The sequence below is a fragment of the Salmonella sp. 741265116_PST genome (assembly GCF_046567715.1).
In the GTDB taxonomy this organism is placed as follows: Bacteria; Pseudomonadota; Gammaproteobacteria; order Enterobacterales; family Enterobacteriaceae; genus Salmonella; species Salmonella enterica.
In genome coordinates this window covers 1-56,554 of the sequence record NZ_JBKFPH010000016.1, presented here as the reverse complement: position 1 = coordinate 56,554, position 56,554 = coordinate 1, and the positions used below count along the sequence as shown (strand labels likewise).

Below are 56,554 nucleotides of genomic sequence, written 5' to 3'. Positions count from 1 at the left end.
CCAGGATAACAATGCATCCAAGAACCATAAATCCCTGCATATAGCTGCCAGTTGTCCGGTAAAAATAGCCGACCATTAGGCCTGCCAACGTACCGCCGCCGCCAGCGCCGATGCCATTAATAATACCGGAGGCTGGGCCAATCGCATGGGGTTTAACGTTCGACTGGATAATCGACCAGATATTGGGGGTAAAGCTGGCGGCATAATAACCCATCGCCAGGGTAATGAGCGTGATTTTAAAGCCAGGCGCATCGACAAATGGCAGGAGAAATAACATCACACCGGGGATTAGTAGGCCCAGTGAAGCAATAAGTACACGCTTTTGTGTCTTATCACTGATCCATGAGATAGGGATTGCCAGTATAACCGCAGTCAGATAAGGCAGAGAACTGACCAATGCTTTACTGAATCCGGTATAGCCGAGAGAATTGACAACCATGGGGATCCATAACGTAATTCCCCAGAACAACATCCCTTGAGTGATGTAGGTAAAAATAAGGAGTAGGAAGGGGGTTCCGCCCAGCGATTCCAGGGTAAGTTTAGTTTTCTCTGTTGGCGCCGGCGCACGATAATAAGGCGCTTCTTCCTGTTTTTTCAGCATTGTTATATAAAGTGGAACCACAACAACAATGCCGATCACACCAGTGATAATAAAAACATTTCGCCAACCGAAGGCAGCATCCAGCGGGGACAAAATCATAAATCCCAGGCCTAATGCCAGGAACTGTCCATAATACTGGATAATACTGTTCGCCTGCGTCCGTTCTTTGTCTGAAAACCAGTCGCTGGCGAAGCGGGACTGCTGCGGCCAATAAATGCCTTCGGTAATGCCAAGCACCAGCCGACAAATCAAAATAACGTACACTGACGAGGTAAATCCGACAAAAACGGTCGCAATCGACCAGATTAGCACCATCAGAATGACTATTTTTTTCGGATCGTATCGCTGGGTAAATACGCCGCCAAAAATATTTGAAAAGGCATAGCCAATAAGAAATATGGTTAATACAATGCTGGCCGTTGCGCCATCAATATTCAGGTCGTGTGTAATCGTAGGTAACGTAACGGAAAGATTAGAACGGTCAAGATAAGCAACAAAAAGGCCGAACATTAATGTCGCGCCGATCCGTAGCCATTTTTGCATTGAGGTCATTTTTCAACTCCGTTTGGCCGCGCGCCAAAATCAATTTGACGAAATAATATCTCACCGGATTTTATGGTCATTTGTGGTACCAGCACATGCGTCCCCGTGAGCGTTTCACCATGAATATCGGCAAATTCAACATGCCTGTTTTTTAATTTAAAGATGGCGATATCGGCAAATGCCCCAGGGGCCAGCGTACCAATTTCTGCTGCCATGCCCAATAAAACTGCTGGGGTATGGGTACAGGCGTTAATGACATCGGTAAGCGCGACGCCGAGTGCTAAGTATTTCGATAAAATCCATGGTAAAGCGTAAACAGGCCAGGCGAGTTTAGTGATGGTTGAGAGATCGCTACTGATGATATCCGGAAGAAAGCCATTAGCGATGGCCCGGCGTGCCGTGTTCATTGAAAAATGGCTGCGACCATTGGCGGCATCAAATATAACGCCTCGTTCTCTTGCCTGACGGACTTCGGCTAAGACGGCGCCTTCATCAGTAAGAATGGTGCTACCTTTGCCGTGAAACGCATGAGCGATAATATCGCCGCGGCGTAGCAAGGAGACAAGTTCTTTCATGGGAACAACGGGATGAGTCGAGTGTATTGCCACGGGACACCTTAAATCGTTGGCAATACGAAGGGATTCAGTCAGCGGTTTTAAGCCATATTCAGCAATGTCCTCAGTCTGAACCTTGAGTTTTAATCCCTGAAGAACGTTGCGATACTGGCGAAACAGCGCGTGGATCTTATTTTCATCAATATTGTCCGGATCATAATTTTCTTGTGACCAGGTTTGGCCCGGCGGCGACACGGTCAGAAACGCTTTGATTCGAACTTTGCTGGCGCAAATCACCGTTCGGTAGAAGGCATCAAAGTTTGCCGTACCGGCAGAACCTGCATCCACGACGGTAGTGACGCCATTCGGCGGCATGTACATATCAGGCCTGACGCCGCCTTCCGTCGCGTCATAAAAAACATGCGCGTGATAATCGATAAGACCAGGAGTGACGATCATGCCGTCGGCATGGATAATCCGGGTCTCCGAAGTTACAGGATATTTATCGGCATCAACGATAATATCGTTAATGATGCGTAACGTGTTAATCTCATTAATATTACGAGCGGGATCGATGATATGTCCACCGGTAATTAATATATCATTTTTCATCATAATCTCTTAAAATAGTAAATAATTATGGCAGCCCTTGAAAATATATTAAAAAGTGTGTTTTGAGCGGATGTTATGTTGGATTAAAAATACGGTTATTGGTAGGGAGAGCTTAGGATACCTTATTAAAAAGGTAATCGGGCTTATGCACTAAATAAGAATTTAGCGCTTGCTAATATTTAGGGCGTAAGTCCATGGGAGTCTGGGTGCATTCACAAAACAATTATTATCTTAAGCTTTTTAGAGAAAACGTGAGCGTATTCAACCCGTTTTAATAAAAAATAAGGTAAAATCTTATTCATTCCGTGAATGTTAAACTAATAATGATAAAAATTGTGTTCTATTCATTAGCCAATAAAAAGGCCCTCATTACTATGAGAGCCTTTATCTTGACGCTTATGTAAAAGCGAACTTATTTCTTCGCTGCGCGCTCGAAGGAGGCAACGATTTCCGCTTTAGCCGCTTCGGCGTTGTCCCAACCGTCAACTTTCACCCATTTGCCTTTTTCGAGATCTTTATAATGCTCGAAGAAATGAGTGATCTGCGCTTTCAGCAGTTCTGGCAGATCGTTCACATCTTTAATGTGATCGTACTCTTTGCTCAGTTTGGTGTGCGGTACGGCAACCAGTTTCGCATCTTCACCGGATTCGTCGGTCATTTTCAGTACGCCAACCGGACGGCAACGGATGACGGCGCCTGGCTGCAGCGGGTACGGCGTCGGGACCAGAACGTCTACCGGGTCGCCGTCCAGAGACAGGGTGTGGTTGATGTAACCGTAGTTGCACGGATAGAACATCGCGGTGGACATGAAGCGGTCAACGAACAGCGCGCCGCTCTCTTTGTCAACTTCGTATTTGATCGGATCTGCGTTAGCCGGGATCTCGATAACGACGTAGATATCTTCCGGCAGTTCTTTACCCGCCGGGACGTTGAGTAAGCTCATGTCTGTTTCCTTTGAATTTATGACAAACAAGTGGCGAGTATTATAGCCAACTCACGCCGAAAGTCTTCGCTTGTTTTCGTTTCCGCCTCATCTGGCGCGTCGTTGCGGAGCATAAACGACAAAGGTTAAGAACCGGAAAAATCACGGGCCTGATAAGGCAACGCCGCCATCGGACATGTTATTGCCTAATGGCGGCTTCATGCGTTATTCCGCATGGTGGTAAAGATTACGCGTCCGGGTATTCGCGGATAAAACGTTCCACATCGTCAACCATATGGCGGTTGCCGACGAAGAACGAGCGGCGCTGGTGCAGGCTTTCCGGAATGATATCCAGAATACGTTCTTTACCATCGCTTGCTTTGCCGCCGGCCTGTTCCGCGAGGAACGCCATCGGGTTGCATTCATACAGCAGACGCAGTTTTCCCTGCGGATGGCTGGCGGTGCTGGGGTAGAGATAGATGCCGCCTTTCAGCAGGTTGCGGTGGAAATCGGCCACCAGAGAGCCAATGTAACGTGAGGTATAAGGGCGACTTGTTGAACTATCCTCTTCCTGGCAGAATTTGATGTACTTCTTCACGCCATTCGGGAACTTAATATAGTTGCCTTCGTTAATGGAGTAGGTTTTACCCTTTTCCGGGAAACGCATACGTTCCTGGCACAGACAGAACACGCCCAACGACGGATCGTAGGTGAAAGCGTGTACGCCGCAGCCGGTGGTGTAAACCAGCATGGTGGACGAGCCATACACGACATATCCCGCAGCGACCTGTTTGTTGCCGGGTTGCAGGAAATCTTCTTCGGTGACCGGCGTGCCGACGGGCGTCACGCGGCGATAAATCGAGAAAATCGTACCGACAGAGACGTTAACGTCGATGTTAGAAGAGCCATCCAGAGGGTCCATCAGCACCACATATTTCGCGTGTTCGCAGCCTTCAAAGACGACGATTTCGTCCTCTTCTTCCGATGCGATGCCCGCTACAATATCGCGCGCTTTTAGTGCAGCTTTCAGTTTCTCGTTCGCGAACAGATCGAGTTTCTGCTGAACCTCGCCCTGTACGTTCTCAGCACCGCTGGCACCCAGGATATCGACCAGACCGGCCTTGTTGATATCGCGGTGGATGATCTTGGCGCCCAATTTTATTGCCGACAGCAAAGCAGTGAGCTCACCGGTAGCCTGAGAGAACTCGTGCTGCTTTTCGACAATAAATTCACCTAACGTTTTCATAACACTTTCCCTGCAATTGATTGGAGTAAAGCGACCGTAACAATCTTAACAAACATTTCAGATGATGCGCTCAGGTGAATCGCGCCAGCAAAGTACAGATTTACCTGAAATGCGTTTCTCACTTGCCAGACATGTGCGTAAAATGGCTCGCAGATAAAAAAAGGATAGTGACGTATGCGCATTCATATTTTGGGAATTTGTGGCACTTTCATGGGGGGGCTGGCGATGCTGGCTCGCTCGCTTGGTCATGAAGTAACGGGTTCGGACGCCAATGTGTATCCGCCGATGAGTACCTTACTTGAGAAGCAAGGCATTGATCTGATCCAGGGTTATGACGCCAGCCAGCTCGATCCGCAGCCGGATCTGGTGATTATCGGCAATGCGATGACGCGCGGGAATCCGTGCGTGGAAGCGGTGCTGGAAAAAAACATTCCCTTTATGTCTGGTCCACAGTGGCTGCACGACTTTGTGTTGCGCGATCGCTGGGTACTGGCGGTCGCCGGTACCCACGGTAAAACCACGACCGCAGGCATGGCGACCTGGATACTGGAAGCTTGCGGGTACAAACCGGGCTTCGTGATCGGCGGCGTACCGGGCAACTTTGAGGTTTCCGCGCGCCTGGGCGAGAGCCCGTTCTTTGTTATCGAAGCGGATGAGTACGACTGCGCGTTCTTTGATAAACGTTCTAAATTTGTGCATTACTGCCCGCGGACGCTGATCCTCAACAACCTTGAGTTTGATCATGCCGACATCTTCGACGATCTGAAAGCGATCCAGAAGCAGTTCCACCATCTGGTGCGCATCGTGCCGGGGCAGGGGCGCATCATCTGGCCGGAAAACGACATCAACCTGAAACAGACCATGGCGCTGGGCTGCTGGAGCGAGCAGGAGCTGGTGGGCGAGCAGGGACACTGGCAGGCGAAGAAGCTGACTACGGATGCTTCCGAGTGGGAAGTGTGGCTGGACGGCGAAAAAGTCGGCGATGTGAAATGGGGCCTGGTCGGCGAACATAACATGCACAACGGTCTGATGGCGATTGCCGCCGCGCGCCACGTGGGCGTCGCGCCCGCTGAAGCGGCCAGCGCGCTGGGGTCATTTATTAACGCCCGCCGCCGTCTGGAATTGCGCGGCGAAGCGAACGGCGTGACGGTGTATGACGATTTTGCTCACCATCCGACGGCAATTCTGGCCACGCTGGCGGCGCTGCGCGGTAAAGTGGGCGGCACCGCGCGCATTATCGCAGTGCTGGAGCCGCGTTCTAACACGATGAAAATGGGATTATGCAAGGATGACCTGGCACCGTCGTTAGGGCGTGCGGATGAAGTGTTCCTGCTGCAGCCGCCGCATATTCCGTGGCAAGTGGCGGAAGTCGCCGAAGCCTGCGTACAGCCTGCTCACTGGAGTGGAGATGTCGATACGCTGGCGGATATGGTGGTGAAAACCGCACAGCCTGGCGATCATATCCTGGTGATGAGCAACGGCGGTTTCGGCGGCATCCATCAGAAATTGCTGGATGGGCTGGCGAAAAAAGCACTGGTTGTGGAGTAAAAAATGCCCGGTGGCGCTGCGCTTACCGGGCCTACAATAGGTACATTCCCGTAGGCCGGAGAAGGCGCCAGCGCCGCCATCCGGCAGACGCTATCAACGTGTAAAATTACCCTTCGTTTTCCGCCAGCTCGCGCAGATACTGGAAGATCTGACGCGCTGATTTCGGCGGTTTGTTGCCTTCTTTCTCTTTCTTCGCATTGCGGATCAATGAACGAAGCTGTTGACGATCGGCGTGCGGCCACAGGGTCAGTACTTCGGCTACCGCGTCATCGCCTTCGACGATCAGACGATCGCGCAGATGCTCAAGCTTGTGAAACAGCACCACCTGCTGATTATGGCGGTTCTTCAGCTTGTCCAGCGCCTGGCGAATAGGTTCAACGTCGCGTTGGCGCAGCATTTTTCCGATAAGCTGCAACTGGCGGCGGCGTCCTTCCATTTTGATACGCTGGGCCAGTTCAATGGCGTCGCGCAGATCGGCGTCCAGCGGGATCTTATCCAGCGCGTTTTTCCCCAGATCCACCAGTTCCGCGCCCAGGCGTTTTAATTCCTCGGCATCGCGTTTAATTTCACTTTTACTGACCCAGATAATTTCATCGTCTTCGTCTTCGATGTCATCACCGGGAACGTCGTCGAGCCAGTCTTCGGGCTGCTTTGTCATGTCAGGCTCCTTAAAAAAAGAGGCTAATGTTACCAGTTAAGATGCGCACTGAAAAACGGTTCTCTGTTAGACTTCAGAGAAACTCTCTCTACATTATGGCATTTGCAATGAAAGTAATCTCACAAGTTGAAGCGCAGCGTAAGATTCTGGAAGAAGCAGTTTCGACAGCGCTGGAGTTAGCCTCAGGCAAATCGGATGGGGCGGAAGTCGCCGTCAGCAAGACCACCGGCATTAGCGTCAGCACCCGTTATGGTGAAGTAGAGAATGTCGAATTTAATAGCGACGGCGCGCTGGGCATTACGGTGTATCACCAGAACCGCAAAGGCAGCGCCTCTTCGACGGATTTAAGCCCGCAGGCGATTGCCCGTACCGTGCAGGCCGCGCTGGATATCGCGCGTTACACGTCGCCGGACCCGTGCGCAGGCGTGGCGGACAAAGAACTGCTGGCGTTTGACGCGCCGGATCTGGACTTGTTCCACCCGGCAGAGGTTACGCCAGACGAAGCCATTGAACTGGCCGCGCGTGCGGAGCAGGCTTCTCTAAAGGCGGATAAACGCATCACCAATACTGAAGGCGGGAGCTTTAACAGCCATTACGGCATTAAAGTGTTCGGCAACAGCCACGGCATGTTGCAGGGATATTGCTCCACGCGCCATTCGCTCTCAAGCTGCGTCATCGCTGAAGAGAACGGCGACATGGAGCGCGATTACGCTTACACCATCGGTCGGGCAATGGCGGATCTGCAAGCGCCGGAATGGGTCGGGGCCGAGTGCGCGCGCCGCACCTTATCCCGCCTGTCGCCGCGCAAGCTCTCCACCATGAAAGCGCCGGTCATTTTCGCCAATGAAGTGGCGACAGGGCTATTTGGTCATCTGGTCGGGGCGATTGCCGGCGGCGCGGTATACCGTAAATCCACTTTTCTGCTCGACTCGCTGGGCAAACAAATTCTGCCGGAATGGTTAACCATCGAAGAACACCCGCATCTGCTAAAAGGGCTGGCGTCTTCGCCGTTCGACAGCGAAGGCGTGCGTACAGAGCGCCGGGACATTGTGAAGGATGGCGTACTGACGCAATGGTTGCTGACCAACTATTCCGCCCGCAAACTGGGGCTGAAAAGTACCGGTCATGCTGGCGGGATTCATAACTGGCGTATCGCCGGGCAGGGGCTGAACTTTGAGCAGTTGCTAAAAGAGATGGGCACCGGCCTGGTGGTGACGGAACTGATGGGCCAGGGCGTCAGCGGTATTACCGGCGACTACTCCCGCGGCGCTGCGGGATTCTGGGTTGAAAATGGTGAAATCCAGTACCCGGTAAGTGAAATTACCATTGCCGGTAATTTAAAAGAGATGTGGCGTAATATTGTCACCGTGGGTGATGATATTGAAACGCGCAGTAATATACAGTGTGGTTCGGTATTGTTACCGGAGATGAAAATCGCCGGACAATAATACCCGTCATACTTCAGGCTGCAGGCGCGTTGGCTGCCTGCAACTCGAATTATTCAGGGTATTACACTTATCGTTAATAATAAAAAAGGAAGTGAGCAATGCGTAAAAGCCTGTTAGCTATTCTTGCTGTGTCATCGCTGGTATTCGGTTCGGCTGTTTTTGCTGCCGATCTTGAAGATAATATGGATATTCTCAATGATAACCTGAAAGTTGTTGAGAAAACGGATAGTGCCCCTGAACTGAAAGCGGCATTAACCAAAATGCGCGCGGCCGCGCTGGATGCTCAAAAAGCTACGCCGCCAAAGCTGGAAGATAAAGCGCCGGATAGCCCGGAAATGAAGGATTTTCGTCACGGTTTTGACATTCTGGTCGGCCAAATTGATGGCGCGCTGAAGCTGGCGAACGAAGGTAACGTTAAAGAAGCGAAAGCGGCGGCGGAAGCGCTAAAAACCACCCGCAATACGTATCATAAGAAGTATCGTTAATTTTTGTGGGATGGCGGCTTCGCTTTATCCGCAGGTCGCCATCCGGCAAAATGTAATACCCATCACACTTTCTCACTTTATACGGCAACGTCATTGTTTCGCCATTTCCTCTTTATGCCGCGATAGATCTCACACTTTCCCGGCGATAATTCATTAATGCCGCCTTTTCTGTGGCGCAGATCACCTATCCCACTCGCGTTTCCACTTCGAGGTGGAAAATAACTCGCTACAAACTTTTAACCCTTGCCGCTAGTTTTATCTCATTGCCATTAACGGGGTGAGACGCGTGGATAACGGAGCAGTAAAACACGATGCCGGTGAGCGAATTAACGAACTGGCTGAACAGGTGTTAACGCAGGTGGATGGCCTGCTGGGGCGTCATCACATTGTCCCCAATGCGGTACAGACGCAAATGCTGACCTCGCACGTTCGCGCGATGGCGCACCGGTCAATTACCGGCGAGCCTTTACCGGAAGTCGATGCCAGCTTGTTTGATGAAATCTCAGCCGAATCAATGGCGCTCGCCCGCGAAATCGTGGCGGCGTTTGGCAACCTTCCTGACGAAGAAGCCTGGCTATTATCGGTACATTTTGAAGTCGCGAAAGACAACCTCTAAGGAGCAAAAAATGGAACAGATTACCGTCGTGATTGGCGATCGCCTGGGTAAAGGCCAGAAAGTGGCGGCAGGCGTGGAAAAAGCGGGCGGTCGCGCGGTCGTCGTACCGGGCGTCGCGGCAGACATGAAGCTGGGCGATGTGATGAAAGCGGAAAACGCCACCTTCGGCATTTCATTTTGCGGCAGCGGCGGCGCGGGCGCTATCACCGCGCAAAACAAGCATGGCTACAAAGCCAAATATGGAATGCGGTCAGTGGATGAAGGCGTCACCGCTATCAATGAAGGCTGCAACGTGTTGGGTTTCGGCTTTATGGATAAAGAAGAGCTCGGCGAGCGCCTGGTGCAGGCGTGGCAAAAGAAATACGGCGCCTGATGATGAAAGAGCAATTCACCACCACGGTGAGAGTAAAAGGCAAGGGCGACGCCAAAGCACGCGCCTTTGCCGATGCGCTGAACCATGTTCAGTCGGCGGTGATGAGAGAGTCGCCGTATATCTTACTGCGTATTGAGCCACAGGATGTGCGGATTGTTCAGGCGCATGAGTCGGTGCGTAAAGAGGCCTTTCTGTTTTTCTTTTTGCGCCGGGAACGACGCACTTACAGCGTGGAGCTGGATGTGACCGTCAACGTGACCGCCATCAATCTCGACAGGGTGGATTTCGTCGCGAAACGCTGATTTTTATTAAAAAGGCATAGTTATGTTCCTGATAATACTAATTAAATCGCTCATTATCGGCGCGCTGGTCGGCGTAGGGGTGGGCGCTGGGGCTGCACGCATGTTTCACGCGCCAACCACGCAGGGGATGGGCGCGTTCCGTACGTTGGGTGAACTCAACTCTTGTGAAGGCGACCCGGCATCTCACTTCTCCTTTGGACTGGGTTTCTTCTTTAACGCCTGGGCGTCGTCTGTGGCGGCCGGATCGTTCACCCAGGATGTCGATCACCGCATCATCCCTAACTGGGGCGCGGCGGCGCTAATGATCAAAAACCGTAACGTTGGCGAGACGCTGCACGACCCGAAAAAAATGGCGATCGCCTGCGCCGTCATCGGCATGATCGTCGTGACGTTCCTTAACCTGACCGCCTCATCCGTGCCAGAAGCGTTACAGGTGACGGCGGTTAAGGTGCTGGTACCGGCGGCAAACCTGCTGGTCAACATCGTCATGCCTGTGATCTTCTGGTTAGCGGCGATCGACGCCGGTAAAAAATCGGGCTTCTGGGCCACCGTTTTCGGCGGCGCGGCGCAGCTCATCATGGGGAACGCCGTACCGGGGCTGGTACTGGGTATTTTGATCGGTAAAGGCGTAGAAGAGAGCGGCTGGAACCATGTCACCAAAGTGATGATGGTCGCCATCGTTTTGCTGTTTGTGTTGAGCGGCTTCTTCCGCGGCTTCGACATGAAAATGATCGAGTCTTTCAACATGACGGTACCGAACTGGCTTGAACTGATCCACAACTCGCTCAGCGGCAAATAACGGAGGCCACAATGGAAGAGAATAAAGGTTTTTGGTATGCCGACTGGTCGTTCCCGATCTTTGTTGGCCTGCTCTCCTCCGGCGTTTTCGCCGGGACGCATATGTACTATCTGTACGGTATCGGCGCATTTAACGAAGTCGCTTTTGTGGCGATGTTGAAAGCGGGGATGGATACCGGCGTCTACGGCGCGGTCGCCGCTTTCGGCGCCAGCTTTTTATTTGCCCGCATTATCGAAGGTTCGCTGGTCGGGATTCTGGATATCGGCGGGGCAATTCAGACCGGCGTGGGCTTAGGGGTTCCGGCGTTACTGCTGGGAGCTGGCTTTGTCTTCCCGGTGGCGAACTTTATCGCTTCGCTGATAACCGGTCTGGTGATTGGCCTGGCGATTGGCTACATCATTATTCTGGCGCGTAAGTTCACCATTAATCAGAGCGACTCCACGTACGGGGCGGACGTCATGATGGGGGCCGGTAACGCTTCAGGCCGCTTTCTGGGGCCGTTGATTATCCTCAGCGCCATGACGGCGTCGATTCCTATTGGTCTGGGCTCTCTGGTGGGCGCGCTGCTGTTTTATATCTGGCAGAAGCCGATTACCGGCGGCGCGATTTTAGGCGCGATGATCCTCGGTTCCATCTTCCCGGTTGCGATTAGCTAATTGTTGATTTGTAGGCCGGATAAGGCGGTTGCGCCGCCATCCGGCAAAGGAGAGAACGATGTTTGATTTACTCCTGCGCCATGCGCGTCTGGTCGATGACACGCTGACTAATATTGCCCTGCAAGACGGCAAAATCGCGGCGTTGGGTGACGTTGATGGTCCGGCGCTGAAAACCCTCGATCTACGCGGCGAGTGTTACGCCAGCGCGGGTTGGATTGATTCTCACGTTCACTGCTACCCGACATCGCCGATTTACCACGACGAACCGGACAGCGTGGGTATTGCCACTGGCGTTACCACAGTGGTGGATGCCGGTAGCACTGGCGCAGATGATATTGACGATTTTTACACCCTGACCCGTGACGCGGCCACCGAGGTTTATGCGCTGCTGAATGTTTCACGCGTCGGGCTTATTGCCCAAAACGAGCTGGCTAACATGGCCAATATTGACGCCGATGCGGTCCGGCAGGCGGTAAAACGCCACCCGGATTTTATCGTCGGCCTCAAGGCGCGGATGAGCAGCAGCGTGGTAGGCGTTAACGGCATCACGCCGCTGGAACGCGCTAAAGCCATGCAGCAAGAAAACGGCAACCTGCCGTTGATGGTGCATATTGGCAATAACCCGCCGGATCTGGACGAAATCGCGGAGCGTCTGACGGCGGGCGATATCATTACCCACTGTTACAACGGTAAGCCGAACCGTATTCTGACGCCGGAAGGCGAGCTGCGCGCCTCGGTGACACGAGCGCTGGCGCGCGGCGTGCGTCTGGACGTTGGGCATGGTACCGCCAGCCTGAGCTTTGCGGTGGCGAAACGCGCCATTAGCCTGGGGATTTTACCGCATACCATCAGTTCCGATATCTACTGCCGTAACCGCATCAATGGCCCGGTGCATTCGCTGGCTAATGTGATGTCGAAATTCCTCGCCATCGGCATGTCGCTGCCGCAGGTCATTGCGTGCGTGACGGCCAATGCCGCCGATAGCCTGAATCTGAAAACCAAAGGTCGTCTTCAGCCTGGTCTGGATGCCGACCTGACCCTCTTTACGCTTAAACGCCAGCCCACCGTGTTGGTAGACGCGGAAAACGACAGCTTACAGGCTGAAGAATTGCTGACGCCGCTTGCCGCGATACGCGCAGGCAAGGGCTATATGACCGAACAAGGGAGCGCGGAACATGCCTTCGATTTTTGAGAAGTATCAATTAAAACAGGTGATTAACGCCTCCGGGCGTATGACGGCGCTCGGCGTCTCCACGCCGCGCCCGGAAGTGATAGACGCGGCGATGGCCGGAATGAATCAGTATTTCGAGATGAAAGATCTGGTGAATAAAACCGGCGAGTACATTGCGAAATTGCTGGAAGTGGAAGGGGCGACGGTAGTCTCCTGCGCCAGTGCGGGCCTTGCCCAGTCGGTTGCCGCGGTACTGGTTCAGGACAGCGACTGGTTGCTGGAAAACCTGCACGTTACACCGATTGAAAATAACGAAATCGTCCTGCCAAAGGGCCACAACGTCAACTTTGGCGCGCCGGTGGGAACGATGGTGGCGCTGGGCGGCGGCAAACTGGTGGAAGCCGGTTACGCCAACGAATGTTCCGCCGCGCAGTTGGCGGCGGCCATTACGCCGCGCACGGCGGCTATTCTCTATATCAAATCTCACCACTGCGTACAGAAAAGTATGCTCAGCGTGGAGCAGGCTGCGGTGGTGGCGCGCACGCATAATCTCCCGCTGATTGTGGACGCGGCGGCGGAAGAAGATTTGCAGTGCTACTACCGCGTGGGCGCAGATCTCGTTATCTATAGCGGCGCGAAAGCGATTGAAGGGCCGACCAGCGGGCTGGTGATTGGCAAAACGCAGTATGTTGAGTGGGTAAAACGTCAGTCAGCGGGCATTGGCCGGGCGATGAAGGTCGGCAAAGAAGGAATTGTTGGCCTGACCTGCGCCATTGAATTGTACCTGCGGGCGCAAAAAGAGAGCGGCGCGGAGATGGTAGAAAAAATGGCGCCCTTTATCGACACGTTGAACACGTTTAACGGCGTCAGCGCCCGTGTGGTGTGGGACAGCGCCGGACGCGACATCGCGCGCACGGAAATTAAGTTTGATGAAGCCGTTACCGGCATCGCCACTGGCGACCTGGTCGACGCGCTGAAGCAAGGGGAATACGCGATTTACTTTCGCGGATACAAAGCCAACGAAGGGATTATTGAAGCGGATGTCCGCAGCGTCGATCGCGCGCAGTTAGCGATTGTGGCGCGTCGTATTGGCGAGGTGATTAATCAGGAGAAACAAGCATGAAACTGACCCCTAACTTTTACCGCGATCGCGTTTGCCTGAACGTACTGGCCGGTTCGAAAGATAACGCCCGGGAAATCTACGCGGCGGCGGAAGGTCATGTGCTGGTTGGCGTGCTCTCCAAAAACTATCCGGATGTGGCAAGCGCAGTCGCAGATATGCGTGAATATGCGGCGCTTATCGATAATGCGCTCTCCGTCGGACTGGGGGCAGGCGATCCTAACCAGTCGTCGATGGTGAGCGAAATCTCGCGTCAGGTACAGCCGCAGCATGTCAACCAGGTGTTTACCGGCGTAGGGACCAGCCGGGCGCTGCTGGGGCAAAACGAGACGGTGGTGAACGGTCTTGTCTCGCCGACCGGCACGCCGGGGCTGGTGAAAATTTCCACCGGCCCGCTAAGCAGCCGCGCGCCGGACGGCATCGTATCCATAGAAACGGCGATTGCGCTACTCAAAGACATGGGCGGCAGCTCCGTTAAATACTTTCCGATGGGAGGGCTCACCTGTCGCGACGAGTATAAAGCGGTGGCTGAGGCCTGCGCCCGCCATGATTTCTGGCTGGAACCGACGGGCGGCATCGATCTGGAAAACTTCGCCGAGATTCTGCACATCGCCCTTGATGCAGGTGTAAGCAAAATCATTCCTCACATTTATAGTTCGATTATTGATAAGGTGAGCGGCAACACCCGTGCGGACGATGTGCGTCAGTTACTCGCTATCGTCCGGTCGCGTGTCGGCTAATCATGAGGAGAGAGACGTGCGATTCCCCAACCAACGTTTAGCGCAGCTATTTGCGATGCTGCAAAACGAGACGCTGCCGCAGGACGAGCTGGCGCAGCGGTTGTCGGTCTCCACGCGTACCGTTCGGGCGGATATCGCCGCGCTGAACATGTTGCTGACGCCGCATGGCGCGCAATTTACTCTCAGCCGCGGCAACGGGTATCAGCTCAAAATTGATGATCCGGCACGTTATCAATCCCTGCAAACGCAGCAATCTCCCGCCCTGGAGCGCGGTCCGCGCACCAGCCAGGAGCGGATACACTATTTGCTGGCGCGTTTTTTAACCTCCGCCTTCTCGCTGAAGCTGGAGGATTTAGCAGATGAATGGTTTGTCAGCCGTGCGACGTTGCAGAACGATATGGCGGACGTACGCGAGCATTTGCTGCGTTATCATCTGACGCTGGAAACGCGTCCGCGTCATGGCATGAAATTGTTTGGCGGAGAGATGGCGATTCGCGCCTGTCTGACCGACCTTTTATGGACGCTGGCGCAGCAGGAGCCCTCCCATCCGTTAATTGTTAGTACCACGCTGAACACCGAGGTGTCTCAACGGCTGCAGTCTCTTTTGCCGGATATTTTCTCTCATTGTCAAATCCGCCTGACCGATGAGGGCGAGCTGTTTCTGCGTTTGTACTGCGCGGTGGCGGTACGGCGTATTCGCGAGGGGTATCCGTTATCGGAATGCGTGGCAGAGGAGGTCGATGAAAAAGTGCGCCATGCGGCGCATGAGATTGCGGAGCTACTACAACAGCTGGCCGACAAGCCGCTGTCGGAGCCGGAAGTAAGCTGGCTGAAGGTGCATATTGCCGCCCGCCAGGTACAGGAGATTGCCCCCAGCGCCATTAATGCCGATGATGAAGAGGCGCTGGTGCGCTATATCCTCGATTTTATTAATACCCAGTACAACTATAACCTGTTGAATGATAAACAGCTTCACGCGGACTTGCTGACCCACATCAAAACGATGATTACCCGCGTGCGCTACCAGATCATGATCCCCAACCCACTACTGGAAAATATTAAGCAGCACTATCCGATGGCGTGGGATATGACGTTGGCGGCGATATCGAGTTGGGGAAAATACACGCCGTATACCATTAGCGAAAACGAAATCGGTTTTCTGGTGCTGCATATTGGCGTTGGGCTGGAACGTAGTTACAACATTGGCTACCAGCGGCAGCCGCAGGTACTGCTGGTGTGCGATGCTGGTAATGCGATGGTGCGGATGATTGAAGCAGTACTGGCGCGGAAATACCCGCAGATTGAGATTGCCCGCACTCTGACGCTACGCGACTATGAGGCGCGGGACAGTATTGTGGAGGATTTTGTGATTTCCACGGCGCGGATCGGCGAAAAAGATAAGCCGGTCATCATGATCGCACCCTTTCCTACCGACTATCAATTGGAGCAGATCGGTAAGCTGGTGCTGGTGGACAGAACCCGCCCGTGGATGCTGGATAAATATTTCGATGCCTCGCATTTTCGCATCGTGGAAGGGGAAATAGATCAACAGACGCTGTTTAAAACGCTGTGCGATCAGTTGCATGAGGAAGGCTTTGTTGATGCGGCGTTTCTCGATTCGGTTATTGAGCGTGAAGCTATTGTCAGTACGTTATTAGGCGACGGGATTGCCTTGCCACACGCGCTGGGGCTGCTGGCGAAGAAAACGGTGGTTTATACGGTACTCGCGCCACAGGGGATTGTCTGGGGTGACGAAACGGCGCACGTTATTTTTTTACTCGCCATCAGCAAAAGTGAATATGAAGAGGCGATGGCCATCTACGATATTTTCGTCACTTTCCTGCGCGAACGCGCCATGACGCGCCTCTGCGCATGTCAGAATTTTACGCAATTTAAAACGGTCGCAATGGAGTGCGTAAGTCGTTTTTGACACTTTCCCGTCACGTCATTGTTAAGAAGATTTATGTGCTTGTCGGTATGCCAGCACGGGTTATTTTACCCAATCTTCGTACTGCAAACCCGGTACCCGCTCAAACTCCCTCACGTTATTAGTGACCAGTATCGCCCCGGACGCAATGGCATGGCCGGCGATAGCCGCATCGTTTGATCCAATCGGCGTACCGGCGGCGGCCAGTACGGCACGGATCTCTGTGGTGGCATCCACTGCCGCCCGGTCCCACGCCAGCACGGCATCCAGGCGGCTACAGAATGCATCGACCAGTTGGGCATGGCGCGGCGAGGCCTTTTTGCCCGTACAGCCAAAACGCATTTCGGCGTAGGTAATCGCCGACACCACAATACGATGGCGGCGCAGCACTGCCTGCTCAAGGCGTCTCAGCACAGCTTCCGGCTGTTCGCGCATAATGAAAGAACAGATGCAGGTATCCAGCATGTAGGTTTTACTCATAGTTCAAAGCGCCCCTCATCGCTGACGATGTCTTCGCGTTCCGTCAGAAAGTCCGGGCTGGCTTTTTCCTCATGACGGAACGATCCCCAGGAAGGGCGGGCGGGGCGCAGAATAATCGTGTCGCCTTCGCGGAAGATTTCAAGTTCGTTGACGCCGTCAAAATCCAGATCGCGTGGAAGGCGGATCGCGCGGTTATTGCCATTTTTAAATACAGATACGGTTCGCATGGTCGTCTCCTGCCCTGGTGGGCGTGATGTTATAGGCCAGTATCGGAGTTAATTATATGCCTGTGCGTGACATATGTATAGGCATATGCATATCCCTGTAAGCAGGAGGCGAAAGAAGGATATAAAAGTAGCGGACGAGTAACGGTTTTGACCCAATATCCCCGCATCAACGCAAATGATGCACTACCTGGTTGCTGCTACCGCGCCAGATCAGCGCCGGGTCTTTCAGATCCTGCACAAATTTGCCATCGACCAGCACGTTGATGAGATCGACCACCTGCATCTGTGCGGCGTTGAGTTCATCGAGCTTGTAGCCAGTCCACACCCAGATATCTTTCCCCGGGCACTCCGCGTGGATGCGTTGTACCAGTGCCAGGATATCCGGTACGTTTTGCGGATGCAGCGGATCGCCGCCCGACAGCGAGATCCCCTGACGGTGAATGCGCGTGTCGTTCAGATCGGCAATGATCTTATCTTCCATCTCTTTGGTAAACGGCTGGCCGGAATTGAGCCGCCAGGTGCTTTTGTTGTAGCAGCCAGGGCATTCATGCACGCACCCTGACACAAACAGGGTGCAGCGGGTGCCGGGGCCGTTAACGATATCGACGGGGTAGTATTGGTGAAAGTTCATGTTTCCTCGTTGCATTTGGCGCTGTAGCGGCGTTGGCCGCTCTCACTTACCCAGGTCACTTACTTATGTAAGCTCCCTGGGATTCGTTCGTTTGCCGCCTTGCTACAACACCAACTGCTTAGAGGAAACTCATGAAATTGGAACTATAGCCAGCGGTTGTAGGCCGGATAAGGTGTTTACACCGCCATCCGGCATTTACGCATTGCAAACGGAGGATTAACCGATCTGCCCATTGCCTAAATGCTTCACGCGGCGCTTCACTTCTTCTTGTTTGCCGGCGTTAAACGGACGTGCGTCCGGGCTGCCTAAATAACCGCACACGCGGCGGGTGACCGAGACGCGCGCGGCGTCGTGGTTGCCGCATTTCGGGCAGGTGAAACCTTTACTGGTACATTCGAACTCGCCGGTAAAGCCGCACTCGTAGCATTCATCGATCGGCGTGTTGGTGCCGTAATAGGGTACATGCTGATAGCTGTAATCCCAGACATCTTCCAGCGCTTTCAGGTTGTGCTGAATGTTCGGGTATTCGCCGTAGCAAATGAAACCCCCGTTCGCCAGCGGCGGATACGGCGCTTCGAAATCGATTTTGTCGTACGGGTTGACCTTCTTCTCCACGTCGAGGTGGAAGCTGTTGGTGTAGTAACCTTTATCGGTTACGCCCGGCACCACGCCGAACTCGGCGGTATCCAGACGGCAGAAGCGGTCACAGAGGTTTTCACTTGGCGTGCTGTACAGACTAAAGCCGTAGCCGGTCTCTTCTTTCCACTGATCCACGGCCTGGCGCAGACGCTCCACAATCGCGATGCCTTTAGCGCGAAGTTGCTCGCTGTCGTACAGGTGCTCGCCGCCGAACAGCGCATTAATGGTTTCATGGATACCAATGTAGCCCAGAGAGATGGACGCACGACCATTTTTAAAGATTTCAGACACGTCGTCGTCCGCTTTCAGCCGCACGCCGCAGGCGCCTTCCATATACAGGATAGGCGCGACACGGGCTTTCACGCCTTCAAGGCGGGCGATACGGGTCATCAGCGCCTTCCGCGCCAGCGCCAGACGTTCATCCAGCAGTTTCCAGAATGCGGTTTCGTCGCCTTTTGCTTCCAGCGCGATGCGCGGCAGGTTAAGGCTAATCACGCCCAGGTTGTTACGCCCGTCGTGGATCTGCTCGCCGTTTTCGTTCTCCCACACGCCGAGGAAGCTGCGGCAGCCCATTGGCGTTTTGAACGAACCGGTGACTTTGACCACCTGATCGTAGTTGAGGATGTCCGGATACATGCGCTTGCTCGCGCACTCCAGCGCCAGTTGTTTAATGTCGTAGTTCGGATCGCCAAACTTGTGGTTCAAACCGTCGCGGATAGCAAAGACCAGTTTCGGGAACACGGCGGTTTTGCGATTTTTACCCAGACCGGCGATACGGTTACGCAAAATAGACGCCTGAATCAGACGCGACTCCCAACTGGTGCCGAGGCCAAAACCAAAGGTCACGAAAGGCGTCTGGCCGTTAGCGGTGTGCAGCGTGTTAACTTCGTACTCCAGCGACTGGAAGGCGTCGTAGCACTCTTTTTCGGTGCGAGAACGCGCATACCCTTCGGCATCCGGGATCTGCCACTCATCGGCGGTTTTGCGGTGCTTGTTATAGCTTTCGGTGACAAACGGCGCCAGCACTTCGTCGATACGGTTAATGGTGGTGCCGCCATAAATATGGCTGGCGACCTGCGCGATAATCTGCGCGGTAACGGCAGTGGCGGTAGAGATAGATTTTGGCGGTTCGATCTCGGCGTTACCCATCTTAAAGCCCTGGGTCAACATGCCTTTCAGGTCGATCAGCATACAGTTGAACATCGGGAAGAACGGCGAGTAGTCGAGATCGTGATAGTGGATATCGCCGCGCTCATGCGCTTGTACTACGTCACGCGGCAACAGGTGCTGGCGGGCATAGTGTTTGGCGACAATCCCGGCCAGCAAATCGCGCTGGGTGGGAATGACTTTACTGTCTTTGTTGGCGTTTTCATTGAGCAACGCGGAGTTAGTTTGCTCTACCAGGCCGCGAATTTCCTGGTTCAGACGACCACGCTTTTCACGCTGAATGTCGCGATCGTGACGGTATTCGATGTAGGCGCGGGCAAGCTGTTTGTACGGGCCGGACATCAGTTGGTTTTCAACCGCAGTTTGGATCTCGTTAATATCCACCTGACTGCGCGCGTTCATTTGGCTGCTAACGACTTCTGCGACGGTGGCACAGTAATCTGCGTCATCGACTCCCGCTGCTTTAGCTGCACGTAGAATGGCTTCCTTAATGCGCTCTGATTTGAATGGCACTTTACAGCCATCTCGTTTCATCACATGCGGTGTCATGATCACTCCATATTTGTAAGAACAGGTTATCCACAGAGGCCGGGGAAGCCATAACAGGTTTATTCATCTCTTTTCCAACGACTTCCCGCAATCCTGACCCAGGTTATCCACAATTCACCTTGTGTCGAGTGAACAGGTGTTGTAGCAATTGTAGTCAATTAATACAACATATTGGGTCGGCGTGCATTTTAAAGTCTATATGTAGTGATTTGCATCAAGGATGTTTGCAATTTTATTGATGTAGAACAAGGTAAAAATCAGAGCGTACAGATGGCGGGCGCTGTAGCGTTTGTAAAAGATAGCAAGAAAAATCTGATTAATTATTCAACAAAAACAGACAGTAACCAGGAGCAACGCCACCGCCCGTGTCAATAGGTCTGTGGCGTTTATCCGTATAAGGACGTCGCGCTAGCGTTGTAACCACCAGATGGCTTCAAATGGGCGGAGCGTCATCGCCGCTGGCTGGCTGGCGACCTCGCCATAATTGTGCAGTAGCGCCTGCCACTGTCCTTTGATATGCGGCGGATGCCACTCCTGACACTGGTCGCTCAGATTGGCGACGACCAGCAGGGTTTGCCCCTGCCACTGGCGGCGATAACACCATACTGATGGGCTATCCGGGAGGAGATCCTGATAATCGCCCCAGATCAGTACAGGCTGGGTTTTACGTAGCGCAATCAGCTTTTGATAGGTGTAAAACACTGAGTTTTCATCGCGTAATGCCGCCGCGACGTTAACCTCCGTATAGTTATCGCACAGGCTTATCCACGGCTCGCCCTGGGTGAAACCGGCGTTTTTACCGTTGTCCCACTGCATCGGCGTGCGGCTGTTGTCGCGGGATTTACTGGCCAGGATAGCCAGTAGTTCGTCGGGGTCGCGTCCGGCGGCGCGTAGCGCGGCAAACATGTTATGGCTTTCCACGTCGCGATAATCGGTGATGCGGGTAAAGTGTGGGTTGGTCATGCCGATTTCTTCGCCCTGATAGATATAAGGCGTCCCTTGCATACCGTGCAGCGCCATCGCCAGCATTTTCGCGGCTGGAACCCGGTATTCACCCTCGTCGCCAAAGCGGGAAACGATGCGCGGCTGATCGTGATTACACCAGAATAACGCGTTCCAGGCGACGTTATGCATCCCCTGTTGCCAGTGGCGGAACAACGCTTTCAGCGCCACATAATCAGGTTTTGCCAGCGTCCACTTTTCGCCATTGGGGTAATCCACCTTCAGATGATGAAAATTGAAGGTCATCGAGAGTTCGTCGCCGCTAAGCGCGGCATATTGCTGGCAGTTTTCCAGCGTGGTAGAGGACATTTCGCCTACCGTCATCAGATTACGCGGTGTAAAAACGTCACGGTTCATTTCGCGTAAAAACGTATGCGCGCGCGGCCCGTCGGTATAAAAGCGGCGTCCGTCGCCCGTCGGATCGTCAGGAAAATTCTGATCTTTGGCGATCAGGTTCACCACGTCCAGACGCAGGCCATCCACGCCGCGATCGGCCCAGAATTCGCAGACCTTTTTCAGCTCGGCGCGCACGGCGGGGTTTTCCCAGTTCAGGTCGGCCTGTTCTGGCGCGAAAAGGTGTAAATAATATTGTTCGCTCTGGCTATGCCAGCGCCAGGCGCTGCCGCCAAATTTGGATTGCCAGTTATTCGGGCAGACATCCGGCGTGCCATCGCGCCAGATATAAAACTGACGGTATGGGCTCTCTTTGTTCAGCGCTTCGCGAAACCAGGCGTGCTGGGTAGAAGTATGGTTAAACACCATATCCAGGATGATACGAATACCGCGTGCTTTCGCCTGCGCGACCAGCTCGTCAAAATCATCCAGCGTGCCGTAGGTCGGGTCGATAGCCGTATAATTTGCGACGTCATAACCGTTATCCACCTGCGGCGAGATATAAAACGGCGTGAGCCAGATGGCATCTACGCCGAGTCGCTGTAGATAGTCAAGGCGCTGCGTGACGCCGCGTAAATCGCCGGTGCCGCTGCCGGTCGTGTCCTGAAAACTTTTCGGGTAGATCTGATAAATAACGCCGTTTTGCCACCAGAGGGGAATAGTCATTGTAGTTTCCTGCAAGTGCGTTGGGACGCAACTGCGCCCCGAAGAAGAATTAGACAATTTGTAATGTGCCCTGACGATGCTTACGCTGATAGATAAAGGTGGTCAGAATCATCGGGATAACGATCGCGATAACCATCGCCATGCCGTACACCTGCCAGTAGCGCGGCGGTATAGACAGGATGCCCGGCAGGCCGCCCACGCCGATACCGTTGGCGATGACGCCGTTCAGACCGCAGAGCAGTCCCGCCAGACCAGATCCGATCATCGCGCACAGCATCGGAAAACGATACTTCAGGTTGATACCGTACATCGCCGGTTCGGTTACCCCAAGGTAAGCGGAAATGGCGGCAGGAACGGAGATCTCGCGTTCATTGTGTTTACGGCTGGAGATGATGATGCCCACTACGGCGGAAGCCTGCGCGATATTCGACAGCGCAATCAGCGGCCAGACTGGCGTACCGCCCATGCTCTGGACCATTTGCATATCGATAGCGAGCGTTGTCTGGTGGACGCCGGTAATGACCAACGGGGCATACAGGAAGCCGAACAGCGCCGCGCCTATCGGGGCGAAATTGCCTGTCATCAGATAACGTACCGCAAAGGCCACGCCGTCGCCGATCATACGACCAAAGGGGCCGATAAAAGCGTGGGCGAGAAAGACGGCCAGTATCAACGAACACACCGGGACGACGACCAGGTAGAGATAATCCGGCACGATGCGTTTCAACCGTGTTTCAATAAACCCAAGCGCCAGCCCTGCCAGTAGCGCCGGGATTACCTGCGCCTGGTAGCCCACTTTCTCAATGCTAAATAAGCCGAAGTTCCAGACGTCCGGCGTTTGCTGGCCCAGCAGATACGCATTCATCAACTGCGGCGATACCAGCGTCACGCCGAGCACGATACCAAGAATCGGCGTGCCGCCCATTTTTTTCACCGCCGACCAGCAGATCCCCACCGGCAGATAGAAAAAGATCGCTTCGCCGATCAACCATAAAAAATCATAAAGCGTTTTTAGCGCCGGATGCATCTGCGCCAGCGTTTGGCCGTTGCTCATCGGCACATCGCCAATCACGTTACGAAAGCCTAAGATCAAACCGCCGCTGATCAACGCCGGTAGTAGCGGAAAGAAGATCTCCGCGAAGTGGGAAATTAACTGCTCATGCCACTTCATGTTCTGGCGAGCGGCTTTTTTGGCCTGCTCTTTATCGGTATACGCTTTGCCGGTGGTCTCCAGCAGCGCGTTATAGTAATCGCCAACGTCGGTGCCAATCACCACCTGAAACTGACCGGCGTTGGTGAAACAACCTTTAACCATCGGTAATTGTTCGATCTCTTTTGGTCTGGCGCTCGCGGGCTGGTGGAGCACAAAGCGCAGGCGAGTAATGCAGTGGCTCACCGTGGCGATGTTGTCGCGCCCGCCAACCAGGTCAATCAGCCGGTCAATATCGGCTTGTTTTACTTTGCTCATCGTAAAGCCTCATGGCAGAGGAGATATGTAATTGATTGGCGCAAGAGTATCTCTTCAACGTTGGTTTAAAAATGGGAACGTTCCCGAAACGCAGCGACGATCACAAATTACTCGTGGTATTCCGTTTAATCAGCCACTCAGGCGAGGGTGGAAGGAATGACGATCCGGCGCGGATCGCAGCGGCCATTGATCTGTTCGATCAGCTGCGAAGCCGCCTGCCGTCCGGCTTCAGCATAGCCGGGATCGACAGTGACGATCTCCGGGTGCAGGAATTTTATCAGCGGCGTGTTCCCGACGCTTGCCAGTTGCAGCGTCTCAATACGTTGCTCCTGTAAATACTTACTGGCGCCCAACGCCAGCGTATCGGTGGCGCAGACTAACGCGGTGGTATCCGGCATGATGACACTTGCCGTATGCTCATAGCCCTGCTTCATGGCAAGACCGGGCAGGGCGGCGACGGGATGAAGTTTATGTTTTTTGCAAAACGCCAGGTATGCGTCATGCCGACGTTTGCCGGTGGTAATATCGCTATGGGGAACGCCCAGAAAGCTAATGTTGCGGTGTCCCTGCTCATACAGCCGCTGCATAAGGATATGAATCGCGCCCTCGTCGTCGTAACAGACGGAGGCAAAACCTTGCGCATCTCTTGCCAGCAGCACCAGCGAGGCTTTCCAGGGGGCGATCAACTCTTCTGTGATGCCGGTAAAGCCAAACAGCACCACACCATCAATGTTACGTCGTCTGAGCATGCCCAGATGCTCCATTACCAGCGTCGGCGAGAACTGACTTTCCATCATAATAGGGTCGTAGCCCTGTTCGTAAAACGCAGGCAGCATGGTCTGAACCGCGAGGTTTTCAGACAACGAATCAAGGCGAGTGACGATAATAGCGACCACTTTATCGCTTTGTCCCCGCATCGCACGGGCGGAGCGGGACGGAGAGAAACCGTGTTGATTCATCACCGCTTCGACACGCTCGCGGGTACGTTCGCTTACGCCGCTTTCATTGTTAAGCACGCGGGAAACGGTTGATTTCCCTACGCCGCTCAGGCGGGCGATGTCTTTGATAGTGAGCCGGTTTTGCATCCTGTTTTCTCGTGGCGTGACGCTGATGGTGATAAAAAGAGTAACTTTACTCAAGCGAAGGGCAATGGGCAAAGTCTGGTTTATCGTTGGTTTAATTACGTAACGGTATGATACCGCCATAATTGCCACAAAACTTATGGATTTATGCGTATAATCCGCGGCGCAAATTATTTACTTACCGGAGGCGACATGGACCCTGAACCCACCCCTCTCCCGCGATGGAGAATTTTCCTTTTCCGGTAAGCCTGCCTCTGCTGTCTTACCGGTGTGTAAGACAGTGACACAATAACGTCCCTGTTTTTATTTAAACATTGCTCATCGGGCAAGGCTTTGCCGCGCCTGAAGAATTTTCTGCGCCTGACTTCGGCGCGGAGGGATTACCTATGCTAAAAACCATTACCCGCCAGCTTTTTGCCCGGCTTAATCGTCATTTGCCTTATCGTCTGGTTCACCGCGATCCGCTGCCCGGCGCGCAGACCGCGGTAAATGCGACTATCCCGCCTTCGCTGAGCGATCGCTGTCTGAAAGTCGCGGCAATGGAGCAGGAGACGCTCTGGCGCGTCTTTGATACGCACCCGGAGGGATTAAACGCTGCCGAGGTGACGCGCGCGCGTGAAAAGCATGGCGAAAACCGCCTTCCGGCACAGAAACCCTCGCCGTGGTGGGTGCATCTGTGGGTATGTTATCGCAATCCTTTCAACATCTTACTCACGATTCTTGGCGGCATTTCTTATGCCACGGAGGATCTGTTTGCCGCAGGCGTTATCGCCCTGATGGTCGGTATCTCAACGCTGCTGAATTTTGTGCAGGAAGCGCGCTCGACGAAAGCAGCGGACGCGCTAAAAGCGATGGTGAGCAATACCGCTACCGTACTGCGGGTTATTAATGAAAATGGCGAAAACGCCTGGCTGGAATTACCCATCGATCAACTGGTGCCCGGCGATATTATTAAGCTGGCGGCGGGGGATATGATCCCGGCGGATTTACGGATTATCCAGGCGCGCGATCTGTTTGTCGCCCAGGCGTCGCTGACCGGCGAATCTCTGCCGGTCGAGAAAGTCGCCGCGACGCGTGAGCCCCGGCAAAATAACCCGCTTGAGTGCGACACGCTGTGCTTTATGGGGACCAACGTCGTGAGCGGAACGGCGCAGGCCGTGGTGATGGCGACCGGCGCCGACACCTGGTTTGGTCAATTGGCGGGGCGCGTTTCGGAACAAGATAACGAGCAGAACGCTTTCCAGAAAGGAATTAGCCGCGTCAGTATGTTGCTAATCCGCTTTATGCTGGTCATGGCGCCGGTAGTACTGATTATTAATGGTTACACGAAAGGTGACTGGTGGGAAGCGGCGCTATTTGCGCTTTCGGTCGCGGTAGGACTCACCCCGGAAATGTTGCCGATGATCGTCACCTCCACCCTCGCGCGCGGGGCGGTGAAGCTCTCGAAACAGAAAGTTATCGTGAAGCACCTTGATGCGATTCAGAACTTCGGCGCGATGGATATTCTGTGCACCGATAAAACCGGCACTCTGACGCAGGACAAAATTGTGCTGGAAAATCATACTGATATTTCTGGTAAGCCCAGCGAGCATGTACTGCATTGTGCCTGGCTGAATAGCCATTATCAGACCGGTCTAAAAAATTTACTGGATACGGCGGTCCTGGAGGGAGTAGACGAAACCGCCGCGCGTCAGCTCTCCGGACGCTGGCAGAAAATCGATGAGATCCCGTTTGATTTTGAGCGTCGCCGGATGTCGGTGGTGGTGGCCGAAGATTCGAACGTGCATCAACTGGTCTGCAAAGGCGCGTTACAGGAGATCCTGAACGTGTGTACTCAGGTGCGCCACAACGGCGATATTGTGCCGCTGGACGACAATATGCTGCGCCGGGTGAAACGCGTTACCGACATGCTGAACCGTCAGGGGCTACGCGTGGTCGCCGTCGCGACCAAATATCTGCCTGCGCGTGAGGGCGATTACCAGCGTATCGATGAATCTGATCTGATTCTGGAAGGGTATATCGCTTTTCTCGATCCGCCGAAAGAGACCACCGCACCGGCGCTGAAAGCGCTGAAGGCGAGCGGAATTACGGTGAAAATTCTCACCGGTGACAGCGAGCTGGTAGCAGCGAAAGTTTGCCATGAAGTTGGGCTGGATGCGGGCGATGTCGTTATTGGCAGTGATATTGAAGGGTTAAGCGACGACGCGCTGGCGGCGCTGGCCGCCCGTACGACGTTGTTTGCGCGTCTGACGCCGATGCATAAAGAGCGCATCGTCACTTTGCTCAAACGCGAGGGGCATGTGGTCGGTTTTATGGGCGACGGGATTAACGATGCTCCGGCGTTGCGGGCGGCGGATATTGGTATCTCGGTAGATGGCGCGGTGGACATCGCCCGTGAAGCGGCCGATATTATTCTGCTGGAAAAGAGCCTGATGGTGCTGGAAGAAGGCGTCATTGAAGGTCGTCGTACTTTTTCTAATATGTTGAAATATATCAAGATGACGGCCAGCTCAAATTTCGGTAACGTGTTTAGCGTACTGGTGGCGAGCGCCTTTTTGCCGTTCCTGCCAATGCTGCCGCTGCACTTGCTGATTCAAAACCTGCTGTACGATGTATCCCAGGTGGCGATTCCGTTTGATAATGTCGATGAAGAACAAATTCAAAAGCCGCAGCGCTGGAATCCGGCGGATTTGGGGCGCTTTATGGTCTTTTTCGGTCCGATCAGCTCGATTTTCGACATTTTGACCTTTTGTCTGATGTGGTGGGTATTTCATGCGAATACGCCAGAAACGCAAACCTTGTTCCAGTCCGGCTGGTTTGTGGTGGGATTACTGTCGCAAACGCTGATTGTGCATATGATCCGTACCCGTCGTCTGCCGTTTATTCAAAGTCGCGCCGCCTGGCCGCTGATGGCGATGACGTTGTTGGTGATGGTCGTGGGAATTTCGTTGCCGTTTTCGCCGCTGGCGTCTTACCTGCAGTTGCAGGCGCTGCCGTTAAGCTATTTCCCGTGGCTGATTGCTATTCTGGCGGGCTATATGACGTTAACCCAGTTGGTGAAAGGGTTTTACAGCCGACGTTATGGCTGGCAGTAAGCGTCGAAGTATTGTGCATTATCGGCCTGGATGGCATACCAGGCCAAATAAGCGATAGCGCCATTTGGCCACTATCTATAAACGAGCGTTAGCGACGAACAGCGATCGCTTCAATCTCAATTTTCACGTCTTTCGGCAGACGGGCAACTTCCACGCAGGAACGCGCCGGGAAGGTGGCGTTGTGCTCGGTGAAGAAGGCTTCGTAGGTGGCGTTGACGGTCGCGAAATCGTTCAGGTCTTTCACGAAGACGGTCGTTTTCACAATGTCGCCTACTTTCAGGCCAGCGGCTTCCACAATAGCTTTAACGTTTTCCAGCGACTGACGTGCCTGAGCGGATACATCTTCCGCTACGGCACCGGTTTTCGGATCGACCGGAATCTGACCGGAAGTGATTACCATGCTACCCAGGTCAACGCCCTGTACGTATGGGCCGATTGCTGCTGGTGCATTTTCCGTCGCAATAGTTTTGCTCATGATTTCTCCTGAATTACAGCGGTAATAGAATGTCCCCGCTCATTATAGGGAGCCGGGATCTCATAACCAACCCCCATTAGTTGGCCAGCACCACATAATGCGAAAACTCTTTTTCACAGTATTTGCATTTGAGGGCGATATCATTGGCGCGTTTTTTCACTGCAAAGCTGGAGGATACCGGTTCCGCGTGGCTGATGCAGTTGCTGTTCGGGCAAACCAGCACATTATTAATACGCTCTGGCAGGCTGGGGCGTGATTTCCCGACTACGTCGTAGTTGTCGATGCGGTTAACGGTGGCCTGCGGCGCGTACAGAGCAAGTTGGTTAACCTGCTCATCGGTGAGGAAGGTGTTTTCTATTTTGATTAAGTCTTTACGCCCCATCTCGCCAGACGGGAGATTCAGACCGATAGTGATTCGCTGATCGGTCTCGGTCAATTTAAACAGACTCAGCAGCTTAAAGCCTACCTGCGCAGGGATATGGTCAATCACGGTGCCGCATTTAATGGCTTCAACCTGCAGTTTGTTATCGTGTGTCATCGTTTTTCTCCCTTACAGACTCAGTTCGCTATTCAGTACCAACGCCAGTAACGCCTGGCGAGCGAAAATACCGTTGCCCGCCTGTTGGAAGTACCAGGCGTGTGGCGTTTTATCCACATCCGTGGTGATTTCATCAATGCGCGGCAGCGGGTGCAGCACTTTCATATTTTCACGCGCGCCGTTCAGGTCGCTGGCGCGCAGAACAAACTGCGCCTTCACATTGGCGTACTCCGACGGGTCGAGACGCTCTTTCTGTACGCGAGTCATATAGAGGATGTCGACGTCGGCCATGACCTCTTCAATAGAACCATGCAGGCTCCAGGCCATTCCTTTTTCATCAAGCATATCCAGAATGTACTGCGGCATCGCCAGCGCGTCCGGCGCGATAAAATAAAAACGGTTGCCGCTAAATTTCGCCAGCGCCTGGGTTAGCGAATGCACGGTGCGGCCATATTTCAGATCGCCGACCATCGCGATATGCAGGTTATCCAGACGGCCCTGCGTTTCCTGGATGGTGAACAGATCCAACAGGGTCTGCGTCGGATGCTGGTTCGAACCGTCACCCGCATTGAGCACCGGCACCTGACCGGAAAACTCCGTCGCCAGACGTGCCGCGCCTTCTTGCGGATGGCGCATCACAATCGCGTCCACGTAAGTGCTAATCACTGAGATCGTGTCGGCTAACGTTTCTCCTTTTTTCCCCAGCGACGTGTTGGCGCTGTCGGAGAAGCCCACTACGCTGGCGCCCAGGCGATGCATTGAGGTTTCAAACGACAGGCGGGTACGCGTGGAGGCTTCGAAAAAGCAGCTGGCGATCACTTTATGTTTCAATAGCTCCGGCTGCGGGTTGGCTTTTAATTTCGCCGCCGTCGCCAGTACCAGATTAAGATCGTCGCGGCTGAGGTCGTTTATGGAAATGATATGTTTTTGATATAGCGGGTTAGCCATGTTTATCTCCTGACGCCTGGGCAAAAAAAAGCCCCTCAATTGAGGGGCTTGGTATTGGTTTTCAACGGAAAGAAAAACGGCAGGCCTGCGTCCTTTTTCAGACGCGGTAAGACAGAATGTCGTACACACTGAACCATGCTTCCTCCCGGCAAATTGTCCGCGATTATACTCAGCTCTGTTTGGGGATCAAGCGATTAATGCATGATTTACTCATCGCAAACGGTTCTTATGAATTTAAATTCATTTTAAGCAAATAATTAATTTGTTTGTGTACCAGCGCCGTGCGCTGAACGACCCGTGGTGCGACCCAGACAATACTGCTACCGGCAACGACGCCGAGAATTTCCGGCAATGCGTGGTAATCCAGAATTCTCGCGACGGCGCGACCATAACCTGCCGCCGTATGGATAAGGATAAATTCGCTATTATGTTCAACGCTGACGACCATTTCGGCTATTGAACGTCCGGCATCCGGCGAAGGACGCCGCTGGGGATTTACGGAATAAATCTTTTGTCCCTTCGTATTTCTGATTTTTATTGCGCCCAGCAGCTTGAGCAGGCGCGAAACCGTAGATTGACTGATACCTTCAAATCCCTCATTTTGTAAATCGCGGCGAATCTCCTCCTGGGACAGGTAACTTTTTTCACTAATCAGGCGCTGACAAACCGCCAGTTGCTGTTGTTCTTTGGCGGAGTAATCATCGTATTCCTTCATAAATGCACCTTATCTTTATTATTGATATCAACGGACTGGCGAAATTCATCACATTTGTCACATTGATTGCGGATCAATCGGGCGGTTTTGCAGGAAAATGAGAAGCCGATCAAAAAAGGTGACGGCGTGCCTGATGGCGCTGTGCTTATCAGTCCTGTCGGATAAGACGCGTCGCCATCTGGCTCGTTACATCATCGCTCCGATGCTCAGTGCCGTCATGTTCAGCAATGTCAGGATCAGCAACAGCGGCGCGACCCATTTCAGATAGCGGACATAGGGAACCCGCGCGATCGCCAGACCGCCCATGACCACGGCGGAGGTGGGAGTAACCAGGTTCACAATCCCGGAGGCCGACTGGTAGGCGGTTACGACCAAATCCCGCTGTACGTGGGCAAAATCCGCTAACGGCGCCATAATGGGCATCGTCAATACGGCAAGACCGGAAGAGGAGGGCACCAGGAAGGAGAGCAATACTTCCAGCCAGTAGGTTACGTTTATGAAAATGGTGGTAGAGAGGCCGGAAACCAGACTTTCCGCGCTGTGCAAAATAGTATGGGTAATCATACCGTTATCCATGACCACCACAATGCCGCGCGCGATACCAATAATTAGCGCCACGCCGAGCAAATCCCGCGCGCCGTCGATAAAAGTACTGGTGAATGCTTCCTCGCCCATCCGCGTTATCACGCCAACGATAATCGCCGCCGCCAGAAAAACGCCGGAGATTTCCGCCATCCACCAGCCGAGAACCGCCACGCCGTAAATCATCACCGCGAAAGAGGCGGCGAAGATCAGCAGCACCCATTTCCGGGTAGCCGTAAACTCCAGCAGTGTATTGGCGCGATTGCCGAGGAAATGGGCGCGGTTTTCCTCCATTTTATCCGCCACGATAGAAAGCTCAGGATGGGCGCGGACTTTGCGCGCATAGCGCATTACCCAAAACACGCACAGTACGTAGCCGACAATTAACAGCAGTACGCGCATCAGCATTCCCTGAGTAAAAGGGATGCCGGCGGCGTTGGCGGCAATGACCGTGGCGAAAGGGTTAATGGTCGAACCGAGCGTGCCTATCCCCGCGCCGAGCAGTACGGTTGCCGCCGCCACTAACGGATCGAAGCGGGCCGCCATCATAACCGGCACCAGCAGCGTGTAGAAGGGCAACGACTCCTCCGCCATGCCATAGATAGTGCCGCCAGCGGCGAACAGCGCCATCAGAATGGGGATCATCCACTCATCTTTGCCGTTGAGTTTGACTGTTACCCGTTCAATACCGGCATCAATCGCCCCCGTTTTATTCACCACCCCCAGAAAGCCGCCGATAATCAAGACAAACAGCGCGACGTCAATGGCGCCGGCGGTGTAGGTTTCGTGGTTATAGAGGCCGTCAATCGGTGCCAGTAAAACAGCGGTAATCCCTTGCGGGTGCGCGTCCACGGGGGCATACGTTCCCGCCACCGGCACCTCTTTTCCCAGCGTGGCGTTCATCGCCATTTGGTATTTTCCCGCCGGCACAATCCAGGTCATTACCGCGACCAGGGCAATAAGAATAAACAGGATGGTATAAGCGGTGGGAAATTTAAATTTACCCATGATGTTCTCTCCTGATATCACGGATATGCGCCGCGAGGGCGCATAGCCTGTGGGATTAGTCGCCGAGCGTCGCCACCATGACCGCTTTGATGGTGTGCATCCGGTTTTCCGCTTCATCGAAGACTATCGAGCCTGCGGACTCGAACACCTCTTCCGTGACCTCCAGTCCTTTCAGGCCGTAAGCCATTTCGATTTCGCGTCCCACTTTGGTGTGCTCGTTATGGAAGGCGGGCAGGCAGTGCATAAACTTCACATCTGGATTACCGGTAGCGTTTACCACCTGCTGGTTGACCTGATATGGCGTCATCAGACTGACGCGCTCCGCCCAGGCTTCTTTGGGTTCTCCCATCGAGACCCAGACGTCGGTATAGAGGAAATCCACACCGTGAACGCCGTCTTCAACGCTCTCCGTTAAGGTGATACGAGCGCCGGTAACGCTGGCGATTTCCCGGCACTGCGCGACCAGCGCGGCATCAGGCCAGAAGGACTTTGGCGCTATCAGGCGGATATCCATGCCCATCTTCGCCGCGCCCACCATCAGCGAGTTGCCCATGTTGTTGCGCGCATCGCCCAGGTAGGCGAAGCTCAGTTCCGGCAGCGTTTTACCCGGCGCGTGTTCCAGCATGGTCATCAGATCGGCCAGGATCTGTGTGGGGTGAAATTCATCGGTCAGGCCGTTCCAGACGGGAACGCCCGCGTATTCCCCCAGCTCTTCCACAATGTGTTGACCAAAACCGCGATATTCGATGCCGTCATACATCCGCCCCAGGACGCGAGCAGTATCTTTCATGGACTCTTTATGGCCGATCTGCGAGCCGCTTGGGCCGAGATAAGTCACCTGCGCGCCCTGGTCGAAAGCGGCAACTTCAAACGCGCATCGGGTGCGGGTAGAGGTTTTTTCAAAAATCAGCGCGATGTTTTTGCCGATCAGTGTTTGCTTTTCGCATCCGGCTTTTTTTGCGGCTTTCAGCTCAATAGCCAGATCGATGAGGTGTTGGATTTCCGCCGGGGTGTAGTCAAGCAGCTTCAAAAAGTTACGATTTTTCAGTGAAATAACCATTACAATATCCTTGTTAAAATGAATTGCCTGATGGCGCTGCGCTTATCCGGCCCACGGTTATGCGCGCACTGTAGGCCGAATAAGGCGGAAGCCGCCATCCGGTAAAAAGCCTTATGCGTCAACGTCGGCGGTTTCACACCGAATCAAAGTACCTTTCTCGCCCGCGAGAATGGCTTGCCCATCCGCCAGCGAGCCGATTCCGGCAATGCCGCGGCAATGGCTGACAAACTCAGCGCAGGCGGTCACTTTCGGGCCCATCGAACCGGCGTCGAACTGCATTTCACGAAGCAGCTCCGGCGTAACCTGCGCCAGCGGGCGTTGGGTGGGGTTGCCCCAGTCGAGATACACCGCGTCGGCATCTGTCAGAATGAGCAGCGCGTCGGCGTGAATTTGGCTGGCAAGCAGGGCGGCGGACAGATCTTTGTCGATCACCGCCTCGATACCGTGGTAGCCATCGGCTTTTTCCACGACCGGCACGCCGCCGCCGCCGTTACAGATAACCAGGTGATCGCGGCTAATCAGCGCGCGGATGGCATCGTTTTCCACAATGCGTTTCGGCTGTGGGGAGGGCACAACGCGGCGGAAGGCGTTACCGTCGGTTTTGAATACCCAGCCCTTTTCTGCCTGTAACGCACGGGCCTGCGCTTCGTCGTAAATCGGTCCGATATATTTGGTTGGATTGAGGAATGCCGGATCGTTGGCATCGACTTCGACCTGGGTGAGCAGGACGCTGATTTCACGCTCCGGCAGATGATTCTTCAGCGCCTGTTGCAGCATGTAGCCAATCATGCCCTGGCTTTCCGCACCGAGAATATCGAGCGGGTAGGGCGTAACGTTAGCGTAGGCGCTATTTTGTAGCGCCAGCAGTCCTACCTGTGGGCCGTTGCCATGCACTAACACCACGCGCCATTGCCGGGTAAGCTGGGCGATGGTTCTGGCCGCCAGTTCGATATTTTTACGCTGAATATCAGCCTCTAGCGGTTCGCCGCGTTTGAGCAGCGCATTGCCGCCCAGCGCGACGACCAGTGTGCGTTTGTTTTCCATAACGTCTCCTTTAAATACCATCGCGTTCCAGTGGACAGCTCATGCAGCGTGCGCCTCCGCGCCCGCGACCCAGTTCATCGCCGGGAATGGGAAGGACGGTAATGCCGGCTTTGTCGTATTTTTCGTTGGTCCAGATGTTGCGCTCATAGCCCACCACCACGCCGGGACGCAGGGTGAGCACGTTATTGGCGTCATTCCACTGTTCGCGCTCAGCTTCAAATGCGTCGCCGCCAGTGGTGATTAAGCGCACCTGATTGATGCCAAGCGCTGTTTCAAGAGCATGAACCAGCGTGCTATCCTGGGTTCGTTTCAGACCGCCGCGTCCGTCTGGCGTCAGCGTCCAGCACTGAACGTCCGGGCGAATGACTTCCGGATAGACGGAGAAGGTGTCGATATCAATGTGGGTCATGACGGTGTCAAGGTGCATACAGGAGCGATGTTTTGGCAGTTCAACGGCAATGACGCGTTCCGCCTGATGATGCTTAAACAATGCCTGCGCCAGGAACTCGACACCCTGCGGCGTAGTACGTTCAGACATACCGATCAACACTGCGCCGTGGCCAATCACCAGCACATCGCCGCCCTCTAAAGTGGCGTGGTCGTAATTAATGTCCTCGTCGCCGAAATATTTAATGAAATCACCGCCTGCGAATTGAGGATGCCAGCGATAAATAGCACGTAAATTATTCGTTTCACGTTGGCGTGCAGGTTTCGCCATGGGGTTAATTGAGACGCCGTTATATATCCAGCAGGACGTGTCACGGGTAAATAGGTGATTCGGTAATGGCTTCATAATAAAGTCATTAATATCGTGAGTATCGACCACCATATTTTTTATGGAGGTGGGGATTTCACCGTAAGTTAAACCGCCGCTTAAATGGCGAGCCAGTTCATGGTGCGGCATATCCGCCAGCCAGGCGCGAATATCTGCGGCAAAGGTGGGCCCAAGGCGATAATCGGAAATTTGCGTATCCAGTAGCCAGGCTTTAGCGTCAGCCACATCCAGCGTTTGGGTGAGCAGGTCGGTTAACAGCAACACTTCTATCCCTTGCTGGCGCAGCGTGTTGGCAAAAATGTCATGCTCTTCGCCAGCGCGCTCTACGGATAATACATCGTCAAAAAGTAATTCCTGACAATTTGAAGGGGTAAGTCTTTTTAGGCTGAGATTGGGACGATGCAACATTACGCTGCGTAATTGACCGATTTCAGAACCGACAAAATGCTTTTCCATCATTATACCTTTTACATAATTTCAAGAATAAAGAAGGAGTGGCTGCAAATATTTAGCGTGCTTGCAGTCGCGGCGTTTCAGTTAAATTCGGGAGCAATGATTGAATTTTATTTGGGTTGTTAATGTGATGAGATTCACATCAATCAAGGAGTGCTATTTTTCTTACTTAATATATGAGCCGGGTCAGACAAATTGAAAAAATAATAAGGCATCAAATGAATTACTACGCAGCTATATGGTTTGTTATTTTTTTATTGTTAATTATTTGTTTGTTGTATTGAATGATACTTATATCGTAACTCATTGAAAATAAATTTATTATTTTAAAGTATTGCATAACTATGCGTGAAGGTGATTTTATTATCGGGGATATTTAAATAATTTAAAAATAACTATGGATAGAGAAGTCATTTATGCAGGGAGAGCGAATTGTGATCGCTAAAACGTTTTTATGTTAACGCCTTTAATATCAAAGCGTTGTTAGTGATGGCAATTTGGCACCGCTGCGGTTTATGCATAGGTACTGCATAAAGTTGGGCGAACTATTAACAAAGTATAAACACCGCTGGCGATAAACATGCGCTGGCGCAAAATTGATAAGAGTAAGGGTAGTATGGCAGCCATTTTTCTCGTATAAAGAGAAAAATAAAACGCTGTTTTAACTAAGGGGATGCGATGATTGTTGGCAATATTGAACATCTGGAGGCCTGGCTGCCGACGGCGTTACGGCAGGCGATTGAGCACGTCAATGCGCATGTCACGGCAACGACCGCGCCAGGTAAGTATGACATTGACGGCGACAGGCTGTTTTATATGATTTCTGAAAATATGACGGAGCCGGGCGAATCGCGCAGCGCAGAGTATCACGCCCGTTATCTTGATATTCAGATTGTGCTACAAGGTCAGGAAGGGATGGCCTTCAGTACCCGGCCTGCGGGGACGCCGCACACGGACTGGCTGGCGGATAAAGACATTGCATTTTTACCGACGAGCGTCGACGAGAAAACCGTCGTCCTGAACGAAGGTGACTTTGTGGTGTTTTATCCCGGCGAAGTGCATAAGCCCCTGTGCGCGGTGGGAGAACCGGCGCGGGTACGTAAAGCGGTTGTGAAAATGCTGATGGCGTAATATTTTGTGCCGGATGGCGGCGCCTGCACGTTGCGATTTTGTAGGCCAACCGCCATCCGGCATCATAACGACATTATTTAGACAGCGTCGCTACCATTACTGCTTTGATGGTATGCATTCGGTTTTCCGCTTCATCAAAGACAATGCTGGCCGCAGACTCAAAAACCTCGCCGGTCACTTCCATCCCGCCATGTAAACCGTACTCTTCGGCCATTTTTTTGCCGAGCGTGGTTTCGTCATCATGGAATGCGGGCAGACAATGCAGGAACTTAACCTGCGGATTGCCGGTTAAGGCCATCATCTGGCTGTTGACCTGATAATCACGCAGCAGGGCAATACGCTCCGCCCATTTCTCTTTGGGTTCGCCCATAGAGACCCAAACATCGGTATAGATAAAATCCGCGCCTTTTACGCCCGAGGTGATATCTTCGGTCAGGGTGATGGCGCCGCCGTTCTTTTTCGCCATGGCGCTGCACTCCGCCACTAACGCAGCTTGCGGCCAGCAGGCTTTTGGCGCGACCAGACGGAGATCCAATCCTGTTAACGCGGCGGCTTCCAGCATGGAGTTACCCATGTTATTACGCGCGTCTCCGGCATAGACCAACGTCATCTCGTTAAAGGCTTTACCCGGCAGATGTTCCTGCATGGTGAGCAGATCCGCCAGTAATTGCGTTGGGTGATACTCATCGGTTAAACCGTTCCATACCGGCACACCGGAATATTCAGCCAGCGTTTCGACGATCTCCTGGCCATATCCTCGATACTGAATACCGTCAAACATCCGGCCCAGGACGCGGGCAGTATCTTTGATGGACTCTTTATGGCCGATCTGGCTCCCGCTGGAACCCAGGTACGTCACGCGCGCCCCCTGATCGTATGCGGCAACTTCGAAAGAGCATCGTGTCCGGGTCGAGTCTTTTTCGAAGATGAGCGCAATATTCTTACCCACCAGCTTTTGTTCTTCTTTACCGTTTTTCTTATCGGCTTTCAGTTTGGCGGCAAGCTGCAACAGAGCAGTGAGTTCGCTGGCGGTGAAATCAAGTAACTTTAAAAAAGGTTTTTGGTAAAACGTAGACATACTTCCCTCACATGGCTTAGGCCTTTTATTGAATTAAAATTCACTTTATATGGATGATTATTCATTTGCAACCCTGTTTGATAAAACTTTTCTCGATAAGGTGGAGGCAACGTCGGCGGTATGTGACAATAAGAGTATCGGCAGGACATCTATGAGGAACGAGCTATGGCAAACCCGGAATTACTGGAAGAGCAGCGTGAAGAAACGCGGTTAATTATTGAAGAGTTACTTGAGGACGGCAGCGATCCGGATGCGCTGTACACTATCGAGCATCACCTTTCCGCTGACGATTTCGAAACGTTGGAAAAAGCCGCGGTAGAAGCCTTTAAACTCGGCTATGAAGTGACGGAGCCGGAAGAGCTGGAAGTGGAAGAGGGCGATACGGTTATTTGTTGCGACATCCTCAGCGAGTGCGCGTTGAACGCCGAACTCATCGACGCTCAGGTTGAGCAACTGATGAACCTGGCGGAAAAATATGATGTTGAATACGACGGCTGGGGAACCTATTTTGAAGACCCTAATGGCGAAGAGGGTGACGACGACGATTATGTCGATGAAGATGACGACGGCGTGCGTCACTAAAGCTGTATAGTATGACGGTACGGCAGCGTCTGCTGTCGTATTTTTTTACAGGTTACGTATGAATTACCCGCAAATACTCTCTCCGGTGCTTAATTTCCTGCATTGCCCGACGCCGCAGGCGTGGATTGTCCAGGCCCGCGATCCGCAAAATCTTCCTCTTCTGCTTACCGATCACTTGATCTGCGAACTGAAGGCTGCGCAAACCGCGTTGCTGTTGGTGCGTAAATATGCCGCCGATAAATCGGGCGCCGACGCGCTGCTCGCCTGGCTGCAACCTTACGAGGCGTTCGCGTTTCGTCAGGGGCCGGAGCCGGATTTTGTTGCCCTGCATAAACAGATTAGCAAAAGCGCCATGCCGCAAACTGATGACCCCTGGGGTCGTCAGCTCATCGACCGTATGGTGTTATTGATTAAAGAGGAGTTGCACCATTTTTGGCAGGTACGCGAGGTCATGCAGGCCAGAAACATTCCTTATGTGAAAATCACTGCCAGCCGCTACGCGAAAGGAATGTTGAAAGCGGTACGCACGCACGAACCGCTTACCTTAATTGATAAGCTGATTTGCGGGGCGTATATCGAAGCCCGCTCCTGCGAACGTTTTGCCGCTCTGGCACCCTGGCTGGATGAGGATTTGCAGACGTTTTATCTCTCGCTTCTGCGTTCCGAAGCGCGGCATTATCAGGATTACCTGGCGCTGGCGCAGCAGATTTCTACCGAGGACATTTCTGCACGCGTGCGCTATTTTGGCGAGGTGGAAGCTGACCTTATCTTGTCGCCAGACCGCGAGTTTCGTTTTCATAGCGGCGTGCCAGCCGCCGGATAAAGGGTAAAATTAAAGATTAGCGTTTTTATCTTTTACGTTGTCGCCGTCTGCAAAAGTTGTGGTGGTCATTCCGCCCGGCATCAAACTGCTGGCGAGCAGGAAAGGCCATTTTCATGATATTCAGCCCTGAGTAAAGCCTGCCAGCGGCAGGCAAAAAAGAACTCACTCAGTATTGTATTCCCGAAAGGTGACTGTGAATAATGCCCTTTTTGCATCAATCACTACGGGTTTTTGTAATGAAATACTTAGAGCCTATCCCACCAGGCGTTATTGGCGCAGCCAGTTTGGACACGGAACAGCGCGCAAAAACCGGAGCGTACACGTAGTACGTGAGGATTTTGAGCACTGCCCAGGACCAAAATGGCAAGTAAAATAACCCTAATGGGATAGGCTCTTATTGTGTCACGCCTTTTGACGCTTCAGAGCAGGTCTTGCCAACAAAGGTTTGTTTAATTTTGTTGGTGGTGGACATTTTATTTCCCCCTGAATCGACATCCATTTTCATAGTCATCGCGAATTCTGTATCGCTTATTTTCGTCGTTTCTACAATAGAGTGCGATTTGGCATCAGGGTTATTACAGACAGTCTCATTGATCAGTTTGGTATCCGTACTTTCTACAAATGTCGTCGTGCAGCCGTCTGCACTGGTAGAAAAACCCTTCACCATTTTTTTAGCATCTTCAGACATTTTAGGGGTATAACACATAAGCGTTGCTGTGCCCGAATTTTTTTGCTCCATTAATACTTGCTTTGTATCTGGATTGATGGTGCGCATTTCTATATTTTCCATTTTCCATTCGCCGGGCTGTATCTCTAATGCATATACATTAGAAATATTAATAAACATAGCGGGAAAAATAATTGCTGATAATAGGTGTTTCATTTATAACTTCCTTGAATAATAAGTGATTCCCGGATAACAGGATGCTTCCGGGATTACTTATATCAGCAAAAATAATACCTGGCGAGGATAAATAAACGCCTGGTTTTCAGAGAACCTTTAACATCCTCACTTCGCAATCGACATGTCCGGTGCAGCCGAGCGGTTCGCTAATATGTTCAAATCCTAAACGTTCGTATAGCGCAATCGCTTCGCGTAAAAAAGCCGTTGTTTCCAGATAGCAGCGTTTAAAACCCTGTTCACGGGCGTGATCCAGCGCCATCAGCGCCAGCTTTTTCGCCAGTCCCTGACCACGAATCACCGGTAAAAAATACATTTTTTGTAGTTCACAAATGTCTGGTTCGCTACAGGATAACGGCGCCACGCCGCCGCCGCCCACCACACAACCGTTTTGCTCTACCACCCAGTAGGCCGCGCCCGGTTGGCTATAAACCTGATACAGTTCATCCAGATTGGGGTCGGCAACGGTATAACCTTTATCGGCGGTAAGTCCGTATTCCGCTGAAACCTGACGGATGACACGGGCAATAGCGGCATTGTCGGCGGTAGTGATTCGGCGCACCGTGAGCGTTGGCGAGACGACATTATTCATAACATGGCTCAATTTTTAAAATTTATTTATAGATTACTTTAATACCACCGTCTTGAGTCATGCGCAAGGAGATCCTGAATCAGACAAAATAAAAGGCGGAAAAATTAAACAAAAATAGTATTGTAGTCGAATCAGTAACAATCTACTGGTTTTTATTATTAATTCTAATAGACCGCAAGTCAGGGATATGATTCATGAATAACGTTATCAGTAGTAAAGATAACCATAATCACACGTTGGTGTTTACAGGCAAGGGCGGAAAGTATTTTGTTATTTGCCTTGTGAATTTCTTGTTGACGTGTATCACGTTGGGAATCTATGCGCCGTGGGCGATGGTGAAATGTCGACGTTATATTTATACTAATATGACGCTAAACAATCAGCCTTTTGCTTACAAAGCTACGGGCAGCGCATTATTTATTAGTATGTTGTTAGTTTTTATTATTTATGGTGTTAGCCTCTCTCTTATTGAACACGGCCATCCCGGTCTCGGTTTTACGCTATTTGGCTTATTAATTGCGATTATTCCTTTTATGGCGGTGAAAGGATTACAGTATCAGGCGATGATGACTTCGCTTAATGGCGTACATTTTGGATTCCAGTGTTCCATGCGGCGCGCCTGGTGGTGTATGTTCGCTCTCCCGGTACTCCTGATGGTGGCGCTTTATATTGTTCTTTATATTATCTCACTGATAACCATCGCCGTCGGCGGTTTAGTGTTCAATATCGTTTTTCTCGGTTTACTGGCTATTATTGGGATAGGGGTCATTAACGGTATTACTTACAGCAAATGGATGACCTTGTTTGGCAATGGCGCAAACTTTGGCATTCATCGTTTCTCGATTCAGGTTAATGTTAAAACGTGCATCAGAGGGTGCGTGTTGGCAATGTTGACCCTTTTCCCTTTTGCTGTCGTGATTGGTTATCTAATCGCGCCGGTGTTCACCGACATGATTCTTTTGAGTATGATGGGGAATGCGCAGGCAGGAGGGGCACTTATTCTGCAATATTATAGCCAGATAATGGCATGTTATTTCCTCTATTTTCTCGCGATTATTGTGGTAACCAGTTACTTATATGTGGCGTTACGCAACCTGTTTTTAAACAATTTGTCACTGGCGAACGATTCGATTCGTTTTCATTCCTCTGTCACTTCACACGGTATGCTGTGGCGGTTACTGGTGGTGTTTGTGATTTCCGGCGTGACCTTAGGGCTGGCTTATCCGTGGTTGAAAATTGGGCTGGTGAGCTGGCTGGCGCAGAATACACAGGTCCAGGGCGATCTGGATTCGCTTGAGTTAACCAATGATGAGAAGCCGCTGGAAAATGGCCCGCTAATGTGGATTTCTCGTGGCATCATGCCTTACTTCCCGTTTATCTGATGTAAAAAGGCCGACGTTTACGTCGGCCCATAATTCATGTTGTCGGATGGCGGCGTGAATGCCTTATCCGGCCTACCGATCGCGCCATTTCAACAAGCGAACGTGTAGGCCTGGTAAGCGAAGCGCCATCAGGCTTTCAGATTACAGCGCGCTAATAACCGCCTGCTGCTCAATCAGCTTCGCTTTGGCTTCTGCGTAACCGTCCAGCTTCTCACGCTCTTTGGCAATCACCGCTTCCGGCGCACGGGCGACGAAACCTGCGTTGGACAGTTTGCCTTCGATACGGGCAATCTCGCCTTCGATTTTCGCCACTTCTTTCGCCAGACGCGCCAGCTCATCGTCTTTGTTGATGAGGCCAGCCATCGGGATCAGCAGTTCGGCGCCGTCGATGATTTTGGTCACGGAAACCGGACCTTTGTCATCGGCTGGCAGCACGGTGATGCTTTCCAGACGCGCCAGGGTTTGCAGGAAGCTACGGTTGTCGTTAACACGACGAACGGCTTCTTCACTACAGCCGCGCAGCAGCAGTTCCAGCGGTTTGCCCGGGGCGATGTTCATTTCCGCACGAATGTTACGTACCGCGACGATCGCCTGCTTCAGCCACTCGGTATCGGCCAACGCGGCTTCATCCACCTGTGCGGCGTTATATTCCGGGAACGGCTGCAGCATGATGGTGTCGGCGGTAATACCGCAAATGACCTTCACGCGCTGCCAGATGGTTTCGGTGATGAACGGGATGATCGGGTGCGCCAGGCGCAGCAGACCTTCCAGTACGGTGACCAGCGTATGGCGGGTGCCGCGCAGTTCAGACTCGGAACCGCCGGTCATCACCGGCTTGGTCAGCTCCAGATACCAGTCGCAGAACTGGTTCCAGGTGAATTCATACAGAATGCCCGCGGCGATATCGAAGCGGAAGCTGTCCAGCGCGTCGCGGTACGCTTTAACGGTCTGGTTGAATTCCGCCAGAATCCAGCGGTCCGCCAGCGACAGCGTCATTTCGCCGCCGTTGAAGCCGCAATCCTGCTCTTCGGTGTTCATCAGCACAAAGCGGCTGGCGTTCCACAGCTTGTTACAGAAGTTACGGTAACCTTCCAGACGCTTCATATCCCAGTTGATGTCGCGGCCGGTCGAGGCCAGCGCCGCCAGGGTAAAGCGCAGGGCGTCGGTGCCGTGCGGCTCAATGCCGTTCGGGAACTGCTTCTCGGTACGCTTGCGAATTTTCTCCGCCATCTGCGGCTGCATCATGTTGCCGGTGCGTTTTTCCAGCAGTTCCGGCAGGGAGATGCCGTCCACCATATCCAGCGGGTCGATAACGTTACCCTTGGATTTGGACATCTTCTGGCCTTCGTCGTCGCGAATCAGACCGGTCATATAGACAGTATGGAACGGCACCTGCGGCTTGCCGTTTTCATCTTTGATGAAGTGCATGGTCATCATGATCATGCGGGCAATCCAGAAGAAGATGATATCGAAGCCGGACACCATCACGCTGGTGGGGTGGAACTGACGCAGGGCGTCGGTGTTTTCTGGCCAGCCCAGCGTAGAGAAGGTCCACAGCGCGGAGGAGAACCAGGTATCGAGAACGTCTTCGTCCTGACGAAGCTGAATGTCGGCGCCGAGGTTATTTTCCTGACGCACTTCGTCTTCGGTACGGCCAACGTAGACGTTGCCGTCGTTGTCATACCATGCCGGGATACGGTGACCCCACCACAGTTGACGAGAGATACACCAGTCCTGAATATCACGCATCCAGGAGAAGTACATGTTTTCGTACTGCTTCGGCACGAACTGAATGTCGCCGTTCTCAACCGCTTCCACCGCCGGTTTCGCCAGCACGTCGGCACGGACGTACCACTGGTCGGTCAGCATCGGTTCGATAACCACGCCGCCACGGTCGCCGTAAGGGACGGTCAGATCGTGCGGTTTAATTTCTTCCAGCAGGCCGAGCGCGTCAACGGCAGCAACGATGGCCTTACGGGCAGCAAAGCGTTCCAGCTTCTGGAACTCAGCCGGAATCTCGCTGGAATAAACGTCAGACTCTTCACCTTTGGTATCGAACACTTCCGCGCTTTCGCGAATGTCGCCGTCAAAGGTCAGGATGTTGATCATCGGCAGGGCGTGACGTTTCCCGACTTCATAGTCGTTAAAGTCGTGCGCCGGGGTGATCTTCACGCAGCCGGTGCCTTTTTCCATATCGGCGTGTTCGTCGCCCACAATCGGAATGCGGCGGTTAACCAGCGGCAGAATAACGAATTTGCCAATCAGATCTTTATAACGCGGATCTTCCGGGTTCACGGCCACGCCGGTATCGCCCAGTACGGTTTCCGGACGGGTGGTGGCGACGACCAGGTAATCTTTACCGTCTGCGGTTTTCGCGCCATCGGCAAGCTTATAGCGGATGTGCCACATCGAGCCTTTGGACTCGCGGTTTTCCACTTCCAGGTCAGAGATGGCGGTGCGCAGCTTCGGGTCCCAGTTCACCAGGCGTTTGCCACGGTAAATCAGGTCTTCTTTGTACAGGCGAACGAAGACTTCTTTCACGGCATTGGAAAGGCCTTCGTCCATGGTGAAGCGCTCGCGCTCCCAGTCAACGGAGTTGCCGAGACGGCGCATCTGACGGGTAATAGTGCCGCCGGATTCCGCTTTCCACTGCCAGATTTTGTCGATAAACGAATCGCGGCCGTAGTCGTGACGAGTTTTACCTTCTTCAGCGGCAATCTTACGCTCAACCACCATCTGGGTCGCGATCCCGGCGTGGTCGGTGCCGACCTGCCACAGGGTGTTTTTACCCTGCATACGCTGGTAACGGATCATGGTGTCCATGATGGTTTGCTGGAAAGCATGTCCCATATGCAAACTGCCGGTGACGTTCGGCGGCGGGATCATGATGCAGAAGGACTCTTTGCTTTCGTCGCCGTTAGGCTTGAAATAGCCCTGCTTTTCCCAGTGCTCGTAAAGCGGCTGTTCGATATCTTGGGGGTTATATGTCTTTTCCATTATTTCCAGGTTGCCGTATTCAGGTTAAAACCAGCCACGCGGTAGGCTTTGTAGCGTTCGCGCGCCAGTTGTTTCAAAGTTTCTTCGTAAGGGACGAAGTCTACCACTTCTGTGAAAGCGGTGGCAAAATCTGCAAAGCTTGTACGCAGGCTGATTAAAATATCGCGCGGGCTGCTGTTGCGTTTTTGCGGCCAGGCGATTTCAACCGGCGCGCCGCCGCGTGGGCCTTCGCCTGCCAGATTATGCGGGACAAAACTTTCCGCCGGTCTCGCCCACAGCGCTTCATCCAGCCGAATGGCCTGCTTCTCATCTTCGCAGGCGATCAGCACGCGCTTGCCGGCGCGCCAACGTTCTGCGGCAATTTCACACACCAGTTGTTCAACGGCGCTTAAACCGTTGACGGTAGTGTCATTGTCCAGAAGATAGAACGTCGCATTCTTCATATATGGGGCTTCTTGTGATGGATTTAAATGCAAAGCCGGGTGGCGCTATGCTTACCCGGCCTACGGTTGAGTGACGTTGTAGGCCGGGTAAGGCGAAGCCGCCACCCGGCGTTTTACATTACTCTTCGCCGTTAAAGCCCGCACGATTGAGCAGGAACTGCGACAGCAGCGCTACCGGACGACCCGTCGCGCCTTTCGCTTTGCCGGAGCGCCAGGCGGTGCCGGCGATATCCAGGTGCGCCCAGTTGTACTTACGGGTAAAGCGCGACAGGAAGCAGCCCGCGGTGATAGCGCCGCCAGGACGACCACCAATGTTCGCCATATCCGCAAAGTTGGACTCCAGTTGTTCCTGGAACTCATCGCCCAGCGGCAGACGCCACGCGCGGTCGCCCGCCTGCTCGGACGCGCCGATCAGCTCATGCGCCAGCGGGTTATGGTTCGACATCAGACCGGTAATGTGATGGCCCAGCGCAATCACGCAGGCGCCGGTTAGCGTCGCCACGTCGATAACCGCTTCCGGCTCGAAGCGTTCAACGTAGGTCAGCACGTCGCACAAAACCAGACGGCCTTCGGCATCGGTATTCAGCACTTCAACGGTTTGACCAGACATGGTGGTCAGCACGTCGCCCGGACGATACGCGCGTCCGCCCGGCATGTTTTCACAGCCCGCCAGTACGCCGATAACGTTAATCGGTAGCTGAAGCTCGGCAACCATACGCATCACGCCGTAAACCGCCGCCGCGCCGCACATATCGTACTTCATCTCGTCCATCCCTTCAGATGGCTTGATGGAGATGCCGCCGGAGTCGAAGGTCAGGCCTTTACCCACCAGCACGATCGGGCGCGCGTCTTCGGATGGATTGCCCTTGTACTCAATCACCGACATCAGCGATTCATTCTGCGAACCGTGGCCGACCGCCAGATAAGCGTTCATACCCAGTTCGCGCATTTGCTGTTCGCCGATGACGCGGGTGATGACATTTTTGCTGTAGCTGTCGGCCAACTGGCGCGCCTGTGACGCCAGGTAGGCGGCGTTACAGATATTGGGCGGCATGTTGCCGAGATCTTTCGCAGCCTTAATCCCGGCGGCGATGGCCAGACCGTGCTGAATGGCGCGTTCGCCGCTGGTCAGCTCACGGCGGGTCGGCACATTAAAGACCATCTTACGTAGCGGGCGGCGCGGCTCGCTCTTGTTGGTCTTGAGTTGATCAAAGCTATAAAGCGTCTCTTTGGCCGTTTCAACGGCCTGACGCACTTTCCAGTAGTTGTTGCGGCCTTTGACGTGCAGTTCGGTCAGGAAGCAGACGGCTTCCATTGAGCCGGTATCATTCAGAGTATTTATCGTTTTCTGAATAACCTGCTTATACTGACGTTCATCAAGCTCGCGCTCTTTGCCGCAACCAATGAGGAGGATTCGCTCGGAAAGAACGTTAGGAACATGGTGCAGTAACAGAGTCTGCCCCGGTTTTCCTTCCAGTTCGCCGCGACGCAGCAATGCGCTGATGTATCCGTCGCTAATTTTGTCGAGCTGTTCTGCAATCGGAGAAAGGCGACGCGGTTCAAAGACGCCCACGACAATGCAGGCACTCCGCTGTTTCTCCGGGCTACCGCTTTTTACACTGAACTCCATGCACTATGCTCCTGAATCTTAAAGACAACAGTGGTGGCTACCGCTATACTCGTCGTCTTTCAAGTTGCAGATGCGTTGGCTGCGCCTGCTCACCCCTGTCACTTACCTGATGTAAGCTCCGGGGCTTCACAGTCTTGCCGCCTGCCTGCAACTCGAAATCCATTAGAGTATAGAAATTGAAAGCTTTCGTAACTCATGTCCGCTGTTGCGGTGACTTCGTGTTAATCTTAACGTTATTACGGCATTGGCACGTCAGAACAAGTTCTGAGAGGTGAATCCGCTGAGTATAATGATCTTAGCGATGATTTCGACGACTCAAGAGAATAAATGACGTTTAAGCCATGAAACAAGCTAAATTCCAGCAAAAAAATGGGTTTTTACGGGCGTATTTAAAGTGATAATCATAAGATATCTGGTGCGGGAGACGCTCAAAAGCCAGCTGGCGATACTCTTCATCTTACTTTTGATCTTCTTTTGTCAAAAGTTAGTGAGGATTCTCGGCGCGGCGGTTGACGGCGATATTCCCGCAAATCTGGTGCTCTCGCTTCTGGGGCTGGGCGTACCGGAAATGGCGCAGCTCATCCTGCCTTTAAGCCTGTTCCTGGGGCTGCTGATGACGCTGGGCAAACTGTATACCGAAAGTGAAATTACGGTCATGCACGCCTGTGGGTTGAGCAAAGCCGTACTGGTAAAGGCTGCTATGGTACTGGCGTTATTTACCGGTATCCTTGCGGCGGTTAACGTGATGTGGGCCGGCCCCTGGTCGTCAAAACACCAGGATGAAGTGCTGGCGGAGGCGAAAGCGAACCCCGGTATGGCGGCGCTGGCGCAGGGGCAATTCCAGCAGGCGACCAACGGCAGCTCGGTGCTGTTTATCGAAAGCGTTGATGGCAGCGACTTCCATGATGTTTTCCTGGCGCAAATTCGCCCTAAGGGCAATGCTCGTCCTTCTGTGGTAGTGGCCGATTCCGGACATCTTACCCAGTTGCGCGATGGCTCCCAGGTTGTCACCTTAAACAAAGGGACGCGTTTTGAAGGAACGGCGTTGCTACGCGATTTTCGCATCACCGACTTCCAGAACTATCAGGCAATTATTGGCCATCAGGCCGTGGCGCTGGACCCGAATGATACCGACCAGATGAACATGCGCACGCTGTGGAATACCGACAACGATCGCGCTCGCGCCGAGCTGCACTGGCGTATCACGTTAGTCTTTACCGTATTTATGATGGCGCTGATGGTCGTGCCGCTCAGCGTGGTGAATCCGCGTCAGGGGCGTGTCTTGTCTATGTTGCCCGCCATGCTGCTTTATCTGCTGTTCTTCCTGATCCAGACCTCCATTAAATCGAATGGCGGTAAAGGCAAACTGGACCCGGTTATCTGGATGTGGGCGGTCAACCTGATCTATCTGGCGTTGGCGATTGGTTTAAACCTGTGGGATACGGTGCCGGTCCGCCGCCTGCGTGCCCGTTTTCTGCGTAAAGGAGCGGTATAATGCAGCCATTTGGTGTACTTGACCGCTATATCGGTAAAACCATTTTTACCACCATCATGATGACGTTGTTCATGCTGGTGTCGCTCTCCGGGATCATCAAGTTTGTCGATCAGCTGAAAAAAGCGGGGCAGGGTAACTACGACGCGCTGGGCGCGGGTATGTACACCCTGCTCAGCGTACCTAAGGATATCCAGATCTTCTTTCCTATGGCGGCGCTGCTTGGCGCGCTGCTGGGACTGGGGATGCTGGCGCAGCGTAGCGAACTGGTGGTGATGCAGGCATCGGGTTTCACCCGTATGCAGGTGGCGCTGTCGGTGATGAAAACGGCTATCCCGCTGGTGCTGTTAACCATGGCGATCGGCGAATGGGTCGCCCCGCAGGGCGAGCAGATGGCGCGTAACTATCGTGCGCAGGCGATGTATGGCGGTTCGCTGCTTTCCACCCAGCAAGGTCTGTGGGCGAAAGACGGGAATAACTTTGTCTATATTGAACGGGTGAAGGGCGACGAGGAGCTGGCCGGCATTAGTATTTACGCTTTCAACGATCAGCGTCGTTTGCAGTCGGTGCGTTACGCCGCTTCGGCAAAATTCGACCCGGAGCATAAGGTCTGGCGTTTGTCGCAGGTGGATGAGTCCGATCTGCAAAACCCGAAACAGATCACCGGTTCGCAGACGGTGAGCGGTACCTGGAAAACGAATCTGACGCCGGATAAGTTAGGTGTGGTGGCGCTGGACCCGGATGCGCTTTCCATCAGCGGTCTGCATAACTACGTTAAATATCTGAAGTCGAGCGGACAGGACGCCGGACGTTATCAGCTCAATATGTGGAGTAAAATCTTCCAGCCGCTCTCCGTGGCGGTGATGATGCTGATGGCGCTGTCGTTTATCTTTGGACCGCTGCGTAGTGTGCCGATGGGCGTGCGCGTGGTGACGGGGATTAGCTTCGGCTTCGTCTTCTACGTCCTCGACCAGATTTTTGGCCCGCTGACGCTGGTATACGGCATTCCGCCGATTGTCGGCGCGCTGCTGCCGAGCGCGTCTTTCTTCCTGATTAGCCTGTGGCTAATGCTGCGTAAGTCGTAATCACAGTAATCGTAGGCCGGATGGCGCTGCGCTTTTCAGGCCTACTCCGGACCCGTAGGCCGGATAAGGCGTTTACGCCGCCATCCGGCAATGCAGTAAAGCGCAGTGCCGGATGGCGCTGCGCTTATCCGGCCTACCAGGACCCGTAGTCCGGATAAGGCCTTTACGCCGCCATCCGGCAGACCGCCTGGTATTCCTCGAATGATGTAGCGCGTAACCTGACGCGTGGCGCTTTTGGCTACGCGTAAAGCTCAGGCAAGCTGCGGGAAAAAGTAGATCAAAAAATTTATAATGTGTTGCCGTGATAAATCTGATAACCCAAATCAATCGTATTATGGTTGAGATCGTTATTTTTAATTTTGTTGAGCAACATCTGCGCGGCTCTGCGCCCGATCTCAAAACGAGGGGTAATTACGCTGGCGAGGCTCGGTATCATTTGCCTGCCCATCTCCAGACCGTGGAAGCCGGCGATGGAGATCTGCTCCGGTACGGCCAGTTGACGCTCGCGGCACCACAGTAGAGCGCCCATTGCGATATCGTCGTTAGTACAAAAGACGCCATCTACGTCCGGGTGCGCAGTAAGCGCATCACGCATTAGCTGTATCCCCAGATGGATAGAGGAGATAGCGCGGGGATTGATGCGCAACGGCGCCAGCCCCCGGCGCGTCATCGCATCGCAGTAGCCATGATAACGCTGCTCATCTCGGATATCGTCTTTTGAACCCAGATAGAGGATTTTTCGCCGCTGGCGTTTATCCAGCATGGTACTGACCATATCAAAGGCGGCCTGACGGTTATCAAACCCTACCTCCATATCTAAGCGGTCGCCCTGGATATCCATGAGTTCTACAATCGGAAGGGTAGCTGAGCGCAGGAATTTGACGGTTCTGAGGGTATGATATTTTTCTGAAAGAATAATGCCGTCGATATTGTAAGACAGTAAATTGATAACGGACTCTTCTTCCGAATCGCGATTGTAATTGTAATTCGCAATGAGAGTTTGGTAGTTATGACCCGACGTTACGGATTCAATCCCGGCAAGAATGTCGGCAAACAACTGGTTCTGAAAAGAGGGGATCAGCACGCCCAGAGTGTAACTTTGCGCGTTTAACAGCATAGCTGGCGCGCGATTTGGTATGTAGTTAATTTCCTCCATGATCTGCGCAATACGCTCGCCGGTTTCCCTGGCGACTTTTTTCGGTGAGCGGATGTAACGGCTCACCGTCATTTTTGTCACGCCTGCAAGCGTAGCGATATCCTGCAAAGAAATTCTGTGATTCCTCATGTTTTCTCCAGTACCGGGGGCGGGAACGTCGCCCCCATGGTTAATTGGGCTGCGGATGATGAATTAATGCAGAACCGCATTCAGCGCCAGTACGCCCAGCAACCCCATGACAGAAATCAATGTTTCCATAACGGTCCAGGTGCGTAGGGTTTCCCCGACGCTAAGATTAAAATACCCTTTAAACAGCCAAAAACCGGGATCGTTAACATGTGATGCAATAACGCTTCCCGCGCCTGTCGCCAGTACCATTAACGCCGGATCGGCGTGGGTTACGTTAATAATCGGCAATACGACGCCCGCTGTGGTTATCGCGGCCACGGTCGCGGAACCTAACGCAATACGCAGCACGGCGGCTACCGTCCAGCACATTAATAACGGAGATAGCGAGGTGCCGGTCATTAATTGCGAGATATATTGGCCCACGCCGCTATCCACCAGCACTTGCTTAAACGCGCCGCCGCCCGCGATGATAAAAACAATCATCGCAATAGCGCCAATGGACTCGCCGACGATATCCATCACCTGCTCAACCGTACGTCCATTGCGTCGGCCCAGCGTAAAAATGGCGATGATAATGGCAATAAACAACGCCACTGCTGGATTACCGATAAATTCGAAGAAAACCCGCACGGCATTCGTTTTTGGCAGCGTGATTTCACATACCGCTGCGATGGCCATCAGAATGACCGGGATCACGGCGGCAAAAATACTGTTCCAGAATGACGGCATCTCCTCTTCACTGAATAGGTGAGGATTAAATAATCCTTCAGGCGGCGCTTTTTCAAATCGCGCCAGCAATTTTGAAAACAGAGGGCCGGCAACAATCACGGTCGGTATGGTAATGATTAACCCATACAGCAGGGTCGTACCGAGATTTGCCTCAAAAATTGTCGCAATAGCGGTAGGGCCGGGATGCGGCGGCAGGAAGCAGTGCGTAACGGATAAGGCGGCGACCATTGGAACCCCGACATACAGCAAGGGCAGTCCCGATGAGGCCACAATCGTAAAAACGAGCGGCAACAGCAGTACGAATCCGACTTCAAAAAACATTGCCAGGCCGACGATAAGCCCGGTGATCACCAGCGCCCATTGCACGCGTTTTTTGCCGAACGTATTAATGAGCGTCGTCGCAATGCGCTGCGCTGCGCCTGTATCGGAAATTAATCTTCCCAGCATCGCGCCAAAACCGAGGATCATGGCGAGTCCGCCCAGAGTACCGCCAATTCCGTTTTGTATGGAGTGCAGGACGTCTTGCGCGCCCATCCCTTCGGCAAAACCCACCACGGCGGCAACCAGAACAAGGGCGATAAAGCCGTTAACTTTAAAGCCAATCATTAAGACCAACAGCAGCGCAACGCCTGCCGCAATAATTATTAATGGCATATTCGTCTCTCTTATTAGCGCCAAAATAGCAGCGCTTACGCGCTGCATCGTATTTCCCTGGTCAGACGGCAACCAGCATACCGCCATCGACAAACAGCAGATGTCCGTTAACAAAGTCGGAGGCTTTTGACGAGAGAAACACCGCTGCGCCAATAAGCTCCTGGGGATCGCCCCAGCGTGCGGCAGGCGTACGTTTGCATAGCCAGGAGGTGAAGGCTTCATCTTCAACCAGCGCTTTGGTCATCTCCGTTTTGAAGTATCCCGGCGCAATACCGTTGACCTGGATATTATGACGCGCCAGCTCCACGCACATGCCGCGAGTCAGCATCTTCACGGCACCCTTCGACGCGGCGTATGGCGTAATCGTGTCGCGGCCCAGCTCGCTTTGCATCGAACAGATGTTGATCACTTTTCCTGCCTGCCGCGCCACCATACGGCGCGTAACGGCCTGGGAGACGAGAAAAACCGCGGTCTGATTTACGGCGATGACGTCATTCCACTCCTGCTCGGGAAACTCAGTAAACGGATGACGGCGCTGGATACCGGCGTTATTTATCAGGATGTCAATGACGCCGATATCTTTTTCGATATGTTCAACCGCAGCTTCAATATCTTGTTTATGGGTGACATTAAAAGGAGCGGCAATAGCCTTTATTCCTTCCTGCTGAAGTTTCGTCACGGCTGTTTCGGCGCGCTCCGGAGTAATATCGTTAACAATAATGCGCGCGCCATAGCGACCAAGGCCGGTCGCCAGCAAATAACCAATTCCCTGAGCGGCTCCGGTGATAAGGATATTTTTACCTGCCAGTGAAAAAAGATCGTTCATGATAGTGTCCCTTATTTTACTTTCTCAGAAAACGAGCTGAACTTTTGCCGCCTGTGTTTTGTCTCCGGCAAAGATCAGCGCCGGTTCCAGGTCGGTAAATGGATATTCCGCGCTCAGTAACGGCAGCGGATCGATAACGCGGTTGGCAAGCCAGGAAACCGCAGTATTAAATTCGGTCGTAAAGCGGAAAGAGCCTTTCAGGGAGATCTCTTTGCTTATTAACATCATCATCGGGAAGTTGGGTACTGCGCCGCCCATGCCAACCTGCACCATCACGCCTTTGGCCCGTGTGACTTCCAGACACGTTGAGATAGAGGAAGGATGCCCAGAGACTTCAAAACTGATATCGAAATACCCTTTTTCTGCTTTCCAGCCATCGAGAGAATCATGCTGTGGGTTCACCAGCGTATCCGCGCCCATCTGCCGGGCCAGCGAGAGAGAACGGGCGCTGATATCGGCACATACCACTTCCGCCGCGCCCAGCGTTTTTACCGCGCTAACAATCAGGCAGCCGATAGGGCCAACGCCGGAGATAAAGACGCGTTTGCCTTGCAGATCGCCCGCCTCATGAGCCGCATGAATGGCAACCGCCAGCGGTTCGGCAAAGGCCATGGCTTTTTCGTCTGCCTGTTCCGGCCAGGGAATGCACTGAACGGTATCGACAGCTTTAAATCGGGTAAAACCGCCATCGACATGCGGAAAATACATGGCGCTGCCAAAGAAACGCATTTCAGTACAGTGGTTTTCTTCATGCTGCAGACAGTATTTGCAATGACCGCAAGGCTTCGATGGATTAATCGCTACCGGTTGTCCTTCACGTAATAAATCTGAGTCGCTATGAACAATTTTGCCAATCACTTCATGACCTAAAATCATTGGCGCTTTTACTGTAAAATTGCCGACTTTGCCTTCCTGATAATAATGTAAGTCAGACCCACAAATGCCTCCACGGGTAATTTGTACGAGTGTTCCTTTATTATTCCATTCAATATTTTGTTCCGTAACGGCAACAGCACGCTTACCCGCAACAACGCAGGATTGAGTTTTTACTTCCATAAATTCCTCACTGGTCAGGTAGTTACCCTGAACGCATTTAAGCGGTTTTATTTGTCATTATTTGTGACTTATGTCACGCTGGAAAATTGTTACACTACAATGTTACGCATAACGTGATGTGCCTTAGAGTTCTTCTCTATGGAAATTAAAAAACGTGAAATTGTCGAACGTAGAGGCGTAATATTGTGTTGTGGAATATGACTCAGAGGTATTTAAATGGCCGGGGAAAGCTATATTTTAATGGGTGTTTCAGGTAGTGGTAAGTCTTTAATAGGCAGCAAGATTGCAACATTATTTTCTGCGAAGTTTATTGACGGCGATGATCTCCATCCGGCGAAAAACATTGATAAAATGTCTCAGGGAATACCGTTAACTGATGAAGACCGTTTACCCTGGCTGGAACGATTAAATGACGCTTCATACAGTCTTTATAAAAAAAATGAGACGGGATTTATTGTCTGCTCGTCATTAAAAAAACAGTACCGCGATATTTTACGTAAGAGTAGCCCTAACGTACATTTCCTGTGGCTGGACGGCGATTACGCCACCATTCTGCAGCGAATGCAGCGTCGTGCCGGGCATTTTATGCCGCCAGACCTGCTGCAAAGTCAGTTTGACGCGCTGGAGCGACCGTGTGCCGATGAACATGATATTGCGCGTATCGATGTTAATCATGACATCGAGCACGTGACGGAGCAGTGCCGACTGGCTGTACAGGCTTTTCGTCAGGCACTCAGCGCTTCCTGATCATTGTCAAAGCGCTGAGTCAGGCGGTCAGAAGTCAGCTTTTAGCACTACACGATAGCGGGCTTTACCGTCGCGAACGTGCTGAATAGCCTCGTTGATTTGTGACATTGCGAACAGTTCCGTGGTGGGCGCGACTTTGCTGCGTCCGGCGAATTTCATCAGTTTGCGAAGTTCATATGGCGTTCCGGTTGCCGAGCCTGAGATACTGCGATCGCCGGCAATTAATGTAAATGCCGGTACGGGCAGCGGCTTCAATACCGCCCCAACGGTATGGAAGTTGCCGCCATAGGTCAGCGCTTCGAAGTAGGGTTGCCAGTCGAGATCGACGTTAACCGTGTTAATAATGAGATCGAACTGACCCGCCAGTGCTTTTAACGCTTCCGGATCGCGGCTGTTCACCACGTTATTGGCACCCATCGCCAGCACTTCCTGCTCCTTCGATGGATTTGAGCTGAACGCGGTGACTTCGCAGCCCATCGCGTGTAACAGCTTTATGGCGATATGCCCCAGCCCGCCAATACCGATGACGCCAACGCGGCTGGTAGCAGTAATATGGTGCATCAATAGCGGTTTAAAGACCGTAATGCCGCCACATAACAGCGGGCCTGCGGACGCCATATCTATATTCTCCGGAAGAGGAATTATCCACTGCCAGCCTGCGCGAAGCTTCTCGGCAAAACCGCCACGATTGAGGATAGTGGGCACTGCGCCTTCCAGGCAGTTAATTTGATTGCCGCTGATACAGGCATCGCAGTGTCCGCAGCTGCGCGCCGTCCAGCCGATTCCAACGCGCTGGCCGACTTTTAGTCCCTTATCCTGTGCCGCGCTGCCGAGTGCGGCCACCCGACCGATTACCTCATGTCCGGCAACCAGAGGGTATTGAGAGAACCCCCATTCATTGTCGATCATCGACAGATCGGAATGGCAGATCCCGCAGTAGTCGACCCGTACCTCGACATCTTCCGGTTGGAGTTCTCCCGCGTCATATTCATAGAGTTCGAGCTCGCCACCCGCCTCTTTGGCGGCATAGCTTTTTATTATCGTCATTGTGCTTCCCTTAATGTGGTGTTGAACTGAAAAGTGTAGAGTATGGAGGCGAAGGACGCCCGGCGTTAATCTGCTGGAGAAGGCGGGAAGTAGCCTGATTATTCTATTTAATACTCAACGCTGCTGAAATTTTCAGCACTTAGCGATACAGGTGTATGCTCGTGCTTGCATGGCGGCGTATGACAGGTATAATCCACAACGTTTTCCGCATACCTCTTCAGTGCCGAAGTGGCGAAATCGGTAGACGCAGTTGATTCAAAATCAACCGTAGAAATACGTGCCGGTTCGAGTCCGGCCTTCGGCACCAAAAGCATGTAAATGGACCTCAATTGAGGTCTTTTTTTATGTCTGAAATCCGCGCTATACAAGGCTTTCCACGATTTTTCCTTCAACTGAAGTAATCTAACTCAACCCACATCAACAAGCTTGTGAGTATGCTAATGAGTATATTTTCCGATTCTATATTGCTTGTATACTCACGAGATACCAATCGAAGGAGGTCCATCATGGCCCTAACGGATACTAAAGTTCGTTCTGCGAAACCTGAGGATAAAGAGTATTCACTTGTTGACGGTGACGGCATGTCCTTACTTGTAAAACCTAAATAGCTGCGCCAAATAGTAGATCACTTTGATGGAACTCAGCCCGGATTGTGCGATCTGATCAATCGCCAAACATCACAAATCACCAACCGGACTGAGCGATGCCGATCATAGCACCAATTCCCCGTGACGAACGACGCCTGATGCAGAAAGC

General features: G+C 52.9%; 55 protein-coding genes, 1 tRNA gene and 4 pseudogenes (1 of these 60 cut by a window edge). 27 read left to right on the top strand and 33 right to left on the bottom strand.

Annotation, left to right across the window (positions count from 1 at the left end; genetic code table 11):
• From ACLD11_RS13090 to fbp, 4 genes are all read right to left on the bottom strand, one after another.
• Positions 1-1,153 carry the 5' portion of an MFS transporter gene (locus ACLD11_RS13090; RefSeq protein ID WP_000203131.1) on the bottom strand. It extends 56 nt beyond the left edge of the window, so the window shows 1,153 of its 1,209 coding nt (coding positions 1-1,153); it begins with the start codon at positions 1,151-1,153; its stop codon lies off the left edge, out of view.
• On the bottom strand, positions 1,150-2,313 hold the full coding sequence (locus ACLD11_RS13085; RefSeq protein ID WP_183059441.1) for a metallo-dependent hydrolase: 1,164 nt from the start codon (positions 2,311-2,313) through the stop codon (positions 1,150-1,152). Before ACLD11_RS13085 ends, ACLD11_RS13090 begins: the two co-directional genes overlap by 4 nt.
• A 409-nt stretch (positions 2,314-2,722) precedes the next feature.
• A complete protein-coding gene (ppa, locus tag ACLD11_RS13080) occupies positions 2,723-3,253 on the bottom strand; it encodes an inorganic diphosphatase (protein ID WP_000055079.1) in 531 nt (176 codons plus the stop codon).
• A gap of 226 nt (positions 3,254-3,479) precedes the next feature.
• Positions 3,480-4,478: a class 1 fructose-bisphosphatase gene (gene fbp, locus ACLD11_RS13075; RefSeq protein ID WP_000853764.1), complete on the bottom strand. Its 999-nt coding sequence runs from the start codon at positions 4,476-4,478 to the stop codon at positions 3,480-3,482.
• Positions 4,479-4,652: 174 nt separating this feature from the next.
• On the opposite strand from fbp, the gene mpl reads away from it, so the two are divergent.
• On the top strand, positions 4,653-6,026 hold the full coding sequence (mpl, locus tag ACLD11_RS13070; protein ID WP_001219830.1) for a UDP-N-acetylmuramate:L-alanyl-gamma-D-glutamyl-meso-diaminopimelate ligase: 1,374 nt from the start codon (positions 4,653-4,655) through the stop codon (positions 6,024-6,026).
• A gap of 106 nt (positions 6,027-6,132) precedes the next feature.
• On the opposite strand, the gene yjgA is transcribed toward mpl, so the two are convergent.
• Entirely contained in the window at positions 6,133-6,684 is a 552-nt protein-coding gene (gene yjgA, locus ACLD11_RS13065; protein WP_000166287.1) for a ribosome biogenesis factor YjgA, read from the bottom strand.
• Positions 6,685-6,779: 95 nt separating this feature from the next.
• On the opposite strand from yjgA, the gene pmbA reads away from it, so the two are divergent.
• From pmbA to ACLD11_RS13010, 11 genes are all read left to right on the top strand, one after another.
• Positions 6,780-8,132 carry a metalloprotease PmbA gene (gene pmbA, locus ACLD11_RS13060; protein WP_000852994.1) on the top strand — a complete coding sequence of 451 codons (1,353 nt, stop codon included), beginning with the start codon at positions 6,780-6,782 and terminating at the stop codon, positions 8,130-8,132.
• 98 nt (positions 8,133-8,230) lie between these two features.
• Positions 8,231-8,617, top strand: a complete 387-nt coding sequence (gene cybC, locus ACLD11_RS13055; RefSeq protein WP_001232231.1) for a cytochrome b562 — start codon at positions 8,231-8,233, stop codon at positions 8,615-8,617.
• Between the two features lie 277 nt (positions 8,618-8,894).
• Positions 8,895-9,233, top strand: coding sequence for a glycine dehydrogenase (locus tag ACLD11_RS13050; protein WP_001255103.1), 339 nt, complete (start codon positions 8,895-8,897; stop codon positions 9,231-9,233).
• A gap of 10 nt (positions 9,234-9,243) precedes the next feature.
• On the top strand, positions 9,244-9,606 hold the full coding sequence (locus tag ACLD11_RS13045) for an SFCGS family glycine-rich protein (RefSeq protein ID WP_000435389.1): 363 nt from the start codon (positions 9,244-9,246) through the stop codon (positions 9,604-9,606).
• On the top strand, positions 9,606-9,908 hold the full coding sequence (locus ACLD11_RS13040) for a DUF4312 family protein (RefSeq protein ID WP_000975187.1): 303 nt from the start codon (positions 9,606-9,608) through the stop codon (positions 9,906-9,908). The genes ACLD11_RS13045 and ACLD11_RS13040 overlap by 1 nt, the downstream gene beginning before the upstream one ends.
• A 22-nt stretch (positions 9,909-9,930) precedes the next feature.
• Complete coding sequence (locus ACLD11_RS13035) at positions 9,931-10,707, top strand: DUF4311 domain-containing protein (RefSeq protein WP_000478578.1); 777 nt, start codon at positions 9,931-9,933, stop codon at positions 10,705-10,707.
• A gap of 11 nt (positions 10,708-10,718) precedes the next feature.
• Positions 10,719-11,363 (top strand): DUF4310 family protein, encoded by a 645-nt coding sequence (locus tag ACLD11_RS13030; protein ID WP_411011537.1) that lies wholly within the window; start codon positions 10,719-10,721, stop codon positions 11,361-11,363.
• Positions 11,364-11,421: 58 nt separating this feature from the next.
• On the top strand, positions 11,422-12,555 hold the full coding sequence (locus ACLD11_RS13025) for an amidohydrolase/deacetylase family metallohydrolase (protein WP_411011538.1): 1,134 nt from the start codon (positions 11,422-11,424) through the stop codon (positions 12,553-12,555).
• Positions 12,539-13,657 carry a DgaE family pyridoxal phosphate-dependent ammonia lyase gene (locus ACLD11_RS13020; RefSeq protein ID WP_001139178.1) on the top strand — a complete coding sequence of 373 codons (1,119 nt, stop codon included), beginning with the start codon at positions 12,539-12,541 and terminating at the stop codon, positions 13,655-13,657. The genes ACLD11_RS13025 and ACLD11_RS13020 overlap by 17 nt, the downstream gene beginning before the upstream one ends.
• Positions 13,654-14,394: a 2-dehydro-3-deoxy-phosphogluconate aldolase gene (dagF, locus tag ACLD11_RS13015; protein ID WP_411014981.1), complete on the top strand. Its 741-nt coding sequence runs from the start codon at positions 13,654-13,656 to the stop codon at positions 14,392-14,394. Before ACLD11_RS13020 ends, dagF begins: the two co-directional genes overlap by 4 nt.
• Positions 14,395-14,410: 16 nt before the next feature.
• A complete protein-coding gene (locus tag ACLD11_RS13010) occupies positions 14,411-16,324 on the top strand; it encodes a BglG family transcription antiterminator (RefSeq protein WP_141022906.1) in 1,914 nt (637 codons plus the stop codon).
• Positions 16,325-16,384: 60 nt separating this feature from the next.
• Here ACLD11_RS13010 and ACLD11_RS13005 read toward each other — a convergent pair whose 3' ends face one another.
• From ACLD11_RS13005 to treR, 7 genes are all read right to left on the bottom strand, one after another.
• Positions 16,385-16,801, bottom strand: a complete 417-nt coding sequence (locus ACLD11_RS13005) for a type II toxin-antitoxin system VapC family toxin (RefSeq protein ID WP_079780148.1) — start codon at positions 16,799-16,801, stop codon at positions 16,385-16,387.
• Positions 16,798-17,028 (bottom strand): type II toxin-antitoxin system VapB family antitoxin, encoded by a 231-nt coding sequence (vapB, locus tag ACLD11_RS13000; protein WP_183059448.1) that lies wholly within the window; start codon positions 17,026-17,028, stop codon positions 16,798-16,800. The genes ACLD11_RS13005 and vapB overlap by 4 nt, the downstream gene beginning before the upstream one ends.
• Before the next feature lie 166 nt (positions 17,029-17,194).
• Complete coding sequence (nrdG, locus tag ACLD11_RS12995; protein ID WP_001009173.1) at positions 17,195-17,659, bottom strand: anaerobic ribonucleoside-triphosphate reductase-activating protein; 465 nt, start codon at positions 17,657-17,659, stop codon at positions 17,195-17,197.
• 216 nt (positions 17,660-17,875) lie between these two features.
• Positions 17,876-20,014: an anaerobic ribonucleoside-triphosphate reductase gene (gene nrdD, locus ACLD11_RS12990; RefSeq protein ID WP_000187821.1), complete on the bottom strand. Its 2,139-nt coding sequence runs from the start codon at positions 20,012-20,014 to the stop codon at positions 17,876-17,878.
• Between the two features lie 408 nt (positions 20,015-20,422).
• Complete coding sequence (gene treC, locus ACLD11_RS12985; protein ID WP_023217947.1) at positions 20,423-22,075, bottom strand: alpha,alpha-phosphotrehalase; 1,653 nt, start codon at positions 22,073-22,075, stop codon at positions 20,423-20,425.
• A 49-nt stretch (positions 22,076-22,124) separates the two neighbouring features.
• The gene (treB, locus tag ACLD11_RS12980) at positions 22,125-23,543 is read right to left on the bottom strand and encodes a PTS trehalose transporter subunit IIBC (protein ID WP_411011544.1); all 1,419 of its coding nucleotides are present in this window, start codon (positions 23,541-23,543) and stop codon (positions 22,125-22,127) included.
• 137 nt (positions 23,544-23,680) lie between these two features.
• Positions 23,681-24,628 carry a trehalose operon repressor TreR gene (gene treR, locus ACLD11_RS12975; protein WP_001181297.1) on the bottom strand — a complete coding sequence of 316 codons (948 nt, stop codon included), beginning with the start codon at positions 24,626-24,628 and terminating at the stop codon, positions 23,681-23,683.
• 144 nt (positions 24,629-24,772) lie between these two features.
• On the opposite strand from treR, the gene mgtL reads away from it, so the two are divergent.
• Together mgtL and mgtA are read left to right on the top strand one after the other, a co-directional pair.
• The gene (mgtL, locus tag ACLD11_RS12970; protein WP_105789234.1) at positions 24,773-24,871 is read left to right on the top strand and encodes a mgtA regulatory leader peptide MgtL; all 99 of its coding nucleotides are present in this window, start codon (positions 24,773-24,775) and stop codon (positions 24,869-24,871) included.
• 140 nt (positions 24,872-25,011) lie between these two features.
• Positions 25,012-27,720 carry a magnesium-translocating P-type ATPase gene (gene mgtA / locus ACLD11_RS12965; protein ID WP_411011545.1) on the top strand — a complete coding sequence of 903 codons (2,709 nt, stop codon included), beginning with the start codon at positions 25,012-25,014 and terminating at the stop codon, positions 27,718-27,720.
• 88 nt (positions 27,721-27,808) lie between these two features.
• Here mgtA and ridA read toward each other — a convergent pair whose 3' ends face one another.
• From ridA to pyrL, 4 genes are all read right to left on the bottom strand, one after another.
• Positions 27,809-28,195 carry a 2-iminobutanoate/2-iminopropanoate deaminase gene (gene ridA, locus ACLD11_RS12960; RefSeq protein WP_000047544.1) on the bottom strand — a complete coding sequence of 129 codons (387 nt, stop codon included), beginning with the start codon at positions 28,193-28,195 and terminating at the stop codon, positions 27,809-27,811.
• 76 nt (positions 28,196-28,271) lie between these two features.
• On the bottom strand, positions 28,272-28,733 hold the full coding sequence (gene pyrI, locus ACLD11_RS12955; RefSeq protein WP_000148567.1) for an aspartate carbamoyltransferase regulatory subunit: 462 nt from the start codon (positions 28,731-28,733) through the stop codon (positions 28,272-28,274).
• Positions 28,734-28,745: 12 nt separating this feature from the next.
• A complete protein-coding gene (pyrB, locus tag ACLD11_RS12950; protein ID WP_000013055.1) occupies positions 28,746-29,681 on the bottom strand; it encodes an aspartate carbamoyltransferase in 936 nt (311 codons plus the stop codon).
• 35 nt (positions 29,682-29,716) lie between these two features.
• Complete coding sequence (gene pyrL, locus ACLD11_RS12945; protein WP_000249504.1) at positions 29,717-29,818, bottom strand: pyr operon leader peptide; 102 nt, start codon at positions 29,816-29,818, stop codon at positions 29,717-29,719.
• Between pyrL and ACLD11_RS12940 the strand changes: the two genes are divergently transcribed.
• Positions 29,798-29,938 carry a hypothetical protein gene (locus tag ACLD11_RS12940; protein ID WP_001518160.1) on the top strand — a complete coding sequence of 47 codons (141 nt, stop codon included), beginning with the start codon at positions 29,798-29,800 and terminating at the stop codon, positions 29,936-29,938. The two genes, pyrL and ACLD11_RS12940, sit on opposite strands and share 21 nt — an antisense overlap.
• Here the strand turns inward: ACLD11_RS12940 and ACLD11_RS12935 are convergent.
• The 3 genes from ACLD11_RS12935 to argF (ACLD11_RS12925) all read right to left on the bottom strand — a co-directional run bounded on the left by ACLD11_RS12935 (position 29,908) and on the right by argF (ACLD11_RS12925) (position 33,046).
• The gene (locus tag ACLD11_RS12935) at positions 29,908-30,396 is read right to left on the bottom strand and encodes an arginine repressor (protein ID WP_000666051.1); all 489 of its coding nucleotides are present in this window, start codon (positions 30,394-30,396) and stop codon (positions 29,908-29,910) included. The two genes, ACLD11_RS12940 and ACLD11_RS12935, sit on opposite strands and share 31 nt — an antisense overlap.
• A gap of 186 nt (positions 30,397-30,582) precedes the next feature.
• Complete coding sequence (locus ACLD11_RS12930) at positions 30,583-31,986, bottom strand: YfcC family protein (protein ID WP_183059451.1); 1,404 nt, start codon at positions 31,984-31,986, stop codon at positions 30,583-30,585.
• Between the two features lie 55 nt (positions 31,987-32,041).
• Positions 32,042-33,046 (bottom strand): ornithine carbamoyltransferase, encoded by a 1,005-nt coding sequence (argF, locus tag ACLD11_RS12925; protein ID WP_000237031.1) that lies wholly within the window; start codon positions 33,044-33,046, stop codon positions 32,042-32,044.
• Between the two features lie 23 nt (positions 33,047-33,069).
• Here argF (ACLD11_RS12925) and ACLD11_RS12920 point away from each other — a divergent pair.
• A pseudogene (locus ACLD11_RS12920) lies at positions 33,070-33,152 on the top strand (hypothetical protein); the annotation flags it as partial.
• Positions 33,153-33,157: 5 nt separating this feature from the next.
• Here the strand turns inward: ACLD11_RS12920 and arcC are convergent.
• Positions 33,158-34,090 carry a carbamate kinase gene (gene arcC, locus ACLD11_RS12915; RefSeq protein ID WP_411011546.1) on the bottom strand — a complete coding sequence of 311 codons (933 nt, stop codon included), beginning with the start codon at positions 34,088-34,090 and terminating at the stop codon, positions 33,158-33,160.
• 10 nt (positions 34,091-34,100) lie between these two features.
• On the bottom strand, positions 34,101-35,321 hold the full coding sequence (arcA, locus tag ACLD11_RS12910; RefSeq protein ID WP_411011561.1) for an arginine deiminase: 1,221 nt from the start codon (positions 35,319-35,321) through the stop codon (positions 34,101-34,103).
• Positions 35,322-35,996: 675 nt separating this feature from the next.
• Between arcA and ACLD11_RS12905 the strand changes: the two genes are divergently transcribed.
• Entirely contained in the window at positions 35,997-36,449 is a 453-nt protein-coding gene (locus ACLD11_RS12905) for a YhcH/YjgK/YiaL family protein (protein ID WP_000635207.1), read from the top strand.
• A gap of 73 nt (positions 36,450-36,522) precedes the next feature.
• Here ACLD11_RS12905 and argF (ACLD11_RS12900) read toward each other — a convergent pair whose 3' ends face one another.
• Positions 36,523-37,527: an ornithine carbamoyltransferase gene (gene argF / locus ACLD11_RS12900; protein WP_411014980.1), complete on the bottom strand. Its 1,005-nt coding sequence runs from the start codon at positions 37,525-37,527 to the stop codon at positions 36,523-36,525.
• Positions 37,497-37,592, bottom strand: coding sequence for a putative translational regulatory protein ArgL (argL, locus tag ACLD11_RS12895; protein WP_260784266.1), 96 nt, complete (start codon positions 37,590-37,592; stop codon positions 37,497-37,499). The genes argF (ACLD11_RS12900) and argL overlap by 31 nt, the downstream gene beginning before the upstream one ends.
• A gap of 100 nt (positions 37,593-37,692) precedes the next feature.
• Between argL and rraB the strand changes: the two genes are divergently transcribed.
• Together rraB and miaE are read left to right on the top strand one after the other, a co-directional pair.
• A complete protein-coding gene (rraB, locus tag ACLD11_RS12890) occupies positions 37,693-38,109 on the top strand; it encodes a ribonuclease E inhibitor RraB (protein ID WP_000002940.1) in 417 nt (138 codons plus the stop codon).
• A gap of 11 nt (positions 38,110-38,120) precedes the next feature.
• A pseudogene (gene miaE, locus ACLD11_RS12885) lies at positions 38,121-38,932 on the top strand (tRNA isopentenyl-2-thiomethyl-A-37 hydroxylase MiaE).
• A 394-nt stretch (positions 38,933-39,326) separates the two neighbouring features.
• On the opposite strand, the gene ACLD11_RS12880 reads toward miaE, so the two are convergent.
• Positions 39,327-39,815 (bottom strand): DUF3617 domain-containing protein, encoded by a 489-nt coding sequence (locus tag ACLD11_RS12880; protein WP_411011550.1) that lies wholly within the window; start codon positions 39,813-39,815, stop codon positions 39,327-39,329.
• Positions 39,816-39,921: 106 nt separating this feature from the next.
• Positions 39,922-40,425, bottom strand: a complete 504-nt coding sequence (locus ACLD11_RS12875) for a GNAT family N-acetyltransferase (protein WP_411011551.1) — start codon at positions 40,423-40,425, stop codon at positions 39,922-39,924.
• Between the two features lie 194 nt (positions 40,426-40,619).
• Between ACLD11_RS12875 and ACLD11_RS12870 the strand changes: the two genes are divergently transcribed.
• Entirely contained in the window at positions 40,620-41,807 is a 1,188-nt protein-coding gene (locus tag ACLD11_RS12870; RefSeq protein WP_183059457.1) for a YjgN family protein, read from the top strand.
• A gap of 141 nt (positions 41,808-41,948) precedes the next feature.
• Here the strand turns inward: ACLD11_RS12870 and ACLD11_RS12865 are convergent, their stop codons facing one another.
• From ACLD11_RS12865 to pepA, 3 genes are all read right to left on the bottom strand, one after another.
• Positions 41,949-44,804 (bottom strand): valine--tRNA ligase, encoded by a 2,856-nt coding sequence (locus ACLD11_RS12865; protein ID WP_411011552.1) that lies wholly within the window; start codon positions 44,802-44,804, stop codon positions 41,949-41,951.
• Positions 44,804-45,247 carry a DNA polymerase III subunit chi gene (gene holC, locus ACLD11_RS12860; protein ID WP_001523689.1) on the bottom strand — a complete coding sequence of 148 codons (444 nt, stop codon included), beginning with the start codon at positions 45,245-45,247 and terminating at the stop codon, positions 44,804-44,806. Before holC ends, ACLD11_RS12865 begins: the two co-directional genes overlap by 1 nt.
• A gap of 118 nt (positions 45,248-45,365) precedes the next feature.
• Positions 45,366-46,877 (bottom strand): leucyl aminopeptidase, encoded by a 1,512-nt coding sequence (gene pepA / locus ACLD11_RS12855; protein WP_000397158.1) that lies wholly within the window; start codon positions 46,875-46,877, stop codon positions 45,366-45,368.
• A gap of 280 nt (positions 46,878-47,157) precedes the next feature.
• Here pepA and ACLD11_RS12850 point away from each other — a divergent pair, with 280 nt between their 5' ends.
• From ACLD11_RS12850 to ACLD11_RS12835, 4 genes and pseudogenes are all read left to right on the top strand, one after another.
• Positions 47,158-47,208 carry a hypothetical protein gene (locus ACLD11_RS12850; RefSeq protein WP_212724070.1) on the top strand — a complete coding sequence of 17 codons (51 nt, stop codon included), beginning with the start codon at positions 47,158-47,160 and terminating at the stop codon, positions 47,206-47,208.
• Between the two features lie 63 nt (positions 47,209-47,271).
• Entirely contained in the window at positions 47,272-48,372 is a 1,101-nt protein-coding gene (gene lptF, locus ACLD11_RS12845) for an LPS export ABC transporter permease LptF (protein WP_183059459.1), read from the top strand.
• The gene (gene lptG, locus ACLD11_RS12840) at positions 48,372-49,454 is read left to right on the top strand and encodes an LPS export ABC transporter permease LptG (protein WP_001182242.1); all 1,083 of its coding nucleotides are present in this window, start codon (positions 48,372-48,374) and stop codon (positions 49,452-49,454) included. The genes lptF and lptG overlap by 1 nt, the downstream gene beginning before the upstream one ends.
• Before the next feature lie 105 nt (positions 49,455-49,559).
• Positions 49,560-49,664: pseudogene (locus tag ACLD11_RS12835) on the top strand (hypothetical protein); the annotation flags it as partial.
• 76 nt (positions 49,665-49,740) lie between these two features.
• On the opposite strand, the gene ACLD11_RS12830 reads toward ACLD11_RS12835, so the two are convergent.
• The 4 genes from ACLD11_RS12830 to idnD all read right to left on the bottom strand — a co-directional run bounded on the left by ACLD11_RS12830 (position 49,741) and on the right by idnD (position 54,004).
• The gene (locus ACLD11_RS12830) at positions 49,741-50,739 is read right to left on the bottom strand and encodes a LacI family DNA-binding transcriptional regulator (RefSeq protein WP_001244064.1); all 999 of its coding nucleotides are present in this window, start codon (positions 50,737-50,739) and stop codon (positions 49,741-49,743) included.
• A 63-nt stretch (positions 50,740-50,802) separates the two neighbouring features.
• Entirely contained in the window at positions 50,803-52,122 is a 1,320-nt protein-coding gene (gene idnT, locus ACLD11_RS12825) for a gnt-II system L-idonate transporter (protein ID WP_001128356.1), read from the bottom strand.
• Between the two features lie 61 nt (positions 52,123-52,183).
• Positions 52,184-52,948, bottom strand: a complete 765-nt coding sequence (gene idnO, locus ACLD11_RS12820) for a gluconate 5-dehydrogenase (RefSeq protein WP_411014979.1) — start codon at positions 52,946-52,948, stop codon at positions 52,184-52,186.
• A gap of 24 nt (positions 52,949-52,972) precedes the next feature.
• Entirely contained in the window at positions 52,973-54,004 is a 1,032-nt protein-coding gene (gene idnD, locus ACLD11_RS12815; protein ID WP_411014978.1) for an L-idonate 5-dehydrogenase, read from the bottom strand.
• A gap of 216 nt (positions 54,005-54,220) precedes the next feature.
• Here idnD and idnK point away from each other — a divergent pair, with 216 nt between their 5' ends.
• Complete coding sequence (idnK, locus tag ACLD11_RS12810; RefSeq protein WP_000896756.1) at positions 54,221-54,751, top strand: gluconokinase; 531 nt, start codon at positions 54,221-54,223, stop codon at positions 54,749-54,751.
• A 27-nt stretch (positions 54,752-54,778) separates the two neighbouring features.
• On the opposite strand, the gene ACLD11_RS12805 is transcribed toward idnK, so the two are convergent.
• A complete protein-coding gene (locus ACLD11_RS12805; RefSeq protein WP_156010296.1) occupies positions 54,779-55,798 on the bottom strand; it encodes an NAD(P)-dependent alcohol dehydrogenase in 1,020 nt (339 codons plus the stop codon).
• Between the two features lie 222 nt (positions 55,799-56,020).
• Here ACLD11_RS12805 and ACLD11_RS12800 point away from each other — a divergent pair.
• Together ACLD11_RS12800 and ACLD11_RS12795 are read left to right on the top strand one after the other, a co-directional pair.
• Positions 56,021-56,105: transfer RNA gene (locus ACLD11_RS12800), tRNA-Leu, on the top strand.
• A gap of 199 nt (positions 56,106-56,304) precedes the next feature.
• Positions 56,305-56,400 (top strand): annotated as a pseudogene (locus tag ACLD11_RS12795) (integrase); the annotation flags it as partial.
• Between the last annotated feature and the right edge of the window lie 154 nt (positions 56,401-56,554).

Bases quoted from the DNA above. Each gene is read 5' to 3' on its own strand.
- ACLD11_RS12935 (WP_000666051.1), bottom strand. From the start codon at position 30,396: ATGAAGGAATACGATGATTACTCCGCCAAAGAACAACAGCAACTGGCG.
- ppa (WP_000055079.1), bottom strand. From the start codon at position 3,253: ATGAGCTTACTCAACGTCCCGGCGGGTAAAGAACTGCCGGAAGATATC.
- arcC (WP_411011546.1), bottom strand. From the start codon at position 34,090: ATGGAAAACAAACGCACACTGGTCGTCGCGCTGGGCGGCAATGCGCTG.
- ACLD11_RS13020 (WP_001139178.1), top strand. From the start codon at position 12,539: ATGCCTTCGATTTTTGAGAAGTATCAATTAAAACAGGTGATTAACGCC.
- ACLD11_RS13085 (WP_183059441.1), bottom strand. From the start codon at position 2,313: ATGATGAAAAATGATATATTAATTACCGGTGGACATATCATCGATCCC.
- ACLD11_RS13035 (WP_000478578.1), top strand. From the start codon at position 9,931: ATGTTCCTGATAATACTAATTAAATCGCTCATTATCGGCGCGCTGGTC.
- cybC (WP_001232231.1), top strand. From the start codon at position 8,231: ATGCGTAAAAGCCTGTTAGCTATTCTTGCTGTGTCATCGCTGGTATTC.
- vapB (WP_183059448.1), bottom strand. From the start codon at position 17,028: ATGCGAACCGTATCTGTATTTAAAAATGGCAATAACCGCGCGATCCGC.
- pyrI (WP_000148567.1), bottom strand. From the start codon at position 28,733: ATGACACACGATAACAAACTGCAGGTTGAAGCCATTAAATGCGGCACC.
- ACLD11_RS12880 (WP_411011550.1), bottom strand. From the start codon at position 39,815: ATGAAACACCTATTATCAGCAATTATTTTTCCCGCTATGTTTATTAAT.
- fbp (WP_000853764.1), bottom strand. From the start codon at position 4,478: ATGAAAACGTTAGGTGAATTTATTGTCGAAAAGCAGCACGAGTTCTCT.
- ACLD11_RS13005 (WP_079780148.1), bottom strand. From the start codon at position 16,801: ATGAGTAAAACCTACATGCTGGATACCTGCATCTGTTCTTTCATTATG.
- idnD (WP_411014978.1), bottom strand. From the start codon at position 54,004: ATGGAAGTAAAAACTCAATCCTGCGTTGTTGCGGGTAAGCGTGCTGTT.
- arcA (WP_411011561.1), bottom strand. From the start codon at position 35,321: ATGGAAAAGCATTTTGTCGGTTCTGAAATCGGTCAATTACGCAGCGTA.
- ACLD11_RS12830 (WP_001244064.1), bottom strand. From the start codon at position 50,739: ATGAGGAATCACAGAATTTCTTTGCAGGATATCGCTACGCTTGCAGGC.
- ACLD11_RS13025 (WP_411011538.1), top strand. From the start codon at position 11,422: ATGTTTGATTTACTCCTGCGCCATGCGCGTCTGGTCGATGACACGCTG.
- ridA (WP_000047544.1), bottom strand. From the start codon at position 28,195: ATGAGCAAAACTATTGCGACGGAAAATGCACCAGCAGCAATCGGCCCA.
- mgtA (WP_411011545.1), top strand. From the start codon at position 25,012: ATGCTAAAAACCATTACCCGCCAGCTTTTTGCCCGGCTTAATCGTCAT.
- idnT (WP_001128356.1), bottom strand. From the start codon at position 52,122: ATGCCATTAATAATTATTGCGGCAGGCGTTGCGCTGCTGTTGGTCTTA.
- mgtL (WP_105789234.1), top strand. From the start codon at position 24,773: ATGCGTATAATCCGCGGCGCAAATTATTTACTTACCGGAGGCGACATG.
- ACLD11_RS13045 (WP_000435389.1), top strand. From the start codon at position 9,244: ATGGAACAGATTACCGTCGTGATTGGCGATCGCCTGGGTAAAGGCCAG.
- nrdD (WP_000187821.1), bottom strand. From the start codon at position 20,014: ATGACACCGCATGTGATGAAACGAGATGGCTGTAAAGTGCCATTCAAA.
- holC (WP_001523689.1), bottom strand. From the start codon at position 45,247: ATGAAGAATGCGACGTTCTATCTTCTGGACAATGACACTACCGTCAAC.
- argL (WP_260784266.1), bottom strand. From the start codon at position 37,592: ATGAATAATCATCCATATAAAGTGAATTTTAATTCAATAAAAGGCCTA.
- idnO (WP_411014979.1), bottom strand. From the start codon at position 52,948: ATGAACGATCTTTTTTCACTGGCAGGTAAAAATATCCTTATCACCGGA.
- nrdG (WP_001009173.1), bottom strand. From the start codon at position 17,659: ATGAACTTTCACCAATACTACCCCGTCGATATCGTTAACGGCCCCGGC.
- ACLD11_RS12905 (WP_000635207.1), top strand. From the start codon at position 35,997: ATGATTGTTGGCAATATTGAACATCTGGAGGCCTGGCTGCCGACGGCG.
- pyrL (WP_000249504.1), bottom strand. From the start codon at position 29,818: ATGGTTCAGTGTGTACGACATTCTGTCTTACCGCGTCTGAAAAAGGAC.
- rraB (WP_000002940.1), top strand. From the start codon at position 37,693: ATGGCAAACCCGGAATTACTGGAAGAGCAGCGTGAAGAAACGCGGTTA.
- yjgA (WP_000166287.1), bottom strand. From the start codon at position 6,684: ATGACAAAGCAGCCCGAAGACTGGCTCGACGACGTTCCCGGTGATGAC.
- pyrB (WP_000013055.1), bottom strand. From the start codon at position 29,681: ATGGCTAACCCGCTATATCAAAAACATATCATTTCCATAAACGACCTC.
- argF (WP_000237031.1), bottom strand. From the start codon at position 33,046: ATGGTTATTTCACTGAAAAATCGTAACTTTTTGAAGCTGCTTGACTAC.
- ACLD11_RS13030 (WP_411011537.1), top strand. From the start codon at position 10,719: ATGGAAGAGAATAAAGGTTTTTGGTATGCCGACTGGTCGTTCCCGATC.
- ACLD11_RS12875 (WP_411011551.1), bottom strand. From the start codon at position 40,425: ATGAATAATGTCGTCTCGCCAACGCTCACGGTGCGCCGAATCACTACC.
- ACLD11_RS12805 (WP_156010296.1), bottom strand. From the start codon at position 55,798: ATGACGATAATAAAAAGCTATGCCGCCAAAGAGGCGGGTGGCGAGCTC.
- pmbA (WP_000852994.1), top strand. From the start codon at position 6,780: ATGGCATTTGCAATGAAAGTAATCTCACAAGTTGAAGCGCAGCGTAAG.
- pepA (WP_000397158.1), bottom strand. From the start codon at position 46,877: ATGGAGTTCAGTGTAAAAAGCGGTAGCCCGGAGAAACAGCGGAGTGCC.
- treC (WP_023217947.1), bottom strand. From the start codon at position 22,075: ATGACTATTCCCCTCTGGTGGCAAAACGGCGTTATTTATCAGATCTAC.
- lptG (WP_001182242.1), top strand. From the start codon at position 48,372: ATGCAGCCATTTGGTGTACTTGACCGCTATATCGGTAAAACCATTTTT.
- idnK (WP_000896756.1), top strand. From the start codon at position 54,221: ATGGCCGGGGAAAGCTATATTTTAATGGGTGTTTCAGGTAGTGGTAAG.
- ACLD11_RS13040 (WP_000975187.1), top strand. From the start codon at position 9,606: ATGATGAAAGAGCAATTCACCACCACGGTGAGAGTAAAAGGCAAGGGC.
- ACLD11_RS12940 (WP_001518160.1), top strand. From the start codon at position 29,798: ATGTCGTACACACTGAACCATGCTTCCTCCCGGCAAATTGTCCGCGAT.
- ACLD11_RS12930 (WP_183059451.1), bottom strand. From the start codon at position 31,986: ATGGGTAAATTTAAATTTCCCACCGCTTATACCATCCTGTTTATTCTT.
- treB (WP_411011544.1), bottom strand. From the start codon at position 23,543: ATGAGCAAAGTAAAACAAGCCGATATTGACCGGCTGATTGACCTGGTT.
- ACLD11_RS12865 (WP_411011552.1), bottom strand. From the start codon at position 44,804: ATGGAAAAGACATATAACCCCCAAGATATCGAACAGCCGCTTTACGAG.
- argF (WP_411014980.1), bottom strand. From the start codon at position 37,527: ATGTCTACGTTTTACCAAAAACCTTTTTTAAAGTTACTTGATTTCACC.
- mpl (WP_001219830.1), top strand. From the start codon at position 4,653: ATGCGCATTCATATTTTGGGAATTTGTGGCACTTTCATGGGGGGGCTG.
- treR (WP_001181297.1), bottom strand. From the start codon at position 24,628: ATGCAAAACCGGCTCACTATCAAAGACATCGCCCGCCTGAGCGGCGTA.
- dagF (WP_411014981.1), top strand. From the start codon at position 13,654: ATGAAACTGACCCCTAACTTTTACCGCGATCGCGTTTGCCTGAACGTA.
- ACLD11_RS12870 (WP_183059457.1), top strand. From the start codon at position 40,620: ATGAATAACGTTATCAGTAGTAAAGATAACCATAATCACACGTTGGTG.